General features: G+C 66.9%; 56 protein-coding genes (1 of these 56 running past the window's edge). 21 read left to right on the top strand and 35 right to left on the bottom strand.

Annotated features, from left to right (window positions below):
• The 3 genes in view from A9975_RS09020 to phnN are tightly spaced (at most 26 nt apart) and all read left to right on the top strand, a layout consistent with a single transcriptional unit that may run on beyond the window.
• Positions 1-198 carry the final stretch of an alpha-D-ribose 1-methylphosphonate 5-triphosphate diphosphatase gene (locus A9975_RS09020; RefSeq protein WP_183032286.1) on the top strand. It extends 999 nt beyond the left edge of the window, so 198 of the gene's 1197 nt are visible here — the last part of the coding sequence; its start codon lies off the left edge, out of view; the stop codon is at positions 196-198.
• Positions 199-224: 26 nt separating this feature from the next.
• On the top strand, positions 225-977 hold the full coding sequence (locus A9975_RS09015) for a DUF1045 domain-containing protein (protein WP_183032285.1): 753 nt from the start codon (positions 225-227) through the stop codon (positions 975-977).
• Between the two features lie 11 nt (positions 978-988).
• Entirely contained in the window at positions 989-1636 is a 648-nt protein-coding gene (phnN, locus tag A9975_RS09010; RefSeq protein WP_255503127.1) for a phosphonate metabolism protein/1,5-bisphosphokinase (PRPP-forming) PhnN, read from the top strand.
• Here the strand turns inward: phnN and A9975_RS09005 are convergent.
• The 7 genes from A9975_RS09005 to A9975_RS08975 form a co-directional block, all read right to left on the bottom strand.
• The gene (locus A9975_RS09005; protein WP_183032283.1) at positions 1572-2870 is read right to left on the bottom strand and encodes a CoA transferase; all 1299 of its coding nucleotides are present in this window, start codon (positions 2868-2870) and stop codon (positions 1572-1574) included. The two genes, phnN and A9975_RS09005, sit on opposite strands and share 65 nt — an antisense overlap.
• Before the next feature lie 47 nt (positions 2871-2917).
• On the bottom strand, positions 2918-4114 hold the full coding sequence (locus A9975_RS09000; RefSeq protein WP_183032282.1) for an acetyl-CoA C-acetyltransferase: 1197 nt from the start codon (positions 4112-4114) through the stop codon (positions 2918-2920).
• On the bottom strand, positions 4111-4935 hold the full coding sequence (locus tag A9975_RS08995) for an enoyl-CoA hydratase/isomerase family protein (RefSeq protein ID WP_183032281.1): 825 nt from the start codon (positions 4933-4935) through the stop codon (positions 4111-4113). The genes A9975_RS09000 and A9975_RS08995 overlap by 4 nt, the downstream gene beginning before the upstream one ends.
• Complete coding sequence (locus tag A9975_RS08990) at positions 4928-5677, bottom strand: SDR family NAD(P)-dependent oxidoreductase (RefSeq protein WP_183032280.1); 750 nt, start codon at positions 5675-5677, stop codon at positions 4928-4930. Before A9975_RS08990 ends, A9975_RS08995 begins: the two co-directional genes overlap by 8 nt.
• Positions 5678-5734: 57 nt before the next feature.
• Positions 5735-6628, bottom strand: a complete 894-nt coding sequence (locus tag A9975_RS08985; protein WP_183032279.1) for a MaoC/PaaZ C-terminal domain-containing protein — start codon at positions 6626-6628, stop codon at positions 5735-5737.
• 123 nt (positions 6629-6751) lie between these two features.
• Positions 6752-8857, bottom strand: a complete 2106-nt coding sequence (locus A9975_RS08980) for an acetate--CoA ligase family protein (protein ID WP_183032278.1) — start codon at positions 8855-8857, stop codon at positions 6752-6754.
• Between the two features lie 111 nt (positions 8858-8968).
• Positions 8969-9946, bottom strand: coding sequence for a tripartite tricarboxylate transporter substrate binding protein (locus A9975_RS08975; protein WP_183032277.1), 978 nt, complete (start codon positions 9944-9946; stop codon positions 8969-8971).
• A 147-nt stretch (positions 9947-10093) separates the two neighbouring features.
• On the opposite strand from A9975_RS08975, the gene A9975_RS08970 reads away from it, so the two are divergent.
• Entirely contained in the window at positions 10094-11041 is a 948-nt protein-coding gene (locus tag A9975_RS08970) for a LysR family transcriptional regulator (protein WP_183032276.1), read from the top strand.
• 8 nt (positions 11042-11049) lie between these two features.
• Here A9975_RS08970 and A9975_RS08965 read toward each other — a convergent pair whose 3' ends face one another.
• The 5 genes from A9975_RS08965 to phnC all read right to left on the bottom strand — a co-directional run bounded on the left by A9975_RS08965 (position 11050) and on the right by phnC (position 15008).
• Positions 11050-11547: a GNAT family N-acetyltransferase gene (locus tag A9975_RS08965; RefSeq protein WP_183032275.1), complete on the bottom strand. Its 498-nt coding sequence runs from the start codon at positions 11545-11547 to the stop codon at positions 11050-11052.
• A gap of 43 nt (positions 11548-11590) precedes the next feature.
• A complete protein-coding gene (locus tag A9975_RS08960; RefSeq protein ID WP_150989386.1) occupies positions 11591-12127 on the bottom strand; it encodes a phosphonate degradation HD-domain oxygenase in 537 nt (178 codons plus the stop codon).
• 79 nt (positions 12128-12206) lie between these two features.
• Positions 12207-12998 (bottom strand): phosphonate ABC transporter, permease protein PhnE, encoded by a 792-nt coding sequence (gene phnE, locus A9975_RS08955; protein ID WP_370564197.1) that lies wholly within the window; start codon positions 12996-12998, stop codon positions 12207-12209.
• Between the two features lie 108 nt (positions 12999-13106).
• Positions 13107-14099 carry a phosphonate ABC transporter substrate-binding protein gene (gene phnD / locus A9975_RS08950; RefSeq protein ID WP_183032273.1) on the bottom strand — a complete coding sequence of 331 codons (993 nt, stop codon included), beginning with the start codon at positions 14097-14099 and terminating at the stop codon, positions 13107-13109.
• Positions 14100-14168: 69 nt separating this feature from the next.
• Complete coding sequence (gene phnC, locus A9975_RS08945; protein WP_183032272.1) at positions 14169-15008, bottom strand: phosphonate ABC transporter ATP-binding protein; 840 nt, start codon at positions 15006-15008, stop codon at positions 14169-14171.
• A gap of 399 nt (positions 15009-15407) precedes the next feature.
• Between phnC and A9975_RS08940 the strand changes: the two genes are divergently transcribed.
• The gene (locus A9975_RS08940; protein ID WP_183032271.1) at positions 15408-15815 is read left to right on the top strand and encodes a hypothetical protein; all 408 of its coding nucleotides are present in this window, start codon (positions 15408-15410) and stop codon (positions 15813-15815) included.
• 22 nt (positions 15816-15837) lie between these two features.
• Here the strand turns inward: A9975_RS08940 and A9975_RS08935 are convergent, their stop codons facing one another.
• The 3 genes from A9975_RS08935 to A9975_RS08925 all read right to left on the bottom strand — a co-directional run bounded on the left by A9975_RS08935 (position 15838) and on the right by A9975_RS08925 (position 17219).
• Positions 15838-16128, bottom strand: a complete 291-nt coding sequence (locus A9975_RS08935; protein WP_183032270.1) for a type II toxin-antitoxin system RelE/ParE family toxin — start codon at positions 16126-16128, stop codon at positions 15838-15840.
• Positions 16118-16372, bottom strand: a complete 255-nt coding sequence (locus A9975_RS08930; protein WP_043354770.1) for a type II toxin-antitoxin system Phd/YefM family antitoxin — start codon at positions 16370-16372, stop codon at positions 16118-16120. The genes A9975_RS08935 and A9975_RS08930 overlap by 11 nt, the downstream gene beginning before the upstream one ends.
• A 196-nt stretch (positions 16373-16568) precedes the next feature.
• A complete protein-coding gene (locus A9975_RS08925; RefSeq protein WP_183032269.1) occupies positions 16569-17219 on the bottom strand; it encodes a VTT domain-containing protein in 651 nt (216 codons plus the stop codon).
• A 218-nt stretch (positions 17220-17437) separates the two neighbouring features.
• Between A9975_RS08925 and A9975_RS08920 the strand changes: the two genes are divergently transcribed.
• Entirely contained in the window at positions 17438-17839 is a 402-nt protein-coding gene (locus A9975_RS08920) for an OsmC family protein (protein ID WP_183032268.1), read from the top strand.
• Between the two features lie 64 nt (positions 17840-17903).
• Here A9975_RS08920 and A9975_RS08915 read toward each other — a convergent pair whose 3' ends face one another.
• Positions 17904-19136: an alpha/beta fold hydrolase gene (locus tag A9975_RS08915; RefSeq protein ID WP_183032267.1), complete on the bottom strand. Its 1233-nt coding sequence runs from the start codon at positions 19134-19136 to the stop codon at positions 17904-17906.
• A 265-nt stretch (positions 19137-19401) separates the two neighbouring features.
• Between A9975_RS08915 and A9975_RS08910 the strand changes: the two genes are divergently transcribed.
• Positions 19402-19806: an FKBP-type peptidyl-prolyl cis-trans isomerase gene (locus A9975_RS08910; RefSeq protein WP_006163829.1), complete on the top strand. Its 405-nt coding sequence runs from the start codon at positions 19402-19404 to the stop codon at positions 19804-19806.
• Between the two features lie 228 nt (positions 19807-20034).
• Here the strand turns inward: A9975_RS08910 and hfq are convergent, their stop codons facing one another.
• A complete protein-coding gene (gene hfq / locus A9975_RS08905) occupies positions 20035-20409 on the bottom strand; it encodes an RNA chaperone Hfq (protein ID WP_183032266.1) in 375 nt (124 codons plus the stop codon).
• A gap of 349 nt (positions 20410-20758) precedes the next feature.
• Between hfq and A9975_RS08900 the strand changes: the two genes are divergently transcribed.
• The 3 genes from A9975_RS08900 to A9975_RS08890 all read left to right on the top strand — a co-directional run bounded on the left by A9975_RS08900 (position 20759) and on the right by A9975_RS08890 (position 24701).
• The gene (locus A9975_RS08900; RefSeq protein WP_183032265.1) at positions 20759-21682 is read left to right on the top strand and encodes a LysR family transcriptional regulator; all 924 of its coding nucleotides are present in this window, start codon (positions 20759-20761) and stop codon (positions 21680-21682) included.
• A gap of 471 nt (positions 21683-22153) precedes the next feature.
• A complete protein-coding gene (locus A9975_RS08895) occupies positions 22154-23464 on the top strand; it encodes an MFS transporter (RefSeq protein WP_183032264.1) in 1311 nt (436 codons plus the stop codon).
• Between the two features lie 52 nt (positions 23465-23516).
• Positions 23517-24701 (top strand): M20 aminoacylase family protein, encoded by a 1185-nt coding sequence (locus tag A9975_RS08890; RefSeq protein WP_183032263.1) that lies wholly within the window; start codon positions 23517-23519, stop codon positions 24699-24701.
• Positions 24702-24829: 128 nt separating this feature from the next.
• On the opposite strand, the gene A9975_RS08885 is transcribed toward A9975_RS08890, so the two are convergent.
• Positions 24830-25381 (bottom strand): cytochrome b, encoded by a 552-nt coding sequence (locus tag A9975_RS08885; RefSeq protein ID WP_183032262.1) that lies wholly within the window; start codon positions 25379-25381, stop codon positions 24830-24832.
• Positions 25382-25631: 250 nt separating this feature from the next.
• Positions 25632-27269: an acyl-CoA synthetase gene (locus tag A9975_RS08880; protein WP_183032261.1), complete on the bottom strand. Its 1638-nt coding sequence runs from the start codon at positions 27267-27269 to the stop codon at positions 25632-25634.
• A gap of 159 nt (positions 27270-27428) precedes the next feature.
• On the opposite strand from A9975_RS08880, the gene A9975_RS08875 reads away from it, so the two are divergent.
• Complete coding sequence (locus A9975_RS08875; RefSeq protein ID WP_255503117.1) at positions 27429-28184, top strand: Crp/Fnr family transcriptional regulator; 756 nt, start codon at positions 27429-27431, stop codon at positions 28182-28184.
• Between the two features lie 151 nt (positions 28185-28335).
• Positions 28336-28983: an AraC family transcriptional regulator gene (locus tag A9975_RS08870; RefSeq protein WP_183032260.1), complete on the top strand. Its 648-nt coding sequence runs from the start codon at positions 28336-28338 to the stop codon at positions 28981-28983.
• 272 nt (positions 28984-29255) lie between these two features.
• On the opposite strand, the gene A9975_RS08865 is transcribed toward A9975_RS08870, so the two are convergent.
• The 8 genes from A9975_RS08865 to A9975_RS08830 form a co-directional block, all read right to left on the bottom strand.
• Positions 29256-29552 carry a hypothetical protein gene (locus A9975_RS08865; RefSeq protein ID WP_183032259.1) on the bottom strand — a complete coding sequence of 99 codons (297 nt, stop codon included), beginning with the start codon at positions 29550-29552 and terminating at the stop codon, positions 29256-29258.
• Between the two features lie 250 nt (positions 29553-29802).
• The gene (gene dmpG / locus A9975_RS08860; RefSeq protein WP_183032258.1) at positions 29803-30819 is read right to left on the bottom strand and encodes a 4-hydroxy-2-oxovalerate aldolase; all 1017 of its coding nucleotides are present in this window, start codon (positions 30817-30819) and stop codon (positions 29803-29805) included.
• 27 nt (positions 30820-30846) lie between these two features.
• The gene (locus A9975_RS08855; RefSeq protein WP_183032257.1) at positions 30847-31797 is read right to left on the bottom strand and encodes an acetaldehyde dehydrogenase (acetylating); all 951 of its coding nucleotides are present in this window, start codon (positions 31795-31797) and stop codon (positions 30847-30849) included.
• 26 nt (positions 31798-31823) lie between these two features.
• Positions 31824-32804 (bottom strand): tripartite tricarboxylate transporter substrate binding protein, encoded by a 981-nt coding sequence (locus tag A9975_RS08850; protein WP_183032256.1) that lies wholly within the window; start codon positions 32802-32804, stop codon positions 31824-31826.
• A gap of 52 nt (positions 32805-32856) precedes the next feature.
• Entirely contained in the window at positions 32857-33648 is a 792-nt protein-coding gene (mhpD, locus tag A9975_RS08845) for a 2-keto-4-pentenoate hydratase (protein ID WP_220810662.1), read from the bottom strand.
• A gap of 37 nt (positions 33649-33685) precedes the next feature.
• The gene (locus A9975_RS08840) at positions 33686-34636 is read right to left on the bottom strand and encodes a 3-carboxyethylcatechol 2,3-dioxygenase (protein ID WP_183032255.1); all 951 of its coding nucleotides are present in this window, start codon (positions 34634-34636) and stop codon (positions 33686-33688) included.
• 1 nt (position 34637) lies between these two features.
• Positions 34638-36503: a bifunctional 3-(3-hydroxy-phenyl)propionate/3-hydroxycinnamic acid hydroxylase gene (locus A9975_RS08835; protein ID WP_183032254.1), complete on the bottom strand. Its 1866-nt coding sequence runs from the start codon at positions 36501-36503 to the stop codon at positions 34638-34640.
• Positions 36504-36536: 33 nt separating this feature from the next.
• Positions 36537-37472, bottom strand: coding sequence for an alpha/beta fold hydrolase (locus tag A9975_RS08830; protein WP_183032253.1), 936 nt, complete (start codon positions 37470-37472; stop codon positions 36537-36539).
• Positions 37473-37606: 134 nt separating this feature from the next.
• Here A9975_RS08830 and A9975_RS08825 point away from each other — a divergent pair, with 134 nt between their 5' ends.
• On the top strand, positions 37607-38473 hold the full coding sequence (locus tag A9975_RS08825) for a DNA-binding transcriptional regulator (RefSeq protein ID WP_183032252.1): 867 nt from the start codon (positions 37607-37609) through the stop codon (positions 38471-38473).
• A gap of 7 nt (positions 38474-38480) precedes the next feature.
• Here A9975_RS08825 and A9975_RS08820 read toward each other — a convergent pair whose 3' ends face one another.
• The 8 genes from A9975_RS08820 to A9975_RS08785 all read right to left on the bottom strand — a co-directional run bounded on the left by A9975_RS08820 (position 38481) and on the right by A9975_RS08785 (position 45583).
• A complete protein-coding gene (locus A9975_RS08820) occupies positions 38481-39485 on the bottom strand; it encodes a tripartite tricarboxylate transporter substrate binding protein (RefSeq protein ID WP_183032251.1) in 1005 nt (334 codons plus the stop codon).
• 57 nt (positions 39486-39542) lie between these two features.
• Positions 39543-40346: a 4-hydroxy-2-oxoheptanedioate aldolase gene (hpaI, locus tag A9975_RS08815; RefSeq protein ID WP_183032250.1), complete on the bottom strand. Its 804-nt coding sequence runs from the start codon at positions 40344-40346 to the stop codon at positions 39543-39545.
• Positions 40347-40367: 21 nt separating this feature from the next.
• Positions 40368-41171 (bottom strand): 2-oxo-hept-4-ene-1,7-dioate hydratase, encoded by an 804-nt coding sequence (gene hpaH / locus A9975_RS08810; protein ID WP_043354739.1) that lies wholly within the window; start codon positions 41169-41171, stop codon positions 40368-40370.
• A gap of 99 nt (positions 41172-41270) precedes the next feature.
• Positions 41271-41660, bottom strand: coding sequence for a 5-carboxymethyl-2-hydroxymuconate Delta-isomerase (locus tag A9975_RS08805; RefSeq protein ID WP_150989474.1), 390 nt, complete (start codon positions 41658-41660; stop codon positions 41271-41273).
• A 58-nt stretch (positions 41661-41718) separates the two neighbouring features.
• Complete coding sequence (gene hpaD / locus A9975_RS08800) at positions 41719-42567, bottom strand: 3,4-dihydroxyphenylacetate 2,3-dioxygenase (RefSeq protein WP_183032249.1); 849 nt, start codon at positions 42565-42567, stop codon at positions 41719-41721.
• A 42-nt stretch (positions 42568-42609) separates the two neighbouring features.
• The gene (hpaE, locus tag A9975_RS08795; protein WP_183032248.1) at positions 42610-44070 is read right to left on the bottom strand and encodes a 5-carboxymethyl-2-hydroxymuconate semialdehyde dehydrogenase; all 1461 of its coding nucleotides are present in this window, start codon (positions 44068-44070) and stop codon (positions 42610-42612) included.
• 86 nt (positions 44071-44156) lie between these two features.
• Entirely contained in the window at positions 44157-44921 is a 765-nt protein-coding gene (locus A9975_RS08790) for a fumarylacetoacetate hydrolase family protein (protein WP_183032247.1), read from the bottom strand.
• A complete protein-coding gene (locus A9975_RS08785; RefSeq protein ID WP_220810679.1) occupies positions 44918-45583 on the bottom strand; it encodes a fumarylacetoacetate hydrolase family protein in 666 nt (221 codons plus the stop codon). The genes A9975_RS08790 and A9975_RS08785 overlap by 4 nt, the downstream gene beginning before the upstream one ends.
• Positions 45584-46102: 519 nt before the next feature.
• Between A9975_RS08785 and A9975_RS08780 the strand changes: the two genes are divergently transcribed.
• The 8 genes from A9975_RS08780 to A9975_RS08745 all read left to right on the top strand — a co-directional run bounded on the left by A9975_RS08780 (position 46103) and on the right by A9975_RS08745 (position 55404).
• Entirely contained in the window at positions 46103-47212 is a 1110-nt protein-coding gene (locus tag A9975_RS08780; protein ID WP_183032246.1) for a substrate-binding domain-containing protein, read from the top strand.
• Between the two features lie 53 nt (positions 47213-47265).
• On the top strand, positions 47266-48297 hold the full coding sequence (locus A9975_RS08775; protein ID WP_183032245.1) for an ABC transporter substrate-binding protein: 1032 nt from the start codon (positions 47266-47268) through the stop codon (positions 48295-48297).
• Positions 48298-48792: 495 nt separating this feature from the next.
• Entirely contained in the window at positions 48793-49611 is an 819-nt protein-coding gene (locus A9975_RS08770) for an iron ABC transporter permease (RefSeq protein WP_150989492.1), read from the top strand.
• A gap of 11 nt (positions 49612-49622) precedes the next feature.
• On the top strand, positions 49623-50504 hold the full coding sequence (locus A9975_RS08765) for an ABC transporter permease (protein ID WP_150989558.1): 882 nt from the start codon (positions 49623-49625) through the stop codon (positions 50502-50504).
• A complete protein-coding gene (locus A9975_RS08760) occupies positions 50497-51570 on the top strand; it encodes an ABC transporter ATP-binding protein (protein WP_183032244.1) in 1074 nt (357 codons plus the stop codon). The genes A9975_RS08765 and A9975_RS08760 overlap by 8 nt, the downstream gene beginning before the upstream one ends.
• Positions 51567-52430, top strand: a complete 864-nt coding sequence (locus tag A9975_RS08755; protein WP_183032243.1) for a phosphodiesterase — start codon at positions 51567-51569, stop codon at positions 52428-52430. Before A9975_RS08760 ends, A9975_RS08755 begins: the two co-directional genes overlap by 4 nt.
• 496 nt (positions 52431-52926) lie before the next feature.
• Positions 52927-53589, top strand: coding sequence for a response regulator transcription factor (locus A9975_RS08750; RefSeq protein ID WP_183032242.1), 663 nt, complete (start codon positions 52927-52929; stop codon positions 53587-53589).
• A gap of 3 nt (positions 53590-53592) precedes the next feature.
• Complete coding sequence (locus tag A9975_RS08745; protein ID WP_183032241.1) at positions 53593-55404, top strand: hybrid sensor histidine kinase/response regulator; 1812 nt, start codon at positions 53593-53595, stop codon at positions 55402-55404.
• The last annotated feature ends 169 nt before the right edge of the window (positions 55405-55573 follow it).

The raw sequence follows: 55573 nt of genomic DNA, 5'->3' as shown, positions 1-55573 counted from the left end.
TCGCGCAACCCGGCGCGCGCCGCCGGCATGAACGACCGCGGCGCGCTCAGCCCCGGCCTGCGTGCCGACGCCATCATCGTCGACGACCGCGATCCCGCCCTGCCCCAGGTCTGCGCCGCCATTGTCGGCGGCGTGCTGCACCACGCCACGCGTGCCTTCCCGCTGGTGCAGGCCGGCGGCGAGCGGCGCGCGGCCTGACCCGCATGTCCACGATGCCGAGCCCGATGTCGAACAATCCACTGCCACAGGCTTACCGCTACGCCATCTACCTCAATCCCGCCGCGCCCTTTCGGCTGGTGGGCGAGCAATGGCTGGGCCGCAGCGCCGAAACAGGCGAGGCGATCGCGCGTACCGTACCCGACGCTGCCCGCCACATTGCCCGCTGGACCGAAGCGCCGGCCCACTATGGTCTGCACGCCACGCTCAAGGCCCCGTTCCGGCTCGCGCACGGCCAGACGCCCGCCGGGCTGGACGCCGCCATGCGCGCCTTCGCCCTGGACCGCCAGCCCTTCGCGGTACCGCTAGCGCTGCATAACCTGCGGGGCTTCCTGGCCTGGTGCCTCGGCGGCGACGCCAGCGCCAATGCGCGCATGCACGCGCTGGCAGACGCAGCAGTACGTGAGTTCGACAGCTTCCGCGCGCCGCCCACCCCTGCCGAGCTGGCACGCCGCAAGCCGGGGCAACTGAGCGAGCCAGCCCGGCGCATGCTGGAGGCGTGGGGCTACCCGTACGCATTCGAGACCTTTATTTTCCACATCACGCTCACGGGGCTGCTCGACCAAGCCGAGCAGGACAGCGCCATCGCCATGCTGCAGGCCGCGAGCGGCCCGCTGCTGCTGCAGCCGATGCCGGTACGCGACGTCAGCCTGTTCGTGCAGAGCGCGCCGGATGCGCCCTTCCTGGCCGCCCGCCACTATGGCTTTGACGGCAGCACCACCGATGCCGCCGGCGCGGCTCTGCTGGAAGCCACGGCATGAGCGCCAAGGCCATGCGCACCGCGGCGCGCGCCGACATCGCCGCGGCCGGTGCCGAAGCCCCGGACGGCAGCGGCCTGGTTTACCTGATGGGTCCCTCCGGCAGCGGCAAGGACTCGCTGCTGCGCGTGATGCGCGACAAGTTGCGGGATGATGCCAGCGTACGCGTGGCGCAACGCTACATCACCCGCGCCAGCAGCGCCGATGAAGACAGCGTGGCGATCACCCCCGAGGCGTTCGAGCACCGCGTGGCGCAGGGCGGCTTTGCGCTGCACTGGCGCAGCCACGGCTTGTGCTACGGCATCGGGACCGAGCTTGACGACTGGCTGGCGCAGGGCTTGTGCGTGGTCGTGAACGGGTCACGCGAGCACCTGGCCTCCGCCCATGCGCGCTATCCGGCCCTGCACGCCGTGCAGGTCAGCGTGCGCCTGCACGTGCTGGGAGAGCGCCTGCGGCTGCGCGGCCGCGAGGACGAGCAAGCCATCGTGCGGCGCCTGCAGCGCGCCGGCGAGCCGTTCGCCGTGCCGGCGGGGTGCCGGCTGACGGTGATCGACAACAGCGGCGCGCTGGAGGATGCGGCAAGTGCGTTGATGCGGCTCACGCACGAACGCACGCGCCAGCATCAACACCAGAACCAACATCAGAACCAACACCAGCCGTAGGGTCCCGCTCCGGGCCCGCCACCACGGCGGCATCATGCAGCCGGCCGACGGCGGCGCCATCCAGCCCCAGGACTTCATGCAGCACCTGGTCGGTATGCGTGCCCAGCAACGCGGCAGGCAACGTTGCCTCGCGCTCCATCGACGCAACCCGTACTGCCGCGCCTGCCGCAAGATGTTCGCCGATCCCTGGGGTCGCAATGCGCTCGAACACCGGATTGGCAAGGCTGACACGCGGATCGCCGGCCAGCAACTCGCCGACCGTGCTGTAGCGGCCCCAGCAGACCTTGCGCGCTTCCAGCAGGCGCTCCGCCTCGGCCTGCGTGCGGGCGGCAAACCAGGGTGCGACCAGCTCGGCAATGGCCTCGCGGCAGGCAAAGCGATCGGCCTCGTCGCCCAGGTTCAGGCCCGTGCGCTGCTCCAGCGCAGTCACCTGCGCGGCGATGCCGCATGCCTCCACCAGCGCCTTCCATTGCCCCGCCGAGATCGCCGCCACCATCAGGCGGCCGCCGTCCAGCGTGCCAAAGTCGCGGCCGAAGGCGCCATACAGGTGGTTGCCGATCGACGGCCGCTCCTGCTGCAGCAATTCGGCCTCGGCCAGCAAGCCGAGATGCGACAGCATGGTGAAGGCCATGTCGGACAACGCCAGCTTCAGCTGCGCGCCTGCGCCCGTGCGCCGGCGCTGCTCCACCGCGGCGACCACGGCAAAGGCGGCCTGGTAGGCGCAGGCAATGTCCCACGCCGGCAGCACATGGTTGACCGGCCGCTCGCGCGACCCGCCACCGGTGACAGCTGGATACCCGGTGGCGCAATTGACGGTGTAGTCCACCGCCGTGCTGCCGTCGCCGTTGCCCTGGATGGTGCAGCTGATCATGTCCGCGCGCCGCGCGGCCAGCGCCTCGTGCGCGAGCCACGGCGTGCCGATATTGGTCAGCAGCACGCCCGCATCCGGCCCGGGCGCCGTCGCCAGCGCCTGCACCAGTTCACGCCCTTCAGGCTTGCGCAGGTCGACCGCGATGCTTCGCTTGCCTTTGTTCAGCGCGGTCCAGTACAGGCTGCGCCCCTTGCCGCCGGCCTGCGGCATGCGCGGCATGCGCATGTAGTCGATGCCGCCGCCGATCATGTCCACGCGGATCACGTCAGCGCCAAACTGAGCCAGCGTGAGGCCGGCCAGTGGCGCCGCGATAAAGGCCGAGCTTTCGATCACGCGCAGCCGGTTGAGGAATGGGTAGGTCATGGGGGCGGTCCGGTTTGGCGTAGTGGCTTAATGGCGTACTGGCGGCGTCAGGCGCGCTCGAACACGGCGGCAATGCCCTGCCCGCCGCCGATGCACATGGTTTCCAGGCCGTAGCGCGCACCGCGCCGGCCCAGCTCGTGCATCAGCGAGGTCATGATGCGCACGCCGGTTGCGCCCACCGGATGCCCCAGCGAGATGCCGGACCCGTTCACATTGAAGCGATCCGGATCGTTCCAGCCCCAGCCCTTGGCGCAGGCCAGCGCCTGGCAGGCAAAGGCTTCGTTCAGTTCCACCAGGCCCATGTCGTCAAAGCCCAGCCCATTCTTGCCGAACAGCTTCTTGACTGCTGGCACGGGGCCAATGCCCATGTGCGACGGCTCACAACCGGCCACGGCCCAGCTATGCAGGTAGCCGATAGGCGCCAGGCCAAGCGCGTCCAGCTTGTCTTCGGCCACGATCAGGCAGGCGGCGGCGGCGTCGTTCTGCTGGCAGGCATTGCCGGCAGTGACGATGCCGTCCTTCATCAGGGGCTTGAGCCGCGCGAGCTGCTCGATGGTGAGATCGGCACGAATGCCCTCGTCCTCACTCACGATCAGCGCCTCGCCCTTGCGCTGCGGCACGCTGACCGGCACCACCTCTTGCGCGAACTTGCCGCTGGACCAAGCGGCGGCGGCGCGCTGGTGGCTGCGCAGCGCAAAGGCATCAGCCTCCTCGCGCGAGATGCCGTAGTCGCGAGCCAGGTTCTCGGCGGTCTCGATCATGCCGGAGATGCGGCCGAAGCGGGCTTCGGGCTGCGAGCGCTCGCGCCCGCGCTCCAGGCGGTCGTGGAACTTCACGGTGCCGGCGCGCTTGCCCCAGCGCATGTCGGTGGTGTAGTACTCCACGTTGCTCATGCTCTCGACGCCGCCGGCCATCACGACATCGGCGGCGCCGGTCTGCACCATCATCGCAGCAGTGGCGATGGCCTGCAGGCCGCTGCCGCAGCGGCGGTCCAGCTGCATGCCGGCGACGCTGATGGGAAAGCCGGCCTGCAGCGCCACCCAGCGGCCGGTGCAAGGCACTTCGCCGTTGGCGTAGGAATGCGCGAACACCACATCCTCGATACGGGCGGGATCCAGGCCGGTGCGCTCGACCACGGCGCGCGCCACGGTGGCGCCGAGTTCTTCGACAGCGATACTGCGCAGGCTGCCGCCGAACGCGCCGATGGGCGTGCGCAGCGGAGAGACAATGGCGGCTCGTTTCATGATGGCATCCTTTGTTCTTGATGCAGTTCGTCAGCGCCGAACCGCGGGGTTTCCCTGGCGAAGAAGGCACGCACGCCCTCCTGCGCTTCCTTGGAACTGAAAACGCGGTCCGATAGCGGCAGCGCCCGCCGCATGGCCTCGTCTTCGGTCGTGTCAAAGCTCAGGTCGATGGCCTGCTTGCACAGCGCCAGCGCCAGCGGCGGGCGCTGCGCCAGCGTGGTGGCCAGCGCCAATGCCGCTTGCAGCGCCTGGCCCGGCGGCGCCACGCGGTTGACCAGGCCCCAGGCCAGCGCGGTAGCTGCATCGATGGGCTCGCCCAGGAACATCAGCTCTTTGGCGCGCCCTTCGCCCACGCGCCGCGTGACGCGCACCGGGCCGCCGCTGCCGGGGAACACGCCCAGCTTGATCTCGGGCAGCGCGAAGCGCGCCGTCTCGTCCGCCACGATCAGGTCGCAGCAGACCGCGATCTCCAGGCCGCCGCCAAACGCCAGGCCATTGACCGCCGCCACCGTCGGTTTCGGGAAATCGTCCAGCCGCCCAAACACCGCATGCTGCAAGGCGAGCTTGCCCGGCACGATCTGCCCGGGCCGCATCAGCGGCCGGAACTCGGCGATATCGGACCCCGCGCAGAAGGCACGGGTGCCGGCGCCGGTCAGCACCACGGCACGCACCGCGGGATCGCGTTCCAGCGCGTCCAGCGCACGGTCAAGCGCCTCGGTCAGGCCGCGGAAAACCACATTCAGTGGCGGGTTGTCCAGCGTCAGCGTGGCAATGCCGTCTTTGGCGGCGCAACGCACCGGCCCTGCCGAGAACTCAGCCATAGCGCCCACCGGTGACGTGCAGCACTTCGCCGGTAATGAAGCCGGCGCGCTCCGAAGCCAGGAAGGCCACCGCGTCGGCAATGTCGCCCGGCCGGCCAACCCGCTTGATCGGCTGCGCGGCGACGGCCCGCTCCTTGATGGTCTCGTAGGTCGGCAAGGCCTGCACCATCTCGGTTTCCATGAAGCCAGGCGCCACGCAATTGACCGTCACGCCGTAGCGCCCTTCCTCCAGCGCCAGCGCCTTGGCCATGCCGATCAGCCCGGCCTTGGCCGCCGCATAGTTGGCTTGCGTGGGATTGCCGAAGTGCGCGCGCGAGCTGATGTTGATGACCCGCCCCCAGCCCTGTTCGATCAAACGCGGCATCACAGCCTTGGTGGCCAGGAAGGCGCCCTTGAGCATGACCTCCATCACCAGGTCCCAGTCCTCCTCGGTCATCTTGACGAGGTACTTGTCGCGCGGAAAACCGGCGTTGTTGACCAGGATGTGCACCCCGCCAAAATGCGCGACGGTTTCATCCACCAGCCGCTGCACATCGGCGCCCTTGGTGATGTCCGCCACGATGCAATGCGCCTGCAAGCCGTCGGCGCGCAGCGCGGCGGCCGTGGCTTCGGCCTGCTCGCGCAGGATGTCCGTGATCACCACCTTGACGCCCTCTTGCGCCAGGTGGCGTGCCGTAGCCGCGCCCAGCCCGCGGGCCGAGCCCGTGACGATGGCGACTTTGTCCTTGATCTGCAGATCCATTCGGTTCTCCTCGGAATACGTGTATCGGGATGGCTGCGCAAGCAGCGTCAGATTGGGTCAGATTGGCGCGGGCGGCTGGCTCAGGTCCACGCGCCCGGCGTTGAGCACCACCACGCCGCGTTCCAGCGCCGTGGTGCGCAGCGACACCACCGGGCCATCGACCCAGATCGCCGTGCGCAGCGTTTCGCCGGGCAACACCGGGGCCGTAAAGCGCACCCGCATGCCGCGCACCGTCGCGACGTCGTAAGCCAGCACGGTTTTCAACACGGCATGCATGGCGATGCCCATGGTGCAAAGGCCATGCAGGATGGGCCGCGGGAACCCGGCCGCTTGCGCCACCGCCGGGTCGGCGTGCAAGGGATTGAAGTCTCCGTTGAGCCGGTACAGCAGTGCAGCCTGCGCCAGCGTCGCCAGATCGCACACCGCGTCCGGTTCGCGCTCGGGCATCGCATGCGGGGGCGGCGGCGAGGCCGCCGTGGCGCCGCCGGCGGCAAAGCCCCCATCGGCGCGCAGCATGGTGGTCTGGGTGACGGTGGCCAGCAGCTCACCGGTGGCCGCGTCATGCACCTGGCGCTCCTGCATCATCAACGCGCCTTTGTCCGGGCCTTTGTCGTACAGCGCGGTGACCTTGTTCCGGCCAACCACCCGCCCCTGCGCCGGCAACGGCCGGTGCAGCACGAACGCCTGCTCGGCATGCACCAGTTTTTGCCAAGTGATGCCGGTATCCGGCTGGTCGGCCCAGAAGCCGCTGTAACCCAGCACGTTGACCAGCGTGGGCAGCGCCTGCAGGCCGCCGCGCGCGTGCTCATAGACGTAGCGCAACTGGCCAGCGTCCAGCGGATCGGCGCCCAGGCCGATGCCCAGCGCGTAGTGCATGCTGTCGCGCGCGCTGTAAGCCTGCTCGACGGGCGCGAACTGGCGGCTGAGGAGATGCTTGGGGTCGAGTGGCATGGCGTGTTGTCTGCAGTTGTCTGCTGGATGGTGACGGCGTCAGGCGCGCGGCGGGTACCAGTTCCTCGCGCACAAAGCGCCGGATGCTGCCGAGCAGGGCGTTGAGGGTTTCGGCGTCGCGAATCATCGGGGCGGCTCCGTCACCTCGATCACGGCGTCGACGGCAAAGGCGCCATGTCCTTGCGGCATCGCAAACACCGGATTCAGGTCCACCGATTGCAGGCGCGGGCCGCACTGGTGCGCAAACACAGACAGCCGCGCCAGCATGCCCGCCAGCGCCTTGATATCCACCGGCGGCTTGCCGCGCGCACCCAGCAGCAGCGGCGCGCCCTTGATGGAGCGGATCATCTGCTCGGCCACGTCCTCGCCGAATGGGCAACGATGCAGCACCACGTCTTTCATGACTTCCACAAAGATGCCGCCCAGCCCGAACATGGCCACCGGGCCAAAGACGGGATCGCGCTGGATGCCGAGAATGCATTCCACGCCGCCGCTGAGCTGTTTGGCGACCAGCACGCCTTCGAGGCGCGCGCCCGGCACAGCCTCCTTTCCGCGTGCAATCAACAGGCCGAAGCCAGCACGCACGCCCTCGGCATCGGTGACGTTCAGCAGCACGCCGCCGATCTCGGACTTGTGCTGGATGTCGGGCGACAGGATCTTGAGCACCACCGGATAGCCCAATGCCTCGGCCGCCGCCACCGCCTCGCCCGCCGTGGCGCAAGCGCGTTCCGGGGCCACGGCGATGCCGGCCTGCGCCAGCACGCGCTTGGCCTGCGCCTCGCTGGGCATACTGTCGGGCAGCTCCACCGCGGGCACCGAAGGGGGGGGCAAGCCAGGAGCCCGCTCGAACGCTTGCCCAAAACGGCCCATGGCTTCGATGGCCACCACCGCGCGCGTGGGATCCTCGAACACGGAAAATCCGTCGGCCTCGTACTCGCGCACACGCTCGGGCGAGGCCAGCACCGACAGCAGGTAGAGCCGGTCAGGATGCTTGTCGCGCACGCCCTTGAGCTGCTCGCGCAGGCGCGGCGCGATCGAGTCGGCGCCGCCGGTGTAGGTAAAGAAGCCCAGCACCGACTGGTAGCCGCCCTCGGCCACCACGGCTTGCGTGAAGCGGCCCGCGATGGTCATGTCGTTCAGGAACTGCGCCGTGCAGTCCACGGGGTTGCGCGGCGCCGCAAAGGGCAGCAACGCTTTCAGGCGCTCCTGGGTCGCAGGGGGCATCTCCGGCATCGGCAAGCCAACCACTTCCGCCGCATCGGAAATAATGACGCCAGCGCCGCCGCTGACGGTAATCACGCCGAGGGAATTGTTGGCGGGATAGATGCGGCGCGTGGCCAGCCGTGCCACGTCGAGCATATGCTCGGTGGAGCGCGCCCGCACCACGCCGAACTCGGCCAGCACCGCATCGGTCACCGCGTCGTTGCCGGCCAGCGAAGCCGTGTGCGACTGCGCCGCCGCGCTGCCCACCGCGCTGGTGCCGACCTTCATCATGACCACCGGCTTGCGCGCCTTGCGCGCGGCCTCCAGCGCCTGCATCAGGCGCTGCCCGTCGCGGATGCCCTCGGAGTAGACCGCGATCACATCGGTGTTGTCGTCGTCCACCATGGCGTGGACGATGTCGCCCAGGCTGATGTCGCTCTCGTTGCCGCTCATCACGCAGGCCGACACGCCGATGCCTGCATCGCGCGCAATACCCAGGATGTGGCTGCCATACGCGCCGGACTGGCTGGCAATGCCGACCCGCCCCGCCACCGGAAAGCCCGTTTCCACCACCGAGGTGAAGCTGCCGTAAAAACCGGTGCCGGGATTGACCACGCCAAGGGAGTTCGGGCCAAGCAGGCGCATGCCGTATTTGCGCGCCGACGCCACCATGCGTTGCTGGATCTGCGCGCCCTCGTCCCCGGCCTCGGCAAACCCGGCGGAAAACACAATGGCCGCCGCCGTGCCGCGTGCCGCCAGTTCCGCCACCACGTCGGGCGCCAGCTTGGCGGCCACCGCCACGATGGCCACGTCCGGCGTCTGGGGCAGGCAGGCCACGCTGGCGTAGGCTTCCAGGCCCTGGATGGTGGCGCGATTGGGATTGACCGGCATCAGGCGGCCCTGGTAGCCCTGGCTGCGCATGTAGTCGATAGGCCGGCCGCCGATGCGCAGCGGATCGTCCGAGGCGCCGATGACGGCGACGGAACGCGGGCGAAGGAGACGGACAAGGGGATTACGGTCTGGCATGGCGAGATCGCTTGCAGGAAAAACAGTGGCGGCGGAGAGGGAGCGAAAGCGGAGCAAAAACGGAGCCGATCGGGTCGTGGCGGCACCCGCCCCTGCCTTCGCAAATCTGGCTTATTCGACTTTGGCGCCGGACGACTTGACGACCTTCGCCCAACGGTCGATCTCCGAGCGGATCAACGCGCCGAACTGCTCAGGCGTGCCCGGCGATGGCTCGAAGCCCTGCGCGCGCAGTCGCTCCTTCATCTCCGGCGCGTCCAGCGCCTTGTGGATCTCGGCATTGAGCTTGTCAATGATCGGCCTGGGCGTGTTTGCCGGCGCCATCAGCCCGTTCCATGCCAGGGTCTCGAAGCCTGGCACGCCGGACTCCGCCACCGTCGGCACATTAGGCAGCAGCGGCGAGCGCTTTGCGCCGGTAATGGCGATCGCACGCAGCTTGCCGCCATTGACCTGCGGCAGCGCCGAGAACATCAGGTCCATCACCAGCTGGGCATTGCCCGCCATCACGTCCGCCATGGCAGGCGCGCTGCCGCTGTACGGGATGTGGGTCATCTTCACCCCGGCCATCGAGCTCAGCAGCTCGGTGGCAAGGTGCGTGGACGAGCCGTTGCCAGCCGAGCCGAAGTTGATCGATCCCGGCTTGGCCTTGGCCGCGGCAATCACGTCCTGCACCGTCTTGTAAGGCAGCGACGGGGTCACCATCACCAGCATCGGGCCGCGCGTGAGCTCGCTCACCGGCGTGAGATCGGTCTTGATGTTGTAGCGCAGGTTCTTGTAGAGCGAAGGGTGAATCGAATGCCCCGTCGTCACCAGCAGCAGCGTGTAGCCGTCGGGCGCCGCGCGGGCCACCTGCTCCGCGCCCAGGTTGCCGGAGGCGCCGGGCTTGTTTTCGACCACGAACGGCTGGCCCATGCTGTCACCCAGCTTCTGCGCCAGCAGGCGCACCACGATGTCATTGGTGCCGCCCGGCGGGTAAGGCACGACAATCTTGACGGGCTTGGCAGGAAAAGCCTGCGCCAGGGTAAGCGCGGGCATGGTGAGAGCGGCGGTGGCCGCAACGGCAGCGGCAAGCCAGCGTTTCGTGCTGATCATCGATTGTCTCCGGTCTGAGGTCAGGCGCGGCCAAGCGTGTGCTCGGCGCCCTCGGCTTCTTTGTGCCTGTTTCAGAAACAATCGTAAGCAATGCCATATACTTAATCCAATACTTTACATGCACCTAGCTATACACGAGGTATATGGATGGACCTGCGTCAACTCAAGCAATTCGTGGCCGTCGCCGAGACCAGCAGCTTCAGCCGGGCGGCAGAACGGCTCTTCATGGCACAGCCGCCGCTCTCCGTCGCCATCCGCAAACTGGAGGAGGAACTCGGCACGCCCTTGTTCGAGCGCACTGCCCGCGGGGTACGGCTGACGGCCCCCGGCGAGGCCGCCCTGCAAGCCGCCAGGAAATGCCTGCACAATGCGGAAGAAGTCAGCGCGGCCGCGCGAGCGACCGCCACCGGCGAAGCCGGCCGGCTACGCATCGGGTTTATCGGCTCGGTCACGTTCGGTTTGCTGCCGCGGCTGATACAGGCGTTCACCAAGCGCCACCCGCAGGTCAAGCTGGAGTTGCGTGAAGGCACCAACCTCGAACTGCTATCGCTGGTGGAAAGCGGCGAGCTCGACGTGGGCTTCGTGCGCGTGCCCACCGCCCGCCCGGAGAACGTCCGCTTCCAGCTGATCCAGACCGACGTATTCTGTGCCGCGCTGCCGCGCGGCCACGCCCTGGCCAAGCAGAAGCAGGTCGCCTTGCACGACCTCGCCGATTGCCCCCTGATCGGCTACACGCCCTCACGCGTGGGCGGCCTGCAAGCCGCGGTGTCACACCTGTTCGCACGCGCCGGCATCAGCCCCTACATCGCACAGGAAGCCGTACAGGTGCAGACCGTGGTAGGGCTGGTGGATAGCGGGCTCGGGGTCGCCCTGGTGCCATCGGTCAACGCATCGCACTCATCGGGCCGCGTAGTGTTCCGCCCGATCTCCGACCTGCCACCGGATGCGTCGATCGGCATTTCCCTGGCGTATCACGCGCTGGCCGAGACCGCCGTCACGCAACGTTTTCGCGAGAGTATCGAGCCGCCGGCGGAAAAGGCTCCCAGGGCCGGGGGGGAGACGGCGAGGCGGAGTGGGGGCAAGCGGATGAGATAGCGCTCCTATCAGAGATGCACGGCCGCCACCGGCAACCCGATGCTAAAACTGGTCCCGTGCTCCGTAAACCCAAGCCGCCGGTAAAACTGATGCGCCTGCAGCCGGCGCGCGCTGGACGATAGCGCCAGCTTGGAGGCGCCCGCCTCTTCGGCCAGCCGCATGGCGGCGTGCATCATGGCCGTGCCTACGCCGGTGCCGCGCGCGGCGTGGGTCACCACCACGCTTTCCACGATGGCCTCGCTGCGGCCGTCGTGCGCCAGCACCGGGAACACCAGCAGGCAGAAAGTGCCGAGCGCTTCGCCGGCGGCGCTGCGCATCAGGTAGCAGCGATAGTGCGGCATCGCCTTGAGCTGGGCGAACAGTGCGCGCATGCGCTGCAAAGGCAACGGCGTCTCGTTGTCCATTTCGGAGAGCAAGGCGGCGACCTGCAGCAGTTCGGCATCGGTGCCGGTCACTTCGTGCAGGGTCGGGCCGCCGCTGGTGCGGCGCGCATTTGGCAGGTCCATGCGGATATCGGGTTCGAGTGAGTTTGCTTAGGTGCGATGCCGGTCAGGGCGCACGGCGCAGGCAGCGCGCTACCATCGGCAGGTAGTACTCCAGCGGCGGCGTGGCAAGGCCGACGACCTTGGCCAGGTCGTCGTAGCGGCGCAGGCGCACGGCTGCCGGCCCGTGCGGATGGGCGACGAAAGCCTCCGCCTGGGCCGCGTCAAAGGGGCCGCCCTGCAGTGCCAGGCTGTGTTGCGAGGCTGGCGACAGGGTGGCCTGGTAGCCCGGCTCGGTAGCGCACAGGTAGCGCTTGGCGGCCACATGCATGCGCACCGGCTCGGTCACCGCAGGCCCAAAGCCGACCGCCAGCAGGTCGGCGCCAACTTCCTGGTGGCGCAAATCGGTGGTGCTGTCCTCGGACATCACGAGATGGCCGAGGTCGTGCAGCAGGCTGGCAACGATCAGCGGCTCGGGGTCGCCGGCCTGTTCGGCCAGTTGCGCGCACTGCAGCGCATGCTCGGTCTGGGTGATGGCCTCGCCGCCGTAGAAGGCGGTGCCGTGGCCGGAGAAGAGGATTTCGATGCGCCTGAGGATGGTCATGATGATTTGTGTGTGCGGGCTGGTGTCGTGAGGCGGCTTGAGACGGCTTAAGGCGGCTTAAGGCGGCCTGGAGCCGCTGTCAAACCAGCGCCTTGCGGATCCGGGCGGACAGCAAATCGATGACCGTGACAAAGCCAACGATGATGATGATCACCGCGCAGGTCTCGGCATACTGGAAGCTGCGGATGATCTCCCACAGCACGGTGCCGATGCCGCCCGCGCCGACGATGCCAAGCACCGTGGCCGAGCGCACATTGGATTCGAAGCGGTACAGCGCATACGAGATCCACAGCGGCAGCACCTGCGGGATCACGCCATAGACCACCTCTTCCAGCGCGCTGGCGCCGGTGGCGCGCACGCCTTCCACGGGGCGCGGGTCGATGGCCTCCACGGCTTCCGAGAACAACTTGGCGAGCACCCCGGTGGTGTGCACCCACAGTGCGAGCACACCGGCGAAGGGGCCCAGCCCCACCGCCACGATAAACAGCATGGCGAACACCATCTCATTGATGGCGCGGCAGGCATCCATCACACGGCGCATCGGCTGGTAGACCCAGGCCGGCACGATATTGGCGGAACACGCCAGGCCCAGCGGCACGGCACACACGATGGACAGGAAGGTGCCCCAAATCGCAATCTGCACGGTCACCAGCATCTCGTCCAGGTAGATGCGCCAGTCCCGGAAACTAGGCGGGAAGAAGTCGGCGGCGAATTTCGCCATGTTGCCGGAGTCCCTCCACAGGTCGAGCGGACGCATGTCGGCGCCCTGCCATGACATGACCAGCAAGGCGAGCACCACCGCCCAGACGAACATGACAGGCAGGCTGGCACGCGGCGGACGGACGGCACGAGGCGGAGTGGCTGGGATCATGGTGGGGTTGGCGGAAGGATGCATGAATACTTGGGCTAAGGCTAAGGCGAAGGTGAGGCGACGGTGTGCGGCCCGCCCCGGCTTTGGGGCGAGCCGACGATGCGCGCGTTACTGCGCGCTGGCGGCGATCTTGTCCAGCTCAGCCAGCTTGCTGCTCAGCTCGGCAAGGCGCTTTTCCTTGTCCGGCGCGGCCATCGTGGTGTCGGACTCGATCTTGGTCTTCTCACGGGCCAGCTCGATCTGGCGGATCGGCACCAGCTGGTTGTCGTTGGACGCGCGGAAGCCCTGGTAGGTCAGCTTGGCAAGGTTCTCTTTCTCGCGCGCGGCGTCGGCACCCTTGCCGTAGTTCACGAAGAAAGTCTGCACCTTGGCCTTGACATCAGCCGGCAGGTCCTTGCGGTAGACCAGCGGGTCCGCCGGGATCAGCGGCGACTTCCACAGCACGCGCACCTGCTCATAGGCGTTCTTGCCGGTGTTGATGCGGTAGCGCTCCATGTTCTCGGTGTTGTTGACCGCCACGTCGACCTGCTTGTTCAGCACCGACAGCAGGTTGGTTTCGTGATTGCTCACGCGCACCGTCTTGAAGAACGTCTTCGGCTCGATCTTGTGGGCGCCCCACAGGTAGTGGCCCGGCACGGCGGTGCCCGAGGTGGAGTTCGGATCGCCCGCGCCGTAGCTCAGCGACTTGCCTTGCTTGAGCACGTCATCCAGCGTCTTGAGGTTGCTGTCCTTGTTGACGATCAGGAGCGACCAGTAGCCGGGATTGCCGTCCTTGTCGATGACCGAGGCGAACACCTCGCCGTTGGCGCGGTCCACCGCTTCGATGGCGGACTTGTTGCCGAACCAGGCAATCTGCACCTTGTTGAAGCGCATGGCTTCGATGATGCCGGCGTAGTCGGAGGCAAAGAACGGTTTGACCTGCACGCCCATCTGCTTGCTCAGGTCATCGATCACCGGCTGCCAGGCGGACTTCAGGTTGGACGAGGTTTCCGTCGAGATAAAGCCCATGTTGAGGACCTTGCCTTCCTGGGCAAAGGCGGGCAGCGAAAGCGCGCCAGCGGCGCTCGTGACGATCAGGGCGAAAAGGGTTCTGCGCAGCATGAGGAAACTCCGAGGAAAAGCCTTGTTGGGGGTGCTTGCGGGAAACATGACGAAGAAATCCGGGGGCAATCAGGCCGCCGCCAGGCCGCCGTGCAGGATGGCGGGCGCGGCAACGTCCAGCCCCGCGCCGTCGGGCAGCAGTTCGGCGGCTTCCGTGCCATACAGCTCGCGCAGCATGGCCGGGGTCAGCGCGGCGGAGGGGCCGTCGTAGACCACCTTGCCGTGGCGCAGCGCGACCACGCGCGGGCAATAGCGCATCGCCACATCGACCTGGTGCAGCGACACCACCACCGCCACGCGGCGCGCTCGGTTGATCTGCGCCAGCAACTCCATCACGCGCCGCGCCGATTCGGGATCCAGCGAAGCGATCGGCTCGTCGGCCAGGATCACCCGCGCGTTCTGCACCAGCGTACGGGCAATGGCCGCGCGCTGCTGCTGGCCGCCCGACAAGGTGGATGCCCGCCGAAAGGCATAGTCGTCTATACCAACCTGGGCAAGCGCTTCGAGCCCTGCGTCGATCTCAGCGACACGGAAGAAGCGGATCAGGCTGCGCCACAGCGGCACGCGCGGCAGCATGCCGGTCAGCACGTTCGTGATCACCGGCAGGCGGCCCACCAGGTTGAACTGCTGGAATACAAAACCGATTTCTGCCCTTGCCGCGCGCACATCGCGCGCCAGCCGGCCGCCTTGCTGGATGGTCCGGCCATTGACCCGCACCTCGCCAGTGCCGCCCGCATCGGCAGCGATAAACCCTGCCACATGGCGCAGCAACGTGGACTTGCCCGAGCCAGAGGCACCCAGCAGCGCCACCATTTCACCAGGGGCAACGGCAAGGCTCACGTTATCCAGCGCCTTGCGTCCCGCCTGGAACGACTTGGACAGGCCGCGCACTTCAATCGCATGCGTCATCCCACACTCCTTGCATCAACAGTGAGCGCATTCTGGGTGGTGAGGATGACAAAACGATGAAGGTTGGAGAGCAATCTCGAATTGGGAGGCCTGCCTGGCCAGCCGCCTGCGCCAAGTGGCCTTGGGCCGACCTCGCTGCCGGCCCGCCGCCCGCATGGGCTACTGGGCTACTGGGCTACTGGGCGCGAGGCATGCACATGGCCATGCAGGACCGTGGCCACTCTCGGCCCTGGTGACCCCATCTCTCGATTGAAACAGGTGGAACATTCAAACGGCGCAAAGCGCAAGGTATCCTTTTTGGGCACCTTCCACGTGGGGGAGCACAGGGTGCGCGGCCGGACCAGAGGTTGCCCCCGATGACACCCACAGGATTGCGTACGCGCACCGACAAGGACGTTCATGAGCAAAGCAAAACGCGCCGGGCTGCTGTTTGTGTTCGTATGGTTCGCCCTCGGCGGGCTCGGGCACTTTATGCTGACGCCGTTGTTCGTCAGCATCGTCCCGCCATCGATCCCCTACCCTGCCGCCGCCGTGCTGGTGAGCGGCGTGTTCGAGCTGCTGGGCGCGCTGGGGGTGCTGTGGCTACCCACCCGGCGAGCGGCGGGATACGGCCTGGCAGTGCTGACGCTTGCGGTCACGCCGGCCAATGTCTACATGTGGCAGCACCCCGAGCTGTTCCCAAAGATTGCGCCGAGCCTGCTGGGTATCCGGCTGGTGGTGCAGGTGTTGTTGCTGGTGTGCATCTTGTGGAGCACGAGCCGGCCGGACGATGCCGTAGCTACGCGAGATGGGAAAGGCGAACCATAGGTCGGGCAAAACAAGGTGACCGCTATCGCCTTACACCGGCCCGGCGATAAGGCTCACTCTTGTCCCGTCGTCCAACAGCGAGCACTAGCACAGTGACGGTACGATCGTTGACCTCGTACACCAGCCGGTACCCGGCATCGCGCAGCTTGATCTTGTATACGTCCTTCATGTCCTTGCCACTGAGCTTGGCAGACGGCACCCGGGGTTCGACCAGACGTGTCTCGAGCTGCTTTCGAAACTGATCCTTGATCGACGCATCGAGTTTCTTCCATTCCTTCAAAGCGTCTTCGTGAAAGGCGAGCTCATAACTCATCCAGCGACACCTTTACGGACTTCCCGCCGCGACGCTGCCGAACGATTTCTGCAAGCTCGATGTCCTCAAGCCGGTCCATAAGTGCTTCGAAAGCCTGGGCGGGAACCAGGTATGCGGCCGGGCGATTGTGATTGAGGACCGCCACGGGTTCGTTACCGGCCTCCTCAATGATGGCACCGGGGTTGCGGCGAAGGTCCGTGATGCTTACGGTCGCGGTAGCGTAGATGGCGCGTGTGACTGTCATATCTTTGGGTTGCCTGGCGTAGCGGGTTCCAATCGGACTGCATGGACAGGCTTGCAGCCCGATTGGAACCCGTAATAAAGCACATAATTTAGCACAAAAATATGTGTACTTTTTGTCCTATCGATCAGCAACCAGAAGCCGGGCGACCCGAGGCCTTCCATGTCCATGCTGGCGCGCCGTCACTACCGCAAACGACTCACCCCCGCGCCCCCTGCCTCCCCTTCACCGCCCGCCACGCACTGGCCACCACCAGCGACCCCAGCCCAAGCGCAAGCCCAAGCAGGACGATGGCGCTCATGTGGTCGCGCACAAGCGGCACATTGCCAAAGAGATAACCGCCGGCCAGCAGCGACACCACCCACACCGTGGCGCCAGCACTCGCGGCCAGCGCAAAGCGCGTCGCGGACATGGCGGACACGCCTGCGACGAAAGGGGCAAAGGTGCGCACCACGGCGACAAAGGGGGACAGCAGCAAAGTCAGGCCGCCGTGGCGCTGGTAGAAGTCATGCGTCCTGCGCAGTGCGTCGCGGTTGATCCATCGGTAGCCGCCGGTGAACACGCGGGCCCCGATGGCTTTGCCGATGGCGTAGTTCAGCAGGCTGCCGGCCACCGCGGCGACCAGCAGCACCGGCAGCAGGATCCATAGCTTGAGCGCACCCGACGCGCAGAACGCACCACAGAGGAACAGCAGCGGATCGCCAGGCAGGAAGAACAGTGGCAACAGCCCGATCTCGCAGAACACGATGGCGAACAGGATGCCGTAGACCAGGATGCCGTATTGCGCGATGGCAGGGCCGAGGTTCTGGTCGAAATGCAGCAGCAACGGCAAGATTTGCGATGCTTCCATGCGTGCCCCTGATCTTGAATTGATGGCTACAGTGTAGGCGCGCCCTGGCCACCGGGGACCTCAGGTGGGTACGGTGCACTGGCCCCGTGCCGATGACAAGCGGGAAATATGCCGAAAAGAGCCTTTCCCTCCGGTGCGCGCCCACATAATATTGAGCACAATCCGCACAATCCGCACAATCCGTACAACCATCTGCACCAATCACCCCAGGAAATACCATGTCAAACTCCCAAGCCACCGCCCGGATCGGCTCGGTCGACGCCAACTACCTCGTGCACCTGCAGGCAGGCAGCCACGCACTGCTCGGTGACGAGTCCGCCGGGCTGGGCGGCACGGACCAGGGCCCGCCGCCCTTTGCCTTCGTGCTGTCCGGTCTGGTGTCCTGCACCGCCATCACGCTGAAGATGTATATGCAGAAAAAACAGTGGCCCGTGGCCGATGTGGAAGTCACGGCAGTCTTCCAGGGCAAGGATGAGGCACGCTTCATCCGGCGCGAAGTCCGGCTTGGCGGCGTGGAGCTGGGAGAGGCCGAGCGCGAGCGGCTCGCGCAGATCTGCGAGCGCACGCCGGTGACGTTGTTCCTCAAGGGTGCGTCTAGGATCGAGACAACTTTCCTCTGAGAAGCCCCAGGCAAGACCGGAAGGGACAGCCCGAAGGCCGCCTCTTCCGGTTCGTGCCGGCGGCCTACCCGGCGACAGTCTCCGCCAGATGGGTCCGCACCACCACCTCCGAATGCAGGGTCCGGTGGACCGGGCACTTGTCGGCGATCTCCAGCAGCGCCGCGCGTTGCGCCTCGTCCAGCGGGCCGCGCATGGTGATCTCCCGCTCGATCCAGTCGATCTTGCCTTCGGTGGTGGCGCACGCCGCGCAATCGGTCGCGTGGATCTTCTCGTGGCGCAGCGTCACGGCCACGTGTTCCAGCGGCCAGCCCTTGCGGTCCGCATACATGCGCATGGTCATGGCGGTGCAGGCGCCCAGCCCCGCCAGCAGCAGGTCGTACGGCGCAGGGCCGCCGTTGAGGCCACCAAACGAAACGGGCTCGTCGGCAAGCAAGTGATGGGGCCCGGCGGTGATGCGCTCCTGGTACTTGCCAACGTGGCTTTCCTCCACCCGCACCAGCCCTTCCTCGGCCACCGCGGCCGGCACATCCAGGGCATCGATGTCGAGATAGCGCTGGCTCCATGCCGCGATGGTGTTGGCCACGTAGACGGCATCGGCCTTGCGCGTGAGCAGGTGATCGGCGCGGTCGAGCGAGACGAAGCTCTTGGGATGCTTGGCGGCAATGAAGATCTGCGTGGCGTTATCGATGCCGACGGTGTCGTCCTGCGGCGCATGCATGACCAGCAGCGCCTTGCGCAGCTTGGCTACGCTATCGAGCAGCTTCTGCTCGGCCACGTCTTCGATGAACTGCCGCTTGATCTTGAACGGACGGCCGGCGAGCCGGACCTCGGCCTCTCCATCGGCCTCGATGCGCGCGGCCTGGTCGCCGAACAGGCCAACCACGTGGCTCGGATCGCTCGGCGCGGCGATGGTGACGACCGCCTTGGCTTCGGGGATGCCGTGCGCGGCGCTGAGCACCGCCGCGCCGCCCAGGCTGTGGCCGATCAGCAAGGCCGGCGCCCGGTGATGCTGGCGCAGATAGTCCGCCGCCGCCAGCAGGTCGGCCACGTTGGACGAGAAATTCGTATTGGCGAAATCGCCGCCGCTGCCGCCAAGGCCGGTGAAATCAAAGCGCAGCACGGCGATGCCGTGTGCCGTCAGCGCCTGCGCGATACGCGTCGCCGCCAGCACGTCCTTGCCGCAAGTGAAGCAATGGGCGAACAAGGCAAAGGTGCGCACCGGGCCAACTGGCAAATCCAGCCGCGCGGAGAGTTGCTGACCATCACTTCCCGGGAACTGCAGGCGCTGGGCTTCCATGGGTATCCTCATGCTTGACGCGAACTGTATGAGGTTCCCACTCTAGCCAAGTTTGCCGCCGGGTGCTACTGGCGTCGCATGGCTGGCCGCGCACAACGCGCAGTAGCGCCGGCAGGCTTGCCATCGGCCCGAGCCGAGAGAAGGCATCCCTGCGATGCCGGCGGCCATCGCAATCGCAGCCAAATCGGCATCCATCAGTTTAAGATGCTGCTTTTCGGGCCGGCGCGACCGGCCAACTTTTCCCCTCCACTCTGCCAGCACACACATGAAGAAGATTGCACTGCTACTTGCCGCCCTGGGCATGGCGTCCATCGCCCACGCTGCCGCCCCGGCCGCGGAAACCCTGCCGTCCGGCATGTCCATCCAGACCATCGTCAAGGGCACTGGCGCCACGCCGAAGGCCTCCGATGTGGTCAAGGTGCACTACCGCGGCACGCTCACCGACGGTACCGAGTTCGACAGCTCCTACAAGCGCGGCCAGCCAATCTCGTTCCCGCTGAACCGCGTTATTCCCTGCTGGACGGAAGGCGTGCAGAAGATGCAGGTTGGCGGCAAGGCCAAGCTGGTGTGCCCAGGCCCGACCGCCTATGGCGCGCGCGGCGTGCCTGGCACGATCCCGCCGAACGCCACGCTGAACTTTGAAGTCGAGCTGCTCGGCATCGGCAACTGACAGCAACTGACGCGAGGCGGCCTCACCGCTGTTCGCAAGGCCCCGGCCTCCCGGCCGGGGCACGATTGCATGGATGCAGTACGCGTTCTTAACGGAAGGAAGGCAGAAAGGAAAGAGCCGGCATGCGGCTTGGCGGCGGCGCGCTGCGCGACGGCACCCAACAGTTCCGGCAATGAACGGGTCAGGCGGAACGTAGCAAGCCGCCCCGCCCGGCCAGGACGGCCACCATTATTCGTCTGAACCGCCTGGCACCATGGCGCGGCGCTTACGCGTTACCACCAGGGGTGCCTGGGCGTTGCCTTCCGAAGACACACGCGGCGGACGGGGCCCCGAGCCCGGCGTCCGTGGGCCTGCGCCGGGCGGACGTGCGCCGCCACCGCCGCCGGGAGGACGCGTGCCGGTATCCAGCTGGATCGTCGAGATGGCGCGCTTGTAGATGGTCTGCATGCCGCCGGGCGTGCTCAGCATTACCACGAATGCGTCGAAGGACTCGATGGAGCCGACGAGCCGGATGCCGCTGACCAGGTACACCTGCACACGCTTGCGCTCTTTGCGCGTGGTGTTCAGGAAGGAGTTTTGCGGGTTGGTGTCGTCAAGCTGCATGGGATATTGAGAGTAAGGCAGACGAAGCGCTGCGAGAAAAAGATGGCTACTGCGGCGCAGCTTCGTCGGCGGTGCACCGATGCACAATATCGGTGCTCACGCGCTAACGCAAGATGAATCAGGCACGCCGGGATGGCAGCGCATCATGATTGCTTGCAGTGGCTAGGCTTGCCATTCTAGCGCAAGCCGGATGCAGTTCCCCGCGCAAGGAGCATGCCAATGGTTCCGGCGCCTGGGTGAAAGCCACCCCAAGGCCACCTCCCACGCGGATCACAGCACCAGGCGCCCATCCTTTCGCGCCGCCCGCTTTGCCATTAACATGTCCGCCCACGATCCAGCAGGCCACCACATGAAGCTCAACCAGCTGCGCGCCCTGGCCGCCGTTGCCGAAACCGGCAGCATCCAGGAGGCCTCGCGCATCCTTCACCTGACCCAGCCCGCGCTGAGCAAGGCGATCAAGGAGCTGGAGAGCAGCGTCGGCGCCACCTTGTTCGTGCGCTCCAGCAAGGGCGTGCAGCTCACGCCCTTTGGTCAGCGGCTGGTCTCGCATGCGCGGCTGATCAGCGAGAATGTGCGCCGCGCGCGCGAAGACCTGGAAGACATGAAAGGCACGGTGCAAAGCGAGATCACCGTGGGGGTGACGCCGGTCACGGCGCTGATGCGGCCCATGGCGGCCTGCCTGAGCACCTTCCGCCGCGAGTTCCCGAACGCCCGGCTGCGGGTGCTGGAAATGCGCCCGGCACAGTTGCTGGAGCACCTGCGCGAGGGCACCATGGATTTCGCGGTGACCTCGCAGTTGCTGCCGCTGGATCGCGGGCTGGACTGTACCCAGGTGTGCCGGCTGCCGACCATGATCGGTGCCCGGCGCGGGCATGCGCTGCGCGCGGCACGCTCGGTGCGCGTGCTGCAGCAGGCGGACTGGCTGGCGCTGGACCCGCTGTCCGATGCGAGCTCGCCTTTTCATCAGTTGTTCGCGGGTAACGGCCTGGCGGTGCCGACCCGGGTGATCGAATGCACATCGATGGGCTTGGCGCTGGACCTGTGCTGGCAGGTTGACACCCTGATCCTGCTTTCCAGCGAGTCGCTTGGCAGCAAGTACATCACCGAGCGGATGGATTTCATCGAGATCGCCGAACCCGTGCCCGACCGCATCATCTCGCTGGTCACGCGCGACCGGCATGTGCTGACGTGGGCGGCGGCGCGCTTGCACGACGCCGTGCTGCAAGCGCTGGCCGCCCACTACCCGCCACCGGGCAGCACCGCCGCCCCATGACCGAACGGCATGCGCCGGCAACGTGCATGCAGGCCACGCCATGCCCCGACACTACGCAGGCGCAGGTTGAGGCCATCCGCCGCCCGTGGAAAAACCGATAACAATCAATAAGTTACGGGCCGCAACCAAATCCAAGGTCAATAGAAGGATTGCCGCACTCCGCGCGCCGCCGCGATAGCTGGCGCATCACGCCGGTTCTGGTGTGGCATGCCACGCGAGCGAGGCGATGGGATCGGAAGCAAGCGGCAATGGCAAGCGCACATGCGGTAATCCCCGGGGTGTGCGGGTCGGGTACGTCAGCAGCACCGGGTAGCTTGCCGCGCCCTGCGGCCGGGCTCTGATTCCCAATGCTCATACCCATGAAAAAAAGCGAAGTGCTTATCCTTCGCGCGGCCCCTAACATGCCCCCACACCGAGAGCAACGGGGCCACGCCGCACCCATTGCCCGTCTACCCACCCGAGGAGGACCGCATGACCGCTGCCCACACCGCGCCAGGCCATCCGGCCGGCGCCGCGCCCGCCACTGGCGCCACAGCCGCCCGCCCGCACTCGCGCCGCGCCATCGTTGCCGCCGCCATCGGCAACGGGCTGGAAATGTACGACTTCACGGTCTACAGCTTCTTTGCCGCCACCATCGGCAAGTTGTTCTTCCCGTCCAGCAGCCCGCTGGCATCGTTGCTGCTGTCTTTCGCCACCTTTGGTGTCGGCTTCGTGATGCGCCCCCTGGGCGCGGTGCTGATCGGCAACCTGGCCGACCAGCGCGGCCGCAAGGCAGCGCTCACGCTCACCATCGTGCTGATGACGGCAGGCACCGCGCTGATCGCCTTCACGCCCACCCATGCCAGCATCGGCGTGGCCGCCACCGTGCTGGTGGTCGTCGGCCGGCTGCTGCAAGGCTTGTCGGCTGGCGGGGAAATCGGCGCCGCATCGGCCCTGCTGCTGGAGACCGCCAGCAAGCGCAACCGTTGTTTCCTGGTCAGCTGGCAAGCCGCCACGCAAGGCGGTGCCGCGCTGCTGGGCGCGCTGACCGGTGCCGCGGTATCGGCCTTGCTCAGCCCCGACGCCATGCTTGAATGGGGCTGGCGCCTGCCGTTCATGCTTGGCCTGCTGATTGCGCCGGTTGGCATGTATATCCGCCGGCACCTGCAAGAAACCCACGAAGGCGGCAGCACGCATGGCGGCGTGGGCAAGGTGTTTCGCGAGCATGGCCGCACGCTACTGCTGGGCACATTGCTGATGACCGGCAGCACCGCATCCATGTACATCATGGTGTTCTACATGCCCACCTACCTGGTGACCTCGCTGCATCTGCCGAGCGTCACCGCCTTCCTGGCGGCATGCACGGCCGGCGCTGCCATGCTGGTGATGGCGCCCTTGTTCGGCCTGCTGGCCGATCGGCTGCCGCGCCGCAAGCCGCTGCTGTTTGCCGGCGGGCTGACTTCGCTGGCGCTGGTCTACCCGAACTTCACGCTGCTGTGCGCAGGCCCCAGCCTGCCGCTCACCATGGCGCTGATCGGCGGCGCCGTGACCCTGAGCTCGGTCGGCAGCGGCGCGGGCGCCGCCCTGATGATGGAAGCGCTGCCGCGCCACCAGCGCGCCACCGGCATGTCGGTGATGTACAGCTTTGGCGTGACCGTGTTCGGCGGCTTCGCCCCGCTGATCGTGACCTGGCTGATCAGCGCCACGGGCAGCAACATGGCGCCTGCCGGGTACCTGATCGCGGCCTCCTGCATCAGCCTGACCGCGCTGGCGCTGTTCCCCAGCCACCCTGGCCGCGACTGACTCGCGGCGCAAAACCCATCCCATCCGACCTCACGACACACACCCTGCAGCCATGACCAAGCACCCAGGAAACATCCCGCCGGCACTGACCGAATCCGCCGAGCGCTTCGCCGAACTGCGCCACCGCATCCACGCCCACCCGGAGCTGGGGGCCGACGTGCCACGCACCGCCGAGATGGCAGCCGCGCTGCTGCGCGAGTGGGGCTATAGCGTGCACACCGTGGGCGGCCACGGGCTGGTGGCGCAACTGAAGGTGGGCAACGGTGCGCGCACCATCGGCATCCGCGCCGACATGGACGCGCTGCCGCTGCAGGAGCGCACCGGCCTGCCCTATGCCAGCCAGATAGCAGGACGCATGCACGCCTGCGGCCATGACGGCCACACCGCCACGCTGCTGGCCGCGGCCGAATACCTGGCCGCCACGCGCCACTTCGACGGCACCCTCAACCTGATCTTCCAGCCCGACGAAGAAGGCATGACCGGCGCGCTGGCCATGATGAACGACGGCCTGTTCGAGCGCTTCCCCTGCGACGCGATCTACGCCTTTCACAATGCGCCCGGCCTGCCGGTGGGCATGGCGGTCGTGCAGAGCGGCCCGATGGGCGGCTCCTCGGACCGGGCCACGATCACGTTCCGCGGCAAGGGCGGCCATGGCGCCATGCCCCATCGCGCCACCGACCCCACACTGGCCCTCGCCTCGACCGTGATGGCGCTGCAAGGCATCGTGGCGCGCAATGTGGCGCCGGTCGACGCCGCCGTGATCAGCGTGGGCGAGATGCAGGCCGGCAGCACCTACAACATCATCCCGGAGACCGCAACGCTGAAGCTGAGCGTGCGCGCCACCGTGGCGGAGGTGCGAGACCTGCTGGAGACCCGCATCCGCGAGGTGGTGACGCACCAGGCCGCCTCGTGCGGCGTGACGGCAGACATCGCCTATGAACGCCTGGCGCCCGCGATCTGCAATACCGTGGAAGAAACCGCCATCGCACGGCAGGCCGTGGCCAGCGTGCTGGGCAGCGACAAGGTCATCCAGGTGCCGCCGTCGATGCAGATGGGCAGCGAGGATTTCGCGTGGATGCTGGAGAGGATGCCGGGCTGCTATTTTGCGCTTGGCAATGGCACCGGCGAATGGGTGGGCTGCTCGGTGCACAACGATGGATATGATTTCAACGACCAGCTGATTCCGCTTGGCGCTGCGTGCTGGGTGGCGCTGGCCGAAGGCTATCTGCGCGCCTGAGACCTTCGTTGGCAAGCGCGAGCGCTTCGTCGTAGTTTCTTGCCTTGAACGGCTATCGAAGCGGCATCCGGCGGGCAGTTGAGAAAACCCGCCCATGCTCAACCGCCCTTCAAAAACCTGAACGACGATCAAAGCATGCGCTTCAGGACATCATTCTTCGACACGAAATGATGCTTCAGCGCGGCGCCGGCATGCGCCGCCACCAGAGCAGCCAGCGTGTAGCACGCAACCTTGTGCAGCGCGAACCAGTGTTCGGTAACCGGGCCGGCGGAGAACGGCGTTTTCACGAATACCGTCCAGAACAGCCAGTACCCTTCAGGCACCATCATGTAGCCGCTCACCAGGACGACAGCGATCAGCGCGTAAATGAGCGAATGAACCAGATGCGCAATCGCGCGCTGCTTGTCCGGAATCGAACGAATCTCCGGCGGCGTCTTGCGGAAGAACGACCACAAATACCGCAGCGGAAACAGGACGATCAGGCACGTCGCGAGCGACATGTTGAGCGTCGACACGAAACCCCAGATCTTTGGGTGCGTGATGAAATGAAGCGAGATGCCCGCAACCATCGTATAGAGAATGATGGCCGCGAATACCCAGTGCAGCGCACGGGAAAACCCATCGTATCGGTCGACGTTCGGCGATCGGCGCCATGCATGTACCTGCGAAACGGAAGACATGACTCAACATCCTTTATCTGTTGCCGACCGGTTGATCGGCATGACTCAAAGATGAGAATTATCTCGACCGCGTTGCAGGATGTGAAAAAACCTGAACGATTTCTAAACGCTCGCGACGCCGCCGTGACGGCCGCAAGAACAAAGCGGACCCGCCAGCGGGTCAGGTCCGTTCGAGCCTGTACCCGTAGCTGTAGATCGCCGCCTTCATTGCAGGCGGCTCTGGCGTATCTGGCGACTTCGGACAAAGCCCTTACACGTCGATCGCCGCATCCGACTTGACCTTCTTGCGCAACTCGAACTTCTGGATCTTGCCCGTCGACGTCTTGGGCAACGGCCCGAAGTACACCGCCTTGGGCACCTTGAAGCCCGCCAGCAGGGTGCGGCAATGGGCGATCAGCTCCTCGGCCGTGGCGCTGGCGCCATCCTTCAGCTCCACGAACGCGCAGGGCGTCTCACCCCATTTGACATCCGGCTGGGCCACCACCGCCACGGCCAGCACGGCGGGATGGCGATAGATCGCGTCTTCCACTTCCACGCTGGAGATATTCTCGCCACCGGAGATGATGATGTCCTTGCTGCGGTCCTTGATCTTGACGTAGCCGTCCGGCGTGCACACGCCCAGGTCGCCGGTATGGAACCAGCCGCCGGCAAACGCCTCGCGCGTGGCCTTCTCGTTCTTGAGGTAGCCCTTCATGCAGATGTTGCCGCGGAACATGATCTCGCCGATTTCCTCGCCGTCCGAGGCCACCGGTTGCATGGTGTCCGGGTCCAGCACCGCCACCTCCGTCTGCAGGTGGTAGCGCACGCCCTGCCGTGCCTTCTTGGTGGCGCGGTCCTCTTGCGACAGGCCGGCCCAGTCGTCCTGCTCGGCGCATACCGCGGCGGGGCCGTAGGTTTCGGTCAGGCCATAGACGTGAGTCAACTCGAAGCCCATGGCCTCCATCTGTGCCAGCACCGCGGCGGGCGGCGGCGCACCCGCGACCATGCCGCGCACCGGGCCGCGCAGCCCTTCGCGCCAGGCGGGCGGGGCGTTGACCAGCGCGGTATGCACGATCGGCGCGGCGCAATAGTGCGTCACGCCCTCGTCGCGCATCAGGTCGAACACCAGCTTGGGCTCGAACTTGCGCAGGCAGACGTTGACGCCAGCGCGTGCCGCGATGGTCCACGGGAAGCACCAGCCGTTGCAGTGGAACATCGGCAGCGTCCACAGGTACACCGGGTGCTTGGGCAGGTCCCACTCCAGGATGTTGGAGATGGCGTTGATGGCCGCGCCGCGATGGTGGTAGACGACGCCCTTGGGGTCGCCGGTGGTGCCCGAGGTGTAGTTGAGCGCGATCGCATCCCACTCGTCAGCGGGCATCTGCCAGGCGAACTTCGGGTCGCCCGAGGCCAGCAGGCGCTCATAGTCGGTCTCGCCGAAGGCCGGAGCGTCCTGCGGGCCGAGCGCGTCCAGCACCGCCACCACCTTCAGCCCGGGAATCTCGTTGGCGATCTGCCGCGCCAGGTCGGCAAACTCGGTATCGGCCAGCAGCACCCGCGCTTCGCCATGGCGCAGCATGAAGATCAGGTTGGAAGCATCGAGCCGGATATTCAGCGCGTTGAGCACCGCGCCCGCCATCGGCACCCCGAAGTGCGCCTCCACCATGGCAGGCGTGTTGGGCAGCAAGGCCGCGACGGTATCGCCCTTGCCCACGCCCAGGCTGGCCAGCCCGCTGGCCAGGCGCCGTGCCCGCGCGTAGGTGTCGCGCCAGTTCTGGCGCACCGGGCCGTGCACGATGGCCAGCCGGTCGCCATACACGTTGGCGGCGCGCGCCAGGAAATCGATGGGTGTGAGGGGTACGTGATTGGCCGGGTTCTTGCCCAGGCCGGTGTCGAAATCGCTTGGCATTGCCGTAGTCTCCGCATGCGCCGGCTGTGCGGGTATTGGCCCTCAGGATGAGCCGCGCGCCGCCGGTCGCTGTTACTTTTCACTGTGCAAGGCTATCATCGCACAGGACCCAGCTCTGTCGTCCGGATGACAATGCCCGTGCCGGGCCAAGCCGAAATCATGCCCAGCCTGCCCGCAGCCACACCCAGATCGCCTACCCCTTCCCCCGCAGATATCACGACGCCGCCGCCCTGCACCGGGCATGCCGCCCTGCTTTCCCGGCATGAATGGTTCGCCGCGCTTGCGCCCGGCCACCAGGCGCTGGCAGCGCGGCAGGTGGTGGTGCAGGATTTTGCCGCTGGCGCCTTCATCGCGCATCGTGGCGAGCCATCGCGCTACTGGATCGGGGTGGAGACCGGCCTGATCAAGCTCGCGGTCTACACGCCGGATGGGCGCGGTTGCACCTTTTCGGGGGTACCGGCGGGCGGCTGGTGCGGAGAAGGCAGTGTCATCAAGCGCGAAGCGCGGAGATACGATGTGATCGCCATCCGCGACTCCCGCCTGGCGCTGGTGCCCGACACAGTGTTCCACACCTTGCTCAGCGAAAGCCTGCCGTTTGCCAGCTTCGTGGTGCGCCAGTTGAACGAGCGCATGGGCCAGTTCATCGCCACCGTGCAGAACGAGCGGCTGCTGAGCGTCGATGCCCGCGTGGCGCAGGCGGTTGCCCAGCTCTTCCACCCGGCGCTGTACCCCCGTACCAGCGCGGTGCTGGAGCTGTCGCAGGAGGAGATCGGCCTGCTGACGGGGCTCTCGCGCCAGCGGGTCAACCAGGCGCTGCGGCGCCTGGCGGCGGAGGGCATGGTCGATTTGTCGTACCAGAGCATCCGGGTGACCGACCTCGAGCGTTTGCGTCACTTTGGCCTGTCGGAGCTGTAGGCAGCGGCCATCGTGCAGCGGTCGCGGCCAAGGCCAGCGCTGAAACCCTCCTTCGGCATCGTGAAACTCACTGGCCGCGCGAAGCCGTACAATGCGATTTTTCCCTGGCGCCGCGCCCGATGCGCGCCAGCCTGCGTCACCTGAGCTTCGCATGGCCCTCGTCAGCAGCACCGATCTGCGCCTCTCTCACCTGCGCTTCCCCTTTGCCGTGCGCGTCGACGCGCGGCATGGCACCGCGCGCCTGCGCGATGCGAACGCGCGGCGGGAGGTGACGCCTGGCAACCCGTTCGTGGTGCCGGCGTTTGCGTACTTCGATTGCGACCTGCTGCCAGCGCCGGGCCAAAGCACCACCATCACGCTGCAGGAAGTGCCGGACGACGCATGCCCGCGCATGACCCTGGCCACCCTGCCGGGCTGCCCGTGCCATTCGGAGAAACACTGGTCACGCACGCTTGCCGGCGAGATCTTCGGCCTGCCTCGGCTACCGTGGAATGCGGCACTGGTCGCGCAGCGATGGGAAGTCACCCCGCGGCTGGTACGCGCACGGCTGTTCGCCGAGGGCGAGGCGCTAGGCGTGCTGCTGCGCGAGCAGCGCGTCGCGCGCGCGGTGTACCTGCTTGCCGGCGGCAGCGGCGTGCGCACCGAGTGGCTGGCCGCGCAAGTGGGCCTGGGCAGCGGGGCTGCGTTGGCCTGCGCTTGCGCGAACACGCTGGGCCTTGCCGCGTTGAGCCTGCTCGAACCTGCCGACAACCGCGGAACCCCGCCGGGTCCGGCACCGCGCATGCACCTGGCGGCATAAGAGGCCGGCCTCTGGCGGTGACCGTGCAGCCGCTGATCGTGTGCTTTGTGCTGTCGGTAGCGCTGCCGGTCGGCTTGTAAAAATCTGCGGGATTTGTAAAAAGGGGCTGGCAGGACCCTGGCTAGTGGGCCCTGGCAAGTGGAGATCCACCGACTTGCAGTGCGTGTCGGACGCAGATCGGACGCGGCATCCGTACGGAAGAAGAAAGCGGAAGGCTGCGCCAGCCCTTGCCAGACCGGGATTCCCGGGGTATCAGCCGCGGCGGGACGCTCTCATGTGGCGCCAGCGCACAAGCCGTGGCACGCGCCTTGCGCTTTTCCCTCTCGCGGCACTACCGCCGCGCCATGGAGACAGAGATGGGACAGCAACAGCAACCCGGCCAAGGCCAGCAAGACCAAAGCAAGCAGCACCAGCAAGGTGGCCAACAAGGCGGACAGCAAGGTGGCCAGGATCAGAAGGGCGGCCAGCAACAGCAGCAGGACCGCGGCCAGGACAAGCAAGGCCAGCAAGGCCAGAAGACCGATCAGGCCGGGCAACAAAACCAGCAAGGCCAGAAGAGTGGTCAACAAGGGAGTGGCCAACAAGGCCACCGCTAGCCGCATGGGGCTGCAACAGCCACCGCAATAGCCTTCAGGGCCCGCCGCGACCTAACGCGGCTGACCTTAGGCGAATTAACGCTCTTTGCTCGCGGCGACGTTCTGCGTCGCCGCGGCGCGCCGCCTCCCCGGCGAAAGCGGGGAGGCGGCGTTGTGTTTCCTGCCGAGGCACTGAGCCGCAAGCGGCTTGCCAGGCAACATGAAACCTGAGGCGCCGATGACCTTAGCGCGCCTTCAGCAAATCCAGCGCCACGTCGACGATCATGTCTTCCTGCCCGCCCACCATGCGGCGGCGGCCCAGTTCGACCAGCACGTCGACGGTCTTCAGGCCGTACTTGCTCGCCGCGGCCTCGCTGTGGCGCAGGAAGCTGGAGTACACGCCGGCATAGCCCAGCGCCAGCGTTTCGCGGTCGACCCGTACGGGCCGGTCCTGCAGCGGACGCACGATGTCATCGGCTGCGTCCATCAGCTTGTACAGGTCGCAGCCGTGGTCCCATCCCATGCGCTCGGCGGCCGCGATAAAGACCTCCAGCGGGGCGTTGCCGGCGCCGGCGCCCATGCCGGCCAGGCTGGCGTCCACGCGGTCGCAGCCCTCCTCCACCGCCACGATGCTGTTGGCGACGCCCAGGCTCAGGTTGTGGTGCGCGTGCATGCCGGTCTGCGTTTCCGGCTTCAGCACCGCCTTGAAGGCGCGCAAGCGGTCGCGGACATCGTTCATGGTCAGCGCGCCGCCGGAGTCCACCACATAGCAGCAGGTGGCGCCGTAGCTCTCCATCAGCTTGGCCTGCGCGGCAAGGTTCTGCGGCGTGGTCATGTGGCTCATCATCAGGAAGCCAACGGCTTCCATGCCCAGATGGCGCGCATACTCGATATGCTGCCGCGAGACGTCCGCCTCGGTGCAATGCGTGGCCACGCGGACGATGCGCGCGCCGGCATCATAGGCTGCCTTGAGGTCGTGGACGGTGCCAATGCCCGGCAGCAACAGCGTGGCGATCTTTGCGTGCTTGACCACGCTGGCCACCGCCTCGATCCATTCCAGGTCGGTGTGGGCGCCAAAGCCGTAGTTGAAACTGGATCCCTGCAGCCCATCGCCGTGGGCCACTTCGATCGAATCGACCTTGGCGTCATCCAGCGCCTTGGCGATTTGCCGGGCCTGCTCGACGCTGTACTGGTGGCGCACGGCGTGGCTGCCGTCGCGCAGCGTCACATCGGAAATGTAGATCTTCTTTTGGCCTTGCATGGCAGGCACTCCTTATCTGCAGGTGAGTCAGGCGGCGGCGCGCTGGGCGAGCATGGCGCTCGCCATCCGCTCGGCGATGGTGAGCGCGGCGCTGGTCATGATGTCGAGATTGCCGGCGTAGGCCGGGAGGTAGTGCGCCGCGCCTTCCACCTCCAGGAACACCGAGGTCTTGAGCCCGCTAACACGCCCTACCCCAGGCACCACCAGCGGCGCATCCGCCGGGATGCGGTCGAACTGCACCTCTTGCTTGAGGCGATAGCCGGGCACGTATTGCCGCACCTCGGCGGCCATGGCATCGATCGACGCGGCGATGGCAGCCTCGTCCGCCATCGCGCTCAGGCAATACACCGTGTCGCGCATGATCAGCGGCGGCTCGGCCGGGTTGAGCACGATGATGGCCTTGCCCTTGCTGGCTCCGCCGATCGCTTCGATCGCCTTGGAGGTGGTCTCGGTGAACTCATCGATGTTGGCGCGCGTGCCGGGCCCCGCGCTCTTGCTGGAGATGCTGGCCACGATCTCGGCATACAGCACCGGCGCGACCCGCGATACGGCCGCCACCATGGGGATGGTGGCCTGTCCGCCGCAGGTGACCATGTTGACGTTGTGCGCGTCCAGGTGCGCATCGCCGTTGACCACCGGGATGCAGTAAGGGCCAATGGCCGCCGGCGTCAGGTCGATCATGCGCAGCGACGGCCGCAGGCCGCGCAGGAACGCATCGTTCTTCACGTGCGCGCCGGCGCTGGTGGCATCGAACACCACATCGATATCGCCGAACACAGGCAGGCGCGTCAACCCTTCCACGCCTTCGTGGGTGGTCGCCACGCCCAGGCGCGCGGCGCGCGCCAGGCCGTCCGATGCCGGGTCGATGCCGACCATCGCGCCCATCTCGATATGCGCGCCATGGCGCAGTATCTTGATCATCAGGTCGGTGCCGATATTGCCGGAACCGATGATGGCGGCTTTCAGTTTGCGGGTCATGGATCTCTCCTGTTGGAACTCTTGCGTCATTCCACGCTGGCGCCGCTGGCCTTGACCAGCGGGGCCCAACGCGTGCTTTCACTATTGAGGAAGGCGCCGAACTGCTGCGGCGTCATGGGCAACGCCTCCAGACCCTGGTCGGCAAAGCGCTTGGTCACCTCGGGTGCCTTGAGCGCCTTGAGCGCCGCCTCGTTGAGACGCGCGACGATGGCATCGGGCGTGCCGGCCTTGACCACCATGCCAAACCAGACGCCGGCATCCAGCCCGCCGATGCCGAGTTCGGACAGCGTGCGCACGTCCGGCAACGAAGGCGAGCGGCGCGGCGCGGCGATGGCCAGCGGCTTGACCTTGCCGCCCTTGATCAGCGGCGAGGTGGTGATCACCGGGTCAAACATCATGTCGACCTGCCCGGCCATCACATCCTGCAAGGCCGGGGCGGAGCCCTTGTAAGCCACGTGCGTCATGTGGCCGCCGGCCTTCTCGGCAAACAAGCCGCCCAGCAGGTGACCGATCGAGCCGATCCCCTGCGAGGCATAGTTCACGCCGTTCGGCTTGCTCTTGGACAGCGCTACCAGGTCCTTGACGGAATTGACGGGGCTGCCCTGCGGCACCACCAGCACCAGGGGCGACGAAGCCAGCGCCGTCACGGGCTTGAAATCCTTGAGCGGGTCGTACGAGAAATTGCGGTACAGGCCGGGATTGATCGCGAACATTTCGGTGGCGGCCACGAACATGGTGTAGCCATCCGCGTCGGCGCGCTTGACCGATTGCGCTGCGATCTGGCCGCCACCGCCGGGACGGTTCTCGACCACGACCGGCTTGCCAAGGCCGGTCTGCATCTGCTGCGCCATCTGGCGCGCAATCATGTCGGTCACGCCGCCGGCGGGGAACGGCACCACGATGGTCAGCGGGTGGCTGGGGAACGTGTCGGCATGGATGGGGGCGCTGCCAAGCACGCCGGCGGTCACGAGCAGTGCGCCTGCGAGGATGGATCTGGTGGGTTGCATGTTGTCTCCTTGTGTATTTTTAATGTGATGAAAAAGCTTGAGGTGGCGCGCGTCAGTCCGGCGCGAACCGCGCCCGCACGCTGCCGATGCCGCTGATGCGGGCCTCGAAGCGCTGCCCCGGCGCCACGGCCACCATCGGCCCCAGCGCACCGGTCAGGATCAGGTCGCCGGCACGCAGCGGGTCCCCCAGCGAGGCCAGCTTCCGGGCCAGCCAGACCGCGGCGTTAAGCGGATGGCCAAGGCAATCCGCGCCGGAACCCGCCGAAACGCGCTCCTCATCGCGCAGCATTTCCATCTTCACGGTCTTCAGGTCCAGGCCAGCCAGCAGCACCGGCACCGCGCCCAGCACCACCAGGCCGCTGGAGGCGTTGTCAGCCACGGTATCCACGTACGAGATATCCCAGTTGCGAATGCGGCTGCCGACCACTTCAATCGCGGGCAGCACGTAGGCGACGGCGTTGATCAGGTCGACCAACGTGGCGTCCTTCTCCGGCACATCGCGGCAGAGCACCAGCGCGACCTCGGCTTCGGCCTTCGGCTGCAGGGTGCGGGCGACGGGAATCGGCTGGTCATCGCCGAAGACCATATCGGCAAACAACGTGCCGAAGTCGGGTTGGTCCACGCCAAGCTGGCGCTGCACCGCAGGCGAGGTCAGGCCGATCTTGCGGCCTACCACGCGGCGGCCCTGGGCCCGCCACGCGTCGACGTTGGCGCGCTGGATGGCATAGGCCATTGCTGCATCGCCCGGCGGGATTTCGCCGCGCAGCGGCGCAACCGGCGTGCGCGTCTGCTCTGCCTCGCGCAGCCGCCTGGCGAGCGCGAGCGTCATTTCCTGGTTTGACATGGTTGGCTCAGGTTGGGTTGGGTTGGGTTGGGTTGGGTTATGCGTGCCCGGTGGCGGGCTGTGCCTGCATCACGCCGAAGCCTGCGATCCACTCGTCGATGGGCCGGTAGTACTCGATCGATGCCTGGTAAGGCCCGGCAGCGGCCAGCGCGCCAAAGGCGGCGATCCAGGTGCGGATCTCGTGCGCCGACTTGCCGGCGTCGCGCGTGATGTCGTCATTGCGCATGGCATCCACCGCGGCGAGGTTTGCGCTGGCCAGCCGTTCCAGGAAGGCGCGGTCCCAGGCCGGGTTGAGCGGATGCAGGGGGCTGTCGCCTTTGGTGAACGCTTGCGCGGCGGCCACGGTACGCGCCTGGCGGGCAGCGCGCGACTCGGGCGGCGGATTGCGCCCGGCAATCAGGCGCTCGGCGGCCTGCGCATCGGCCGAGGCGATTTCCGGCACGGGCGGCTCGTGCGAGATGCCACCCGACCCCACCACCAGCACACGCTTGCCCAGGCCTTGCAGGAAGCGACCGATCGCGTCGCCAAGCAGCCGCGCACGCCGGCACGTTGCCATGGGCGGCGCCACCGAGTTGATGAAGACGGGGATGACCGGGCAAACGGCCAGCCCGCCCAGCAGGACTTCCAGCGCCTGCGCGCAGCCGTGGTCCACCTGCATGCGGTACGACACGGCCACATCCACGTCGCGGTCCAGCACCGCCTGCGCCATCGCGAGGGCGGTGTCGCGCGGCACATCGAGCGGGCCCGCCAGGCTCTTGAAGTCGCCAATGGCACTGGCCGCCACGCCGATGCAGAACTGCGGCATCACATCGTAGAAGAAGCCGTTGAAGTGATCCGGCGCAAAGACCACCACCAGCTCCGGCGCAAAGGCTTGCACGCGCGCGCGCGCCGCGGCCTGCACGCGCTCCACTTCGGCCACGATCTCCGGCGCGGGATCGTGGTAGCCGTGCAGCGGCGTATGGGACAAGCATTCGAGATGCATCGGCATGTCAGGCTCCCCGCGCAAAGGCGATGGCGCGGTCGCGCGCCGGCTGCGTGCCTGGCCGCGCGGGCAAAGCGCCCGCCGCAGCGGCAGCTGACGGTGACGCGTCGGACAGCGCGAGCTTTGCGGCCAGCGCCTGGATGGCATCGGACACCTGCTGCGGCGAGCACATACCGGCGATAAAGCGGTCGGGGCGCAGCAGCACCACGGAGCCGGGCAGCTTGCCGAACCACTCCTTGAGACGCCCGGCGGTGTCGCCGATGGCAATCACTCCTTGCGGCACGTCGTCGCGATAGGCAAGCTGCGTATCGGGCTTGGCCATGACGAAGCACGCGCCCAGCTTTTCCCAGACGGCGCGCGCTTGCGGCGTCAGGCCGAAGGTCGGGTCCGCGCCCCAGGCAACGATGGCAAAGCGATTGCCGATCACGTCGTCCAGGCGCACGGTATGGCCTTGCTCGGTGCGCACCATTGGCTGGATGAACATGCGCCCAACCGGCGAGCTTCCCGCCGGATCGCGGCCGTGAACGAGCCGGCCAACCAGCGAATCCCGCTTCTCGCTCATCAGGCCCAGCATGCGTCCGAGCGGCGAATTGCCGGAGCGCTCCAGCAAGCGCGCAAGGAAGCGGTCGTCACCCTGGCGCTCGGGCAATAGCACCACACCCGATTCATAGCGCGGCATGGGCTTGAAGCGCATCTCCACGAAGTACTGCTTGACCGAGGGAAACACGTTCAGCACGCGGGTCAGGCCATCGCGCAGCGACGCGCCGAAGCGGCTGGCGGGCGCGAAGATGTCGCCCGCCACTTCGGACAGGTGGATCATCGAGCGCGCATGGGCGCGCCGCTCCATGCCGTAGGTATCCAGCAGGCGGTCCTGCGCTATGCCCTTGACCACCATCGCCAGCTTCCAGCCCAGGTTGCTCGCGTCGCGGATGCCGCTGTTGTAGCCCTGCCCTTGCCAGACCGGCATGATATGCGCGGCGTCGCCCGCCAGCAGCACGCGCTTGACGCGGAACGTCCGCGCCAGGCGCGCGTTATGGGTGTAGACGCGCTTGCGGATGTAGTCGACCTTGTCCGGATCGGCCACCACCTTGCGGATCAGCGCGGCGAGGTTCTCCGGCCGGGACAGTTCCTCTTCCGTCTCGCCGGGCATGACCATGAACTCGAAGCGGCGGATCCCGTGCGGGAGCGCGGCCGACACATAGGGACGCGTCGGGTCGCAGTGCATGTAGATATGCGGCGTGCCGATCGGGTCATTGCGCACGTCCACCACGATCCACTGGTTGGGCTTGGTGCGCCCTTCAAACGGCACGTCCAGTGTGCGCCGCACGACGCTGTTGCCGCCATCGCAGCCGGCTAGGTAGGCGGCGCGGATGGTGGTGACACGTCCGTGCGCGTCTTCCGCGCGGATCGTCACGCCGTGTTCGTCCTGCGTGAAGGCCGATACGCCATGGCCGAACAGCACCTGCACATGGGCAAAGCGCTGCAGGCCCTCGTACAGGATCTGGTCCGCCAACGGCTGGATAAAGGCGTTGCGGCGGGACCAGCCAAACTCATCGGTGCGCGGCTCGATCGACGCGAAGCAGCGCCCGGTATGCGTGACAAAACGCATCCAGTGGTGCGGCGTGGTATGCGGCAGCAGCGCATCGGCCAGGCCAACCGACTGGAACACCCGCAGGGCCTCGTCGTCCAGGCCAATGGCGCGTGGGTAGTCGATGATCTGGTCCAGCTTCTCGACCAGCACGACGCGCACGCCCTGCAGTCCAAGGATGTTGGCAATCATCAGGCCCACCGGGCCGGCGCCGATGATGGCGACGTCGGTGTCCAGATCCTGCGGACGAGCGTCTGCGCCCGCCATCTCGATGGCGTTGTTCATGTCTCCCCTCCTGCTTGTCCGGTACTTGCCGGCTTAGACCGTGGCCGCTTCCGGCACGGCGTTACCGAGCAGGAAATTCAGGTGAATGCGGTTGAATGTGTCGGCATCCTCGAACTGCGGCCAGTGGCCGCAGCCGTCCATCACCGTAAACAGCGCGCCGGGAATCATGGTGGCGATGCGCCGTCCTTCCGACACATCGGCGGTGGGATCGTCGGAGGTCCACAGCACCAGCGTCGGGGCCTTGATGCGGCCATAGTGTTCGGCGCGAAGGATGTTGCGCTGGCGCGTTTCCATGTCCTGCAACACCATGTTGCCGCGCTGGGCCTCGACCATGCCGGGTTGCATGTAGATGGCCTGACGCGTGGCGATCAGGTCGTCGAAGGCCTTGGCCTTGTCGGCCATCAGCCATTCCACGCGCGCCTTGATGAAGTCCCAGCCCGGCTCTTCCACGGCGCGCATCGACAGGGTCTTGAGGCGCTCCATCACCACCGGGTCCGCCTGCGAGCCACCTGCGGTGTTCAGCACCAGCCGCTCCACGCGTTCGGGATGGTCGATCGCCAGGCGCGCGGCCACCCATCCGCCCAGCGACTCCCCGCTGAACGCAGCGCGCGCGATGCCGAGGGTATCCATCACGCGGATCACGTGGTCGACGTAATCGGCAATCTCGCGCCCGCCCGCCGGCTTGTCGGTCCAGCCGTGGCCGATCATGTCGATGGCCCATACGTCGAAATGCTCGGCATGCGATTGCAGGTTGCGCACATAGGCCTCGGCGTGGCCGCCGACGCCGTGCAGCAGGATCAGAGCGGGCTTGCCGCTGCTGCCGGCATGCAGGTAGCGGGTGCGGATGCCCTTGGCATCGAGCCAGCCCTGGCTGAAGGAAACGCCGCGCAACTCGCCCCAGATGCTCTGGAACGGCAGCTCGGGCTGGCTGGACGGGACGGACTTGAGGGGCGTGGCGGCGGTCGACATCGTGTCTCCTTCGTTCGTGAATGTTTTTTGAATGGCTAACTGGTACAGCGGAGTGTAGAGAGCCGATTGCATCCCGACAAAAAAACGAACAGAATGTGCAAGGAGTGCACAACGTTGATTTAAAAGGGTTTTTTATGCCTGATAAGCCTGATACGCCTGGGGTGCCTAGGTTGCCCAGGGCGCCTGATAGGCGCACCTCGCCTTACGCCAGCGTGCGCGGGCTGACCCGCGGCCTGGACGTGCTGAAGGCGCTGAACCGGATGGAAAGCGGGCGCGGGACCGCTCAGCAGCTGAGCGAGCTGACCGGGCTGCACCGCACCACGGTCCGACGCCTGCTGGAGACGCTGATCGCAGAGGGGTTCGTGCGCCGCAGCGAGTCGGACGACAGCTATCGCCTGACGCTGCAGGTCAGGGCCTTGAGCGAAGGCTTCAATGACGATGAGTGGATCTCCACCATCGCCGCGCCGCTGATGGGCGAGCTGCTGCAGCGCGTGCTATGGCCGTCGGACCTGACCACGCCCGACGGCGACGCCATGATCATTCGCGAGACCACGCACCGCTTCAGCCCACTGTCCTTCCACCGCGCCATGGTCGGGCGGCGCCTGCCGATGCTGTCGACGGCCGCCGGGCGAGCCTACTTTGCGTTTTGCGGCGAAGGAGAACGGGAGGACATCCTCAACCTGCTGCGCTCGGGCGGCGGCGGCGATGAGCAGGCGGCGCTGGCCAACAACGCCGCCTATGTGCGCAAGCTGGTTGCGCGCGTGCGCGAGGATGGCTTCGGGTCAAATCGCGGAGACTGGCTGGAGCAGCGCAAGATCGGCGCGGTCGCCGTGCCCATCCGGCACGCGGACCGCGTGCGCGGCAGCCTCAATGTGGTGTATCTGGCGCGTGCCCTGAGCGAGGAGGAGGCAGTCAAGCGCTTCGTGGCGCCGCTGCAGGACATAGCCAGTCGCGTGCAGGAAGCCATGGCCTCGCCGGCGTCCGCGCGGCGGGCCACCTAGGCGAGGCTCAATCCAGCACGATCTTGTGCGCGCGGATCAAGGCACCCCATTTGGCGCGCTCATTGTCCACGAACGCGGCAAAGCCCGCCCGGCTGTCGCCCATAGGCTCTAGCCCAAGCTCCTGCATTTGCCTGACCACCGCCGGGTCCTTCAGCGCCGCGGCAATCGCCGCGTTGAGCTTGTCGACCGAGGCCGGCGGCGTGCCGGCCGGGACCACCACGCCCTGCCACGCAAACGCCGTGAAACCGGGCAGCCCGGCCTCGGCAAAGGTCGGCACGTCCGGCAGCACCGCCGAGCGCTGCTCCGCGGGCAGCGCGATAGCGCGAAGCCGCCCGGCGCGGATCAACGGCACCGCTGCCGAGAGATCGGCCATCATGAAATCGACCTGCCCGCCCGCCACATCCTGCAACGCGGGTGGCGTGCCTTTGTACGGCGCGTGGACGGCGCTGGCCTGCACGCGGTCAAGCAGCAGCTCGGCGCTCAGGTGGTGCGGGCTGCCGGTGCCGACAGAGGCATAGGTGGCCTTGCCCTGCCCCGCTTTCAGCCACGTGATGAACTCGGGCAAGGTCTTTACCGGCAACGCCGGGTTAGCGACCAGTATCACGGGCAGCTTCACCAGCGAGGTCACCAGCGTGAAATCCTTGGCGGTGTCATAGGGCAGCTTGCGATACAGCGCCGGGTTAAGTACCAGCGTACCCTGCCCGGCAGTCAGCAGCGTAGCGCCGTCGGCACGCGCCTTGGCCACATCCTGCGCGGCGAGGATGGTGGCGCCGCCCGGCTTGTTGTCGACCACGAAGTTCTGGTGCATGACTGGCGCGATCTTCTGCGCGACGATGCGCGTGGCGAGGTCGCTGCCGCCGCCGGCGGTGTAGGGCACCACCCAGCGTGCGGCGGGGTCGGCGGCGTGGGCGCTGGTGCCACCCAGCGCGATCGCCAGCCCCGTGACAACGCGCGACGCATGCTGCGCCATGGAATGGAAGCGCGTGCGCCGGGCGCAGGCGTTTGCTTGCATGATTGGGTCTCCTCCGATTTTCCGTTGTTTGTTTTTTGTGCTTTGTGTAGTACGCAGCTAGTACGTCTTATCCCGGCTGGTCCCCGCACTGCCCTGGCCCTTGAATTGCGCGGCAAGGCTCTCTGCCGCACGGGCCAGCATCGTGGCGTCCACCCCAACGGCGGTAAACGTGGTACCCAGCGCCATGTACTGCCGCGACTGCGCCACGTCGGCGCTGAGTATGCCCGCGCCCTTGCCGGCGCGGCGGATACGCGCGATGGCGTCGGCGATGGCACTCTGCACGTCCGGATGGCCCGGGTTGCCAAGATGGCCCATGTCGGCGGCAAGATCCGCCGGGCCGATAAACACGCCATCCACGCCTTCGGTGGCGGCGATCGCATCGAGGTGCGCAAGCCCGGCGCGCGTCTCCACCTGCACCAGCACGCACATCTCGCCGTTGGCCCGGGCCAGGTAGCCGCCGACACGGTTCCAGCGCGAGGCACGCGCCATGGCGCTGCCCACGCCGCGCACGCCTTGCGGCGGGTAGCGGGTGGCGGCCACCGCGGCGGCCGCCTCGGTCGCGTCCTGCACCATCGGCACGAGCAGGGTCTGCACGCCCAGGTCAAGCAACTGCTTGATCTGCACGGTGTCGTTCCACGACGCACGCACCACCGGCCGCACGGGATAGGCGGCCAGCGCCTGCAGTTGCGCCAGGATGGACGGCACGGTGTTGGGTGCGTGCTCGCCGTCGATCAGTAGCCAGTCGAAGCCGGCGTCGGCCAGCACTTCGGCGGTGTAGGGACTGGCCAAGCCGAGCCACAGGCCGATCTGCTGCTCGTTGGCGGCTAGCGCGCGCTTGAAGGTATTGAGGGGGATTTCCATGATGGCGTCCGGGTCAGGCGTTCAGCCGAAGTGGCAGGCCACGGCGCCCAGCGCGCCATAGTCCACGTGGAATGTATCACCCGGGCTGGCCGCCACCGGCCGCGTGAAGGAGCCGCCGAGGATCACCTCGCCCGCTTCCAGGCCCACGCCATGCGGATGCAGCTTGTTGGCCAGCCATGCCACGCCGTTGGCGGGATGGTTGAGCACGCCGGCGGCCACGCCGGTTTCCTCGATCACGCCGTTGCGCGACATGATGGCCGAGACCCAGCGCAGGTCCACATCGAACGGCCGCACCGGGCGCCCGCCCATCACCACGCCGGCATTGGCCGCGTTGTCGGCAATGGTGTCGAACACCTTGCGCGGGCGCTTGCTGTCGGGGTCGATCCCATGGCTGCGCGCATCGATGATCTCCAGCGCGGGGATCACGTAGGCGGTAGCGTCATACACGTCGAACAGCGTGCAGTTCGGCCCCTTGAGCGGCTTGTCCAGCACGAAGGCCAGCTCCACCTCCACGCGCGGCACGATAAAGCGCCCCGGCGGGATCGTCGCGCCGTCCTGGAAGAACATGTCGTCCAGCAAGGTGCCGTAGTCAGGCTCGTCGATCTGCGAGGAAAGCTGCATGGCGCGCGAGGTCAGGCCGATCTTGTGGCCTTTGATGGTGCGGCCTTCGGACAGCTTGTGGGCCAGCCATTCGCGCTGGATGGCGTAGGCGTCTTCAATCGTGATGTCGGGGTGGTCCAGCGAGATTTGCCGGATCTGCTGGCGCGATTGCTCTGCGCCGTGCAGGCGATGGGCGATCTGGTGGATCAGCTCTGGGCTGAGCATGGGGTCTCCGTGGGAAGCGTTGAGCGTTGAGCGTTGAGCGTTGAGCGTTGAGCGTTGAGCGTTGAGCGTAGGGGGCCTGTTGCCTGACGATGGAACCGGTCAGCCCTTCTTGAAGCGGGCGTGCACGTTGTTGTGCTTGTAGCTGCCGCCCTCGTTGAACTCAACCAGCTCCATTGACAGCGCCAGGTAGCGCCGCGCATACAGCTCGGCAAAGTGCGCCTTGACAGCCTCGAAGAGCGCATCGCAGGCCGCCTTCCTGGTCGCCTCGGGTCGCCCGGCGCCGATCTTCAGCGTGATGTGGACGAAGGCGTAGTCCTCCTCGCCGTCGGCCATGCGGTAGTCGGTCAGCGCCAGCGCGCGCGAGCGGATGCCGCCGATGGGAAACACGCCGTCCTGCGCGATCAGCACGTCGTTGATGGTCTTGAGCAGGGCGGGCACGCGCGCGTCGGCGCGGATGTTGTCCGTGTACTCGACGATGATGTGGGGCATTGGCAGGCCTCTCCGATAAAGCGTGAATCGTTATCCGTGATCGATGACCGGTGATTCCTCAGCGCACCGGGAAGATCGCATTGATCTGCCCGGTGCCCGAGCTGGTGAAGTAGTCGGTGACGATCTCCACCGGGCGATCGTACTTGTCCCAGCCCAGCAGGCCCAGCAGCATGGCGGTGTCATGCATGCCGCCCTCGCCGATGCAGTGCTCGTTGTACTCCGGCAGCATGCGGCAGAAGGTGGCCCAGTCGCCTTGCTTCCAGAGCTCCACCACGCGCAGGTCCACCTGCTTGAAGAACTCGCGGCTGATCTGGTGGATGCTTTCCTCGGGGCTGTTGTTGTCGTTGAAGCGGTGCGACAGCGAGCCGCTGGCGAGAAACGCCACATTGGCATCGCTGGCCTCGATGGACGCACGCAGCGCCTGGCCAAAGCGGCGGCTTTCATCGAGCTGGTGCCAGGCGCACCAGGCCGCGATGGAGACCACCTTGAAGTGGCGGTCGGCGTTCATGTAGCGCATCGGCACCAGCGTGCCGTACTCCAGCTCCAGGCTGGCGATCTCGTGGGCGCGGCTCATCACGCCCTGCTCGCACGCGGTGCTGGCGATCAGCCGGCCCAGTTCAGGATTGCCGTCATAGGCGTAGGCCATGTCCTTGATGAAATGCGGCAGCTCGTTGCTGGTGTAGATGCCCTCGAAGTGCGCGTTGCAGTTGACGTGGTAGCCGGCGTTGACCAGCCAGTGCACATCGGCCACCACGATGGTGTCCACGCCCAGCTCCCGGCAGCGCCGGCCGATCTCGCGGTGCCCGGCAATCGCTGCCTCACGGCAGCCGTGGTGCTTGCCCGGCAGCTCGGACAGGTACATCGACGGCACGTGCGTGACCTTGGCTGCGAGGGATAGCTTGCCCATGGCGGTGTCTCCTGTTTTGCTTTGTCTTGATGCGGGCTGCGCTCAAACGCCCCAGCGCGGAATATGATGCCCGCCCATCGAGATGCAAACGTTCTTCACCTCGGCAAACACCTCGAAGCTGAACTCGCCGCCTTCGCGCCCCGTGCCGGATGCCTTGGTGCCGCCAAACGGCTGGCGCAGGTCGCGCACGTTCTGGCTGTTGACGAACACCATGCCAGCTTCGATGCCACGCGCCAGCCGGTGCACCTTGCCCACGTCCTGGGTCCAGATGTACGAGGCCAGGCCGTAAGCGGTGTCGTTGGCCATGGCCAGGCCATCGTCTTCGCCCTTGAACGGGATCAGGCAGGCCACCGGGCCAAAGATCTCTTCCTGCGCCACGCGCATGTGGTTTTCCACGTTGGCCAGCACCGTGGGCTGCACGAAGTTGCCATTGCGCAGGTGAGCGGGCAGGTCGGACGGGCGCTCGGCGCCGCCGGCCAGGATGGTGGCGCCCTCCTGCTCGCCCAGGCGGATATAGCCCGTGACCTTCTCCCAGTGCTGCTGGGTGATCATGGCGCCCACATGCGTGTGCTCGCTGGTCGGGTCGCCCACGCGCAAGCGCCTGGCGCGTTCGGCGAACTTGCCGACGAAGTCGTCGTAGACCGTGTCCTGCACGAAGATGCGCGAACCCGCGGTGCAGCGCTCGCCGTTGATCGAGAAAATGGTGAACAGCGCGGCGTCCAGCGCGCGCTCCAGGTCCGCGTCGTCGAACACCAGCACCGGCGACTTGCCGCCCAGTTCCATCGAGAATTTCTTCAGGCCCGCGCGCTCGATGATGCGCTTGCCGGTAGCCGTGCCGCCCGTAAACGAGACGGCCCGCACGTCCGGATGGCGCACCAGCGCGTCCCCCGCGCTGGCGCCGTAGCCCTGCACCACGTTGAGCACGCCAGCGGGCACCCCCGCTTCCAGCGCCAGCATGCCGAGCTGGTCCGCCGTGAGCGGCGACAGCTCCGACATCTTCAGCACCGCGGTATTGCCCAGTGCCAGGCATGGCGCGACCTTCCAGGTAGCGGTCATGAAGGGCACGTTCCACGGCGAAATCAGCGCGCACACGCCCACCGGCTGGTAGAGCGTGTAATTGAGCATCTGGTCATCGACGGGATAGGTGCGGCCATTCATCTGCACGCACACTTCGGCGAAGAAATTGAAGTTCTCGGCGGCGCGCGGGATCAGCTGCTTGCCGGTCTGTGCGATCGGCAGGCCGGTGTCCTGCGTCTCCAGCGCGGCCAGGTGCGGCACGTGCCCGGTGATCAGGTCGGCCAGGCGGCGCATGATGCGGGCGCGCTCCTTGGCCGGGGTATTGGCCCACTTGGGGAACGCCGCCTTGGCGGCCGCCACCGCGGCGTTGACCTCGGCCTCGCCGCCCGCGGCCACCGTGGCAATCTCTTCGCCGGTGGCCGGGTTCCAGGTGGTGAAGGTGTCCTTGCTGTCGACCTGCTTGCCGTTGATCCAATGCTTGATCATGGTTGTCTCCTGTTGGCATTTGGTGCGCCCGGTGCGCCCGGTGCGCCCGGTGCGCCTGGGTTCGCTTCAGCTCGCGTCAACTCGCTTCAGCGCCCGCTGCCGTATTCGGTAGCCGAGGCAATGGTGTTCACCAGACGCCCCACCCCTTCGATCTCGGTGACGATCTCATCGCCCGGCTGCGTGTCCGCCAGCCCCTCCGGCGTGCCGGTCAGGATCACATCGCCCGCCTCCAGCGTCATGAAGCTGCTGAGGTATTCGATCAACCACGGGACGGCGAAGATCATGTCGCGGGTGCTGCCCTGCTGGGTCAGCTTGCCGTTGACGGTCGTGGTGAGCGCGAGGTTCATCGGATCCGGCACGTCTTCGCGATCCACCAGCCACGGCCCCAGCGGCGTGCAAGTGTCGCGGTTCTTCACCCGCAGGTTGGGGCGATAGTAGTTTTCCAGGTAGTCGCGGATGGCGTAGTCGTTGGCGACCGTATAGCCGCGCACGTAGTCATAAGCTTGCGCCGCCTTGACGCCGCGCGCCGTGCTGCCGATCACCACCGCCAGCTCGCACTCGTAATGCATGTACTTCACGCCCTCCGGCCGGATGGTATGCGCCCGGTGGCCAATGAACGCGCCCGGCCCCTTGAGGAAGACGAGAGGTTCTTCCGGCGCCTTGAAGGCCAGTTCGCGCGCGTGGTCGGCATAGTTCAGGCCAAGCGCGAAGGTGGTGCGCGGCACCACGGGCGGCAGCCACGTCACGGCGTCCTCGCTGACCACGCGGCCGTCGTCCAGGCGCAATGCGCCTTCGCCAGCCGGCTGCGCGGTGTGGACCAGGCCATCGAAGGCTACGCGTGCGGTTCTCATGCTGCCTCCCCGGGCGCTGCCTTGATGCCGTGCCGCAGGCGCCCTACTTGTTCGATTTCGATCTCCACCCTGTCGCCGGCACGCGCCAGCGGCGCGCCTTCGGGCACGCCCGCCAGCAGCACGTCGCCGGCTTCGAGCGACATGAAGGCGGTGACATCGGCCAGCAATTGCGCCACGGGGCGCAGCAGGTTGCCGGTGTGGTTACGCTGGCGCTCCTCGCCGTTGATGCGCACCACCATGCTGAGCGCATCGGCGTTGCCGACCTGCTCGCGGGCCATCACCCACGGGCCGATCGGGCAATAGCCATCGCGGCACTTGTGGCGCACCGCCGGGCGGTAATAGCTGGCGTGCGGCACGCTGACATCCGACACCACGGTGTAGCCGGCGATATAGTCCGCGGCCTGCGCCGGGTCGATGCGGGTTGCGCGCCGGCCGATCACGATGCCAAGCGCCGCGCCGATTTCCAGGGTTTCCTGGCCCGGTGGCAGCTCGACAAGGCTGCCATGGGCGGCCAGCGTATTGGCCGGCTTGATGTAGAGGATCGGACCAGCAGGCGGCGCCTGGTAAGGGGCTGCATTGACACTGTCGCCAAGGGCCGCGAGCGCGCCCTTGAAGTTCAGCAGCGTGCCGTACACCGTGCCGGTGATGGCGGGCTGCCACATGAATTCATCCTCGCGCAGGGCGCGCCCACCGTCCAGCGGCAGCAAGGTGGCACCGTCCACCGGCACTGCCCGCACTGGCCGGCCGCCGGCGGCGATTCTGGCTTGTCGCATCGTGCTCCTCTCTGGTTGCGCCCGCGCGTGGCCGGGCGCTTGCGCTGCCGGGCCGGCGGATCGTCGACGGCGGATCGCCCGTTGGCGCCGCCTGTACTTAACATGTTAATGAGATTGCAGGATAGTTTCAACCCCATTGTGATCCGCGGCGCCGCGATCTTGCCGGCCGGCTCTTCGCGCCCTCGTCTGCGCCTGTCATCGTGCTGTCATGCAGCATCCCCAGAATTCGCGCTGTACCGGGTTTCGCCTTGCCGCAGCGCGATAGCGCTAATGCACCGCAGCAGCAAAAAGGCTTGCGACCCGATTTTTTTGCGGCTTGAATGAAAACGTTTTCATTTTTGCCGCCGTTGCGTGCCTGGTTCGCCATGCGCGCGATGTGATCCCGAAACCAAGACCGGAAGCTCTGACGTGAAGCGCACCCAGGACCGTTCCAGCAGCACCGCCCCGGACGCCGCCGGCACCGCCACGCTGGTGGACGTTGCGCAAGCAGCTGGCGTATCGCTAGCTACCGCATCGCGCGCGTTCAACAGCCCGGCGCTGGTGCGCGAAGGCACCGCGCAGCGCGTGCTGGAAGCCGCACGGCGGCTGAGCTTCCGCCCCAACCTGCTCGGCAGCAAGCTGCGCGCGCAGCAAAGCCGGATGATCGGCGTGATGCTGCCCACCCTGGAAAACGCGGTGTTCGCCGAATGCTGGCGGGGCATCGAGGATGCCGCGCTGGCCGCCGGCTACTCGCTGATGCTGGTGACCAGCGCCTACGACCCCGCGCGCGAACGCGAGCGCATCGAATACCTGCTGCGCCACCGCGTCGACGGCATGGTGCTCACGGTGGCCGACGCCGCCCGCAGCGCCGTGCTCGACCAGCTCGATGCCGAAGGCGTGCCCTATGTGCTGGCCTACAACCAGGCAGCCGCGCGCGGCCAGCGCCACTCCGTCTCGGTGGACAACCGCGGCAGCGCCCGCGAAGGCGTGCAAGCCCTGATCGCGGCGGGGCACCGCCGCATCCGCGTGGTCTCCGGCGCCTTCGTCGCCTCCGACCGCGCGCGCCAGCGCTTCGAGGGCTACCGCGACGCCATGCACGCGCACGGCCTGGAAGCCGCGCCGCCGCTTTGCCTGCCCACCCACACCGCCAGCAACGCTGACCAGATCGGCGCGCTGGCCGCCGGGCCGGATGCGCCCACCGCTTTTTTTTGCACCAACGACCTGCTGGCGATCGGCGTGATCTCCGACCTGAAGCGGCTCGGCCTGCGCGTGCCGCGCGACATCTCCGTGCTGGGCTACGACGGCATCGCGCTGGGCGCGCTGGTGGAGCCGCCACTGGCATCGGTGGTGCAGCCCAACAGCGAAATCGGCGAGCGCGCCGTTGCGCAGTTGCTTCAGCGCTTCGGCCTCGCACCAACCGGCGTATCCAACGTCTCCAACGTCTCCAACGTATCCGACGTATCTGGCGCCCGACCCGGGCGCATCACCTTGCTGCCCCACGGCCTGCGCCTGGGCGGCACGGTAGCCGCACCGGCATGACCCTTCACCCACCGCCTTCCCCCAGCCCTCGTATGCAACCCAAGGAGTTCACCATGCAAGCAACCCGTTCCTGGCACAAACCGCTGCGCCGGATCGCCAGCGCGCTAGGCGCCGCCGCCGTCTGCGCATTCAGCCAGGGCGCGGCAGCGCAAACCGCGATCTGCTACAACTGCCCGCCCGAATGGGCAGATTGGGCCTCGCAGATCCGCGCCATCAAGGAAAAGACCGGCGTCACGGTGCCGCATGACAACAAGAACTCCGGCCAGTCGCTCGCGCAGCTGGTCGCCGAAAAAGGCAGCCCGGTAGCGGACGTGGTGTACTACGGCGTGACCTTCGGCATCCAGGCCAAGAAGGACGGCGTGACCGCCCCCTACAAGCCGGCCCACTGGAACGACATCCCCGACGGCCTCAAGGACCCGCAAGGCAACTGGTTCGCCATCCACTCCGGCACGCTCGGCTTCATGGTCAACGTCGACGCCCTGCGCGGCAAGCCCGTGCCGCAGTCCTGGGCCGACCTGCTCAAACCCGAGTACAAGGGCCTGATCGGCTACCTCGACCCGGCCAGCGCCTTTGTCGGCTACGTCGGCGCGGTTGCCGTCAACCAGGCGATGGGCGGCTCGATGGACAACTTCGGCCCGGCCTTCAAGTACTTCCGCGACCTGCAGAAGAACCAGCCCATCGTCCCCAAGCAAACCGCCTACGCCCGCGTGCTCTCCGGCGAGATCCCGATCCTGCTGGACTACGACTTCAACGCCTACCGCGCCCGCTACAAGGACAAGTCCAACGTGGCCTTCGTGATTCCGAAGGAAGGCACGGTGGTGGTGCCGTACGTGATGAGCCTGGTGAACAAGGCGCCGCACGATGCGCAAGGCAAGAAGGTGCTGGACTTTGTCCTGTCCGATGAAGGGCAAGCCCTGTGGGCCAATGCCTACCTGCGCCCCGTGCGCAGCGCCGCCGTGCCCAAGGAAGTGCAAGCGCGGTTCCTGCCGGCAGCCGATTACGCGCGCGCCAAGCCGGTGGATTTCGGAAAGATGGCAGATGCGCAGAAAGGCTTCAGCGAGCAGTATCTGAAGGAAGTCCGTTGAATGGCGAGCGCAAGCGGATGAGTGCGGCATCGCAAGCTTGACGGCGCCCGCCCTCTCCCACAAGTGGGAGAGGAGAGCCAACCAGCGGCAAGATCAACCCATTGTTGTAGCCGTGTGAAGCGCCCGAAGGGCGGGCCACACCCCAACGCGATGCGAAGCGAGCCGTCAAGGTGTGCCAAGGCCGTATGGGGCGCCTCGGGATTCGGCGAAAAGAGCGGAAAAGAGGGACCCATGTCTGAGTATCGCCTTAAGGCGATGCGAGTTTGGGTCCCGGCCGCTCTTTTCGTCGAAGCCCGAGGGGGTGTCGCCCCATCCGGCGCGCCTTCTTTGCCTACTTTCTTGGCAAGACAAGAAAGTAGGTCGCCGCGCCGCAGGCGTGGTGAAACTGCAGTTGAAGTTGAAGTTAAGCCCTTGAAGTTAAGCATCCCCCCATGAACCCAAGCAACCAACGTTGAAGCTGATCCTCCCCCACCCCCGGGAAAAAGCAAACCCATCATGCCTAAACGAAGCCCCCCACTCCTCCTCTTCGCCCTCCCGGCCCTGATCGTCTTCTTCGCCTTCTTCTGCCTGCCCATGGCAAAGCTGCTGGCGATCAGCGTCACGGGTGAAAAAGGCGCGAGCGTCTACTGGACCGTCATCTCAAGCGAGCGCTATCTGCACAGCCTGATGGTCACCGTGCTGCTTTCGGCAACGGTCACGCTGGCCACCCTGATCATCGCCGGCATCACAGGCACCTTCCTGGAGCGCAATGCCGTGCCCGGAAAAGCCCTGCTGGTCGCCATGCTGACGTTCCCGCTCGCCTTCCCCGGCGTCGTCATCGGCTTCATGGTCATCATGCTGGGCGGGCGCAACGGCCTGCTCGCCATGGTGAGCGACTGGCTGGTGGGAGACCGCTGGACCTTTGCCTACGGTCTCGCCGGCCTGTTCGTCGGCTACCTGTACTTCTCCATCCCACGCGTGATCCTGACGGTGATGGCAGCCGTTGCCAAGCTCGACGCGTCGCTGGAAGAAGCCGCCCGCTCGCTCGGCGCAGGCCGCTGGCGCGTGGTGCGCGACGTGATGCTGCCCGCGCTGATGCCGGCCATGATTTCCAGCGGCGCGATCTGCTTCGCCACCAGCATGGGCGCCTTCGGCACCGCCTTCACGCTGGCCACGCAGCTCGATGTCTTGCCGCTGACCATCTACAACGAGTTCACCAACTACGCCAACTTCGGCATGGCCGCCGCGCTGTCCGTGCTGCTCGGCACGGTCACCTGGGCCCTGCTGGCGGTGGCGCGCTGGTTCTCGGGCGACGCCGTCGCCGCTACTGCCTGAGGCTACCCATGATGACGTCTTCCCGCCGCGGCAATGCCTACTGGCTGCAGCTCGCGCTCACCCTTCTGGTATGCCTGTTCATGGTGGTGCCGGTGGTGCTGTCCGTGCTCGCCGGCCTCACCAACAACATCTTTGTCGGCGTGTCCAGCGGCCTCACCACGCGCTGGCTGGTAGAGGTGTGGGCGCTCTACCGCAACACCATCTTCCTGTCGCTGGGCATTGCCCTGGCGTGCCTGGCTTGCACCCTGGTGCTGGGCGTGCCCGCGGCCTACTACATGGCGCTGCGGCGCGGGCGCGTGACGCGCCTGATCGAGGAGCTGCTGATGCTGCCGGTGGCGGTGCCAGGGCTGGCCACCGCGCTTGGGTTGATCCTGCTCTACGGCGGCTGGCAGGCATTTCGCACGAGCTGGCTGTTTATCCTCGTGGGCCACGTGCTGTTTACGCTGCCGTTCATGGTGCGCTCGGTGCTGGCCATCATGTCGGCCATCGATATCCGCACGCTGGAGGATGCTGCCGCCAGCCTGGGCGCAAACCGCCTGCAGCGCTTCTTTACCGTGGTGCTGCCGAACTGCCGCCAGGGCATCCTGGCCGGGGCGCTGATGGTGGTGACGCTGTCGGTGGGCGAGTTCAACCTGACCTGGATGCTGCATACGCCCACCACGCAGACGCTGCCCGTGGGGCTGGCCGACAGCTACGCCTCGATGCGGCTGGAGATCGGCTCGGCCTACACCATCGTGTTTTTCTTCATGATCATCCCGCTGCTGGTGCTGATGCAGGGCTTGTCCGCGCTGGGCGCGCGCGCCCGCAAGCACCAGCCGCTTGCCGACGGCGCCGACGCCAGAACGATCCCCGGCACCGATCCGCTCTCCACTTCCGAGGCCCGCCATGCATGAACCGACCACCATCACGCTGCGCCACTGCGGCAAGACCTTCGCCGACGGCACGCTGGCGCTGCAACCGCTCGACCTCGACATCGGCGCAGGCGAGACCGTGGTATTGCTCGGCCCCTCGGGCTGCGGCAAGACCACCACACTGCGCATCATCGCCGGGCTGGAGTTCCCCGACGCCGGCGGCGTGGTGATGTTTGGCGATAACGATGTGACGCCGCTGCCGATCGAGCAGCGCGGCGTGGGCATGGTGTTCCAGAGCTACGCACTGTTCCCCAACATGACCGTAGCGGAAAATATCGCCTACGGCCTGCGCGTGCGCCGCATCGACGCGGCCGCGCGCCGCCGCCGGGTGGACGAGATGCTCGCCATGATGCATCTGGGGCCTTTTGCCGAGCGGCGCATCGACCAGTTGTCCGGTGGCCAGCGCCAGCGCGTGGCGCTGGCCCGCGCCATTGCCGTGCAGCCGCGCGTGCTGCTGCTCGATGAGCCGCTGACCGCGCTGGACGCCAAGCTGCGCGATGCCTTGCGCGCCGACATCAACCAGTTGCTGCGCAGCCTGCATATCACCGCCGTCTACGTTACCCACGACCAGGCCGAGGCAATGGCGCTGGGCGACCGCATCATCGTGATGGACCGTGGCCGCATCGCGCAGACCGGCACGCCGCAGCAGATCTACCGCGCGCCGGCCAATGCCTTCGTGGCGGATTTCATCGGCACCATGAACCGCCTGCCGGCCGTGCTGGAGGCCGATGCCTGGCGCGTGCCGGGCGGCCTGGTGCCGCGCCATGGCACTGCCGCAAGCCTCGCCGCCGCGCCCTCGCCGCGCGCCGAACTGCTGTTCCGCCCCGAAGACGTCGCGCTGGCGCAGGCCGAGGATGCCCACCTGGGCGGCTCGGTCGTCACCGCGCTGTTCCTGGGCAACTACACGCGCTTGCTGGTCGACGTGGGCGCGCCGGCGCCGCTTGTTGTCGACACCACCCGGCGCGATGGCTGGCTCGCGGGCGACCGCGTGGGCCTGCGCCTCGATACCGGCCACCTGATCACGCTCCCCGAAGCACTCCGCGCATGAACACCCCCAACGACAAAGCAGCCGGCACCTACCTGCTGGCCCACATCACCGACCTGCACATCAAGGCCGGCGGCAAGCTGTCCTACCGCATGGTCGACACCGCAGGCGCGCTGCGGCGCTGCATCGCGTCGCTGCTGGCGGCGCCGCAGCGGCCCGACGCCGTCGTCATCACGGGCGATCTGGTGGACTTCGGCACCGAGGAGGAATACCGCTTCCTGCGCGGCATCCTGCAAACGCTGCCGATGCCGGTGCGGCTCTTGCCCGGCAACCATGATCACCGCGCCACGCTGCGCCGCGTGTTTGCCGATCACGATTACCTGTTCGCCAACGGCGACGGCGACGCGCCGGTTCACTACAGCGTGGAGGCCGGGCCACTACGCCTGGTGGCCTTCGACTGCACGGTGCCGGGAAAGCCGGGCGGCCAGGTCGATCCCGCCGCGCTGCCGTGGCTCGAGGCCACGCTCGCGGCCGAGCCTGGCAGGCCCACGCTGCTGATGCTCCACCACCCGCCCTTTCATACCGGCATCGGCCACATGGACCAGCAGGGCCTGGCGGACGCGGCGCTGCTGGAGGCGGTGGTGCGCAGGCACCCGACCGTCGAGCGCGTGCTGTGCGGCCACCTGCACCGGCACATCACGCACCGCTTTGGCGGCACCATCGCCATGACGGCGCCGGGTCCCGCGCATCAGGTCACGCTCGATCTCGATCCGCAGGCGGCCTCGCGGTTTCGCATGGAGCCGCCCGGCTACCTGCTGCATCAGTGGGATCCCGCGCATGGGCTGGTCAGCCACGCGGCGGTGATCGGTGACTTTGGCGCAGACCATCCTTTCTTCGATGCCGCGGGCAAGCTGATCGACTGACTGACTGGCCGGCCGGTCAGTTAAGAAGGGATCGGCACATCGGTCTGCAACAGGTTGCATCCCCCAGCGGCCAGCCCATCCGGCAGCACGAAACCGTGGCCCAAAAAAAACCCACTGCCGGGTGGTAGTGGGTAACAAAAGTGGTATGGGCGAGTCGCGGAAATCACCCATGCGTACATGGTGACACCAGATGTCCGCGAACAAAATAATCCTTCTGGACTAGTGTCCATCCCTGCGCCAAGCCGCCGGTGCCGGCATGCGGCAGAGCATTTCCCGCGAGGGCCTGCGCACAGGCGACCTGCGGGGCGGCCCCGCGCCAGACGCCGCGGTGCCCTACCCATCCTTTCCCCTCTTTAGTGGGGAAATAGACAAGCCCACCATAATCGAGTCCAATTCGCCCTGGCGCTCGCTTCGACCGGGGCGCAGCGCGTCACATTTTGCTCCACTTGTTCCATCGGCCGCAGCCTGCGCGCCGTGCGCCGGCCAACCCCAACCCATGCTCAACGCCCACCTGCTGCTCATCGACGACCACACCCTGTTCCGCACCGGCCTGCGCCTGCTGCTGGCAGACAGCCCAAGCGTGGCGAGCATCATCGAGGCGGGCTCCGTCATGGGCGCGGTGGAGGAACATCGCACCGCCAGCGTGGATATCATCCTGCTGGATATCCAGATGCCCGGCCTCAACGGGATCGAGGGCATCAAGGTGTTGCGCCGCCACTTCTGCGCGGCACGCATCCTGATCGTGTCGGGCACCTCCGGGCTGGAAACCATTCCCGCCGCCGCGCGCAAGGAAATTGCCGGCTTCCTGCCAAAATCCGCCAGCAGCATCGAAATCGAAGACGCCATCGCCTCTTGCCTTCGCGGTGACACATACTTCAACGCCGAGCCTGCCGGCGCCGACCGCGGCAACCCGGATGGCCATGCCAGCGGCAACCCCTACCAGGGCTACCAGGCCAGCTCGCTCACGCCGCGCCAGCTCGAGGTGCTGGACCAGCTCGGCCAGGGCCGCTCCAACAAGATCATTGCCCACCACCTGGGACTCTCCGAAAACACGGTGCGCGTGCACGTGGCGGCCATTCTCGATTACCTGGGCGTGGTCAGCCGGGTCGAGGCGGTGCTGGAGGCCCAGCGCCGCGGCCTGGTGCAGACGGGCAGGTAAGCCATGGCGTCTCTCCTCCCGCGCTTTGACGAACCGCGGCTGCTGGCCGCGCAAATGGAACTGATCGACCAGAGCTTCGGCATCGCCATGCTGGGCTGCGCGCTGGCGGCGTTCATCCTGGCCCTTGGGCTAGTCCTCGGCGACGGGCATCCGGGTGCGTTGCCCTGGGCGCTGACGATGGGGCTGGCCTGCGCCACCGGGCATTTCGGGCGGCGCCTGATGCCCGAGCGCACGACCGAAGCCCATGCCGGGCGCTACGCACGCAGCATGACGTTGCTGCTGACGCTGATCGGCGCGCTCTGGGGGCTGGCGGCGTGGCTTTACATGGATGTGAGGACACCCGCGACGGTGATCTGCATCCTGTCGCTGATCGCGGGCATGAGCGCGTCCGCGCTGGCAGTGTTTTCCGCCTGCCTGCCGGTTGCCGTGGGCTTCTTCATCCCTGCCATCGTGCCGGTCTGGGCGGTCTTCATCGCCACCGGCGACGTCGCCTACCTGCCCATGTTCCTCGGCGCGCCGCTCTATCTCATGGTGCTGATGATCTTTGCGCGCAACTATGCGCGCGTGGCACGGCACGGCATCGCGCTGCGCTTTGCCAACGTGGAGCTGATCTCGCAGTTGCGCGAGCAGACTGCCCGCGCGGAATATGCCCAACGCGAGGCCGAGGAAGCCAACCGCGCCAAATCGGTGTTCCTCGCCTCGGCCAGCCACGACCTGCGCCAGCCCCTGCATGCGCTCGGCTTGTTCGTGGTCACGCTGAGCCGCTCCGACCTCACCGACAAGCAGCGCCAATTGCTCACGCACATCGAGGCTGCCTCCGGCGCCGCGCGCGAAATGCTCAACACGCTGCTGGACTTCTCCAAGGTGGACGCGGGCGTGATCACCGCCCGGCCGCGCGCCTTCCGCCTGCAGCCCTTGCTCTACAAGCTGGAGAACGAGTTCGCGCCGCAGGCCGATGCCCGCGGCCTGTTCTACCGGACCCGGGATACCACCGCCACGGTGTTCGCCGACCCGACGCTGGTCGAGCTGATCCTGCGCAACCTGATCGCCAATGCCATCCGCTACACCACCCAGGGCGGCGTGCTGGTGGCATGCCGCCGCCGGGGGGAGCGCACGATGATCGAGGTCTGGGATACCGGGATCGGCATTCCCCTGACCCAGCATCGCGCGATCTTCAAGGAGTTCCACCAGTTGGGCAATCCGGAGCGGGACCAGCGCAAGGGCCTCGGGCTAGGCCTGGCCATCGTGGAAGGGCTGGCGCGCACCATTTCCACCCGCATCCTGCTGAACTCTCGGCCCGGCCGCGGCTCCGTCTTCCGCTTCGCCCTGCCCCTGACCGAGGACCGCGCCGAAACCCAGCCCGCCGGCGTGCATCACAAGCCCAGCCTGAAAGGGCTGCGTGTGCTGGTGATCGACGACGACCAGGAAATCCGGGTCGCCATGGCGGCGCTGCTGGAGAGCTGGCAATCGGTGTGCCTGGCCGTGGAGTCCGAGGACGATGCGCTGGCCGCGCTTGGCACCTTCCAGCCCGACCTGCTGCTGGCGGACTATCGCCTGCGCGGCGAGCGCACCGGCCAGGAAGCCATGATGGCGATCCGCGAGCGGCTAGGACAAGCGATTCCCACCGTCATCATCACCGGCGATACCGCCCCGGACCGCCTGCGCAGTGTCCATGCCGGAGGCGCCGCGCTGTTGCACAAGCCAGTTGTGGCGCATCAGCTGCATACAGCCATGACGGCGCTGCTGCGCGATGCCGGCTGGCGACAGGACATCCCCCGAGGCGCCGCGGACCGGGCAGCACGCCCCGAAGGCTGACGGGCGCATCCGCCACCCGTTTTGTCCCGCCTCAATTCATGCTTTTTTCGTATTAATCAATCCGTCCTATTAATTGGACTTAGTGCCAACGCCCACCCACACTGCTTCGTGACAGCAGGCACGGGCGTCACCGGCAAGCCGTATTGCTTCCGCCAACGTGCCGCGAGGT

The organism is Cupriavidus sp. UME77, assembly GCF_014170355.1.
GTDB classification, from domain to species: domain Bacteria; phylum Pseudomonadota; class Gammaproteobacteria; order Burkholderiales; family Burkholderiaceae; genus Cupriavidus; species Cupriavidus basilensis.
Note: the sequence above shows the minus strand (reverse complement) of the source record. Positions and strands in the feature narration are given on the sequence as shown.

Bases quoted from the DNA above. Each gene is read 5' to 3' on its own strand.
- A9975_RS09015 (WP_183032285.1), top strand. From the start codon at position 225: ATGTCGAACAATCCACTGCCACAGGCTTACCGCTACGCCATCTACCTC.
- phnN (WP_255503127.1), top strand. From the start codon at position 989: ATGCGCACCGCGGCGCGCGCCGACATCGCCGCGGCCGGTGCCGAAGCC.
- A9975_RS09005 (WP_183032283.1), bottom strand. From the start codon at position 2,870: ATGACCTACCCATTCCTCAACCGGCTGCGCGTGATCGAAAGCTCGGCC.
- A9975_RS09000 (WP_183032282.1), bottom strand. From the start codon at position 4,114: ATGAAACGAGCCGCCATTGTCTCTCCGCTGCGCACGCCCATCGGCGCG.
- A9975_RS08995 (WP_183032281.1), bottom strand. From the start codon at position 4,935: ATGGCTGAGTTCTCGGCAGGGCCGGTGCGTTGCGCCGCCAAAGACGGC.
- A9975_RS08990 (WP_183032280.1), bottom strand. From the start codon at position 5,677: ATGGATCTGCAGATCAAGGACAAAGTCGCCATCGTCACGGGCTCGGCC.
- A9975_RS08985 (WP_183032279.1), bottom strand. From the start codon at position 6,628: ATGCCACTCGACCCCAAGCATCTCCTCAGCCGCCAGTTCGCGCCCGTC.
- A9975_RS08980 (WP_183032278.1), bottom strand. From the start codon at position 8,857: ATGCCAGACCGTAATCCCCTTGTCCGTCTCCTTCGCCCGCGTTCCGTC.
- A9975_RS08975 (WP_183032277.1), bottom strand. From the start codon at position 9,946: ATGATCAGCACGAAACGCTGGCTTGCCGCTGCCGTTGCGGCCACCGCC.
- A9975_RS08970 (WP_183032276.1), top strand. From the start codon at position 10,094: ATGGACCTGCGTCAACTCAAGCAATTCGTGGCCGTCGCCGAGACCAGC.
- A9975_RS08965 (WP_183032275.1), bottom strand. From the start codon at position 11,547: ATGGACCTGCCAAATGCGCGCCGCACCAGCGGCGGCCCGACCCTGCAC.
- A9975_RS08960 (WP_150989386.1), bottom strand. From the start codon at position 12,127: ATGACCATCCTCAGGCGCATCGAAATCCTCTTCTCCGGCCACGGCACC.
- phnE (WP_370564197.1), bottom strand. From the start codon at position 12,998: ATGATCCCAGCCACTCCGCCTCGTGCCGTCCGTCCGCCGCGTGCCAGC.
- phnD (WP_183032273.1), bottom strand. From the start codon at position 14,099: ATGCTGCGCAGAACCCTTTTCGCCCTGATCGTCACGAGCGCCGCTGGC.
- phnC (WP_183032272.1), bottom strand. From the start codon at position 15,008: ATGACGCATGCGATTGAAGTGCGCGGCCTGTCCAAGTCGTTCCAGGCG.
- A9975_RS08940 (WP_183032271.1), top strand. From the start codon at position 15,408: ATGAGCAAAGCAAAACGCGCCGGGCTGCTGTTTGTGTTCGTATGGTTC.
- A9975_RS08935 (WP_183032270.1), bottom strand. From the start codon at position 16,128: ATGAGTTATGAGCTCGCCTTTCACGAAGACGCTTTGAAGGAATGGAAG.
- A9975_RS08930 (WP_043354770.1), bottom strand. From the start codon at position 16,372: ATGACAGTCACACGCGCCATCTACGCTACCGCGACCGTAAGCATCACG.
- A9975_RS08925 (WP_183032269.1), bottom strand. From the start codon at position 17,219: ATGGAAGCATCGCAAATCTTGCCGTTGCTGCTGCATTTCGACCAGAAC.
- A9975_RS08920 (WP_183032268.1), top strand. From the start codon at position 17,438: ATGTCAAACTCCCAAGCCACCGCCCGGATCGGCTCGGTCGACGCCAAC.
- A9975_RS08915 (WP_183032267.1), bottom strand. From the start codon at position 19,136: ATGGAAGCCCAGCGCCTGCAGTTCCCGGGAAGTGATGGTCAGCAACTC.
- A9975_RS08910 (WP_006163829.1), top strand. From the start codon at position 19,402: ATGAAGAAGATTGCACTGCTACTTGCCGCCCTGGGCATGGCGTCCATC.
- hfq (WP_183032266.1), bottom strand. From the start codon at position 20,409: ATGCAGCTTGACGACACCAACCCGCAAAACTCCTTCCTGAACACCACG.
- A9975_RS08900 (WP_183032265.1), top strand. From the start codon at position 20,759: ATGAAGCTCAACCAGCTGCGCGCCCTGGCCGCCGTTGCCGAAACCGGC.
- A9975_RS08895 (WP_183032264.1), top strand. From the start codon at position 22,154: ATGACCGCTGCCCACACCGCGCCAGGCCATCCGGCCGGCGCCGCGCCC.
- A9975_RS08890 (WP_183032263.1), top strand. From the start codon at position 23,517: ATGACCAAGCACCCAGGAAACATCCCGCCGGCACTGACCGAATCCGCC.
- A9975_RS08885 (WP_183032262.1), bottom strand. From the start codon at position 25,381: ATGTCTTCCGTTTCGCAGGTACATGCATGGCGCCGATCGCCGAACGTC.
- A9975_RS08880 (WP_183032261.1), bottom strand. From the start codon at position 27,269: ATGCCAAGCGATTTCGACACCGGCCTGGGCAAGAACCCGGCCAATCAC.
- A9975_RS08875 (WP_255503117.1), top strand. From the start codon at position 27,429: ATGCCCAGCCTGCCCGCAGCCACACCCAGATCGCCTACCCCTTCCCCC.
- A9975_RS08870 (WP_183032260.1), top strand. From the start codon at position 28,336: ATGGCCCTCGTCAGCAGCACCGATCTGCGCCTCTCTCACCTGCGCTTC.
- dmpG (WP_183032258.1), bottom strand. From the start codon at position 30,819: ATGCAAGGCCAAAAGAAGATCTACATTTCCGATGTGACGCTGCGCGAC.
- A9975_RS08855 (WP_183032257.1), bottom strand. From the start codon at position 31,797: ATGACCCGCAAACTGAAAGCCGCCATCATCGGTTCCGGCAATATCGGC.
- A9975_RS08850 (WP_183032256.1), bottom strand. From the start codon at position 32,804: ATGCAACCCACCAGATCCATCCTCGCAGGCGCACTGCTCGTGACCGCC.
- mhpD (WP_220810662.1), bottom strand. From the start codon at position 33,648: ATGTCAAACCAGGAAATGACGCTCGCGCTCGCCAGGCGGCTGCGCGAG.
- A9975_RS08840 (WP_183032255.1), bottom strand. From the start codon at position 34,636: ATGCCGATGCATCTCGAATGCTTGTCCCATACGCCGCTGCACGGCTAC.
- A9975_RS08835 (WP_183032254.1), bottom strand. From the start codon at position 36,503: ATGAACAACGCCATCGAGATGGCGGGCGCAGACGCTCGTCCGCAGGAT.
- A9975_RS08830 (WP_183032253.1), bottom strand. From the start codon at position 37,472: ATGTCGACCGCCGCCACGCCCCTCAAGTCCGTCCCGTCCAGCCAGCCC.
- A9975_RS08825 (WP_183032252.1), top strand. From the start codon at position 37,607: ATGCCTGATAAGCCTGATACGCCTGGGGTGCCTAGGTTGCCCAGGGCG.
- A9975_RS08820 (WP_183032251.1), bottom strand. From the start codon at position 39,485: ATGCAAGCAAACGCCTGCGCCCGGCGCACGCGCTTCCATTCCATGGCG.
- hpaI (WP_183032250.1), bottom strand. From the start codon at position 40,346: ATGGAAATCCCCCTCAATACCTTCAAGCGCGCGCTAGCCGCCAACGAG.
- hpaH (WP_043354739.1), bottom strand. From the start codon at position 41,171: ATGCTCAGCCCAGAGCTGATCCACCAGATCGCCCATCGCCTGCACGGC.
- A9975_RS08805 (WP_150989474.1), bottom strand. From the start codon at position 41,660: ATGCCCCACATCATCGTCGAGTACACGGACAACATCCGCGCCGACGCG.
- hpaD (WP_183032249.1), bottom strand. From the start codon at position 42,567: ATGGGCAAGCTATCCCTCGCAGCCAAGGTCACGCACGTGCCGTCGATG.
- hpaE (WP_183032248.1), bottom strand. From the start codon at position 44,070: ATGATCAAGCATTGGATCAACGGCAAGCAGGTCGACAGCAAGGACACC.
- A9975_RS08790 (WP_183032247.1), bottom strand. From the start codon at position 44,921: ATGAGAACCGCACGCGTAGCCTTCGATGGCCTGGTCCACACCGCGCAG.
- A9975_RS08785 (WP_220810679.1), bottom strand. From the start codon at position 45,583: ATGTGGCAGCCCGCCATCACCGGCACGGTGTACGGCACGCTGCTGAAC.
- A9975_RS08775 (WP_183032245.1), top strand. From the start codon at position 47,266: ATGCAAGCAACCCGTTCCTGGCACAAACCGCTGCGCCGGATCGCCAGC.
- A9975_RS08770 (WP_150989492.1), top strand. From the start codon at position 48,793: ATGCCTAAACGAAGCCCCCCACTCCTCCTCTTCGCCCTCCCGGCCCTG.
- A9975_RS08765 (WP_150989558.1), top strand. From the start codon at position 49,623: ATGACGTCTTCCCGCCGCGGCAATGCCTACTGGCTGCAGCTCGCGCTC.
- A9975_RS08760 (WP_183032244.1), top strand. From the start codon at position 50,497: ATGCATGAACCGACCACCATCACGCTGCGCCACTGCGGCAAGACCTTC.
- A9975_RS08755 (WP_183032243.1), top strand. From the start codon at position 51,567: ATGAACACCCCCAACGACAAAGCAGCCGGCACCTACCTGCTGGCCCAC.
- A9975_RS08750 (WP_183032242.1), top strand. From the start codon at position 52,927: ATGCTCAACGCCCACCTGCTGCTCATCGACGACCACACCCTGTTCCGC.
- A9975_RS08745 (WP_183032241.1), top strand. From the start codon at position 53,593: ATGGCGTCTCTCCTCCCGCGCTTTGACGAACCGCGGCTGCTGGCCGCG.